This is a genomic window from Microbacterium altimontanum (genome assembly GCF_058349865.2).
Genome location: NZ_JBYRJB020000002.1, coordinates 227,461 through 284,037, shown reverse-complemented (window position 1 = coordinate 284,037; position 56,577 = coordinate 227,461). Strand labels below are relative to the sequence as shown.

Here is a 56,577-nt window from a genome sequence, read left to right as displayed (position 1 = left end):
TAGGCCGCATCGCCACTGCGAACGTCATAGACAGATCGCGCACCCATCCCTTGTCGAGCGAGCTCTTGGCGGTGCGAAAGCACTGCAGGTGACGGATCTTCCAATCGCCGGTTGAGGGTGTACTGGCCATGAGCGGCTCAATCTCGTACCCGGTGCGTTCGCGCGCGAGCTCGTGCTTCAATGCGGCCATTCTGGCCTCGATGCCGGTGATCCCGGCCCTCCTGGAGGTTGGTTGTACGCAGGGTCGACGGATGCCGCGGACCGACGTCCACGGCATCCGCATGATTCTCAGCCCCCCGTGAGGGTGAGCCCGCCGTCGATGACGAGCAGCGAGCCGTTCACGTAGCTCGCCGCAGGGGACCAGAGGAAGAGGATGCCGGCGGCGAGCTCCTCCGGTGTGCCGGGGCGGCGCAGCGGGTTGCGCGCGATGCGCTCCTGCATGCCGGGCGAGTCGATCACGGCGTTGTTGCGCGGTGTGTGGATGGGGCCACCGGGCGCGATCGCGTTGAACCGCGCCGTGCGCGCGAACTCGGTCGCGCACCACTTCGTGTATCCCGCGATGCCGGCCTTCGCGGCGGTGTACCAGCCGACGCCCGCAGGGTCGTTCGAGGTGCCGCCGGCGATCGGACCGGAGACGGCCGCGATGTTGACGACGCTGCCGTCCGGGCCGGGCTCGAGCGCGAGGTACTGCTCCGTGATGTAGTGGATGCTCGCGATCGCCTCCTGCACGGCGTCGGCGAACGGGAGCTTCTGCCCGAGGATGGTCGGTCCGGCGTTGTTGACGATGAGCTTCGGAGTGTCGAAGCCCTCGACGGTCTGCTCGAAGGAGCGCCGCACGGCATCCTCGTCGCCCACGTTGCCGACGACTGGGAGGATGCGGTCGGCATACTCGCCGGCGCGAGCGACGGTGGCCTCGATGCCCGCGGGGTTGATGTCCCATGCCGCCACCCGCAGACCCATCTGGGCCGCGAGGATGGTGGTCGCCTGGCCGATACCGCTGCCGGCCCCCGTCACGATCGCGACGGTGCCCTCCGGGTGGACCCATCCGGGCCAGACGACGGGTGGCTGCTCGTAAGTAGTCATCGCATGTTCCTTTCTCTCTGGTTCACCACATCGCCCGGAACGTGTCCGGGTCGCTGCCGGTGCGGTGTGCTCGGTCGAGCCGCGTGATCGCGTCGACCTGGTCGGGGGCCAGCTCGAAGCCGAACACGTCGGCGTTCTCGCGAATGTGCTCAGGTGAGGACGCCTTCGGAAAGACGACGTTGCCGAGCTGCAGGTGCCAGCACAGCACCACTTGGGCCGGTGTGCGGTCGAGGTCGGCTGCGATGCGGCGGATCACCACGTCGTCCAGCACGAAGCCCTGCGCGAGCGGTGACCACGCCTCGGTGACGATGCCGTGCGCATCGTTGTAGGCCCGCAGCTCGGGCTGCGTGAGGTAAGGGTGCAGCTCGATCTGATTGACCGCGGGGACCGTGGCGGACGCCTCGGCGAGTCGATCCAGGTGTGCGGGCTGGAAGTTCGAGACGCCGATCGCACGGGTCTGGCCGTCGGACAGCGCGTCCTCGAGCGCGCGCCACACAACCGTGAAGTCGCGTACCATCGGCAGCGGCCAGTGGATGAGGAGGAGGTCCGGGCGCTTCACACGGAGGGCGGCGAGAGACGCGTCGATCGCGCGCCGGGCGTCGTCATACTCGATGTGCGCGTTGCTGAGTTTCGTGGTGACGAAGACTTCGGCGGGGTCGACGCCCGAACGCTCGATCCCGTCCCCCACCTCTCGTTCGTTGCCATACGCCTGCGCCGTATCGATGTGCCGGTAGCCGGCGCCGATCGCCTCGGCTACGAGGTCTGCCGTGGCATCGGGAGCGGTTTGGAAGACACCGAAGCCGAGCTGCGGGATTTCCACACCGCCGCCGAGAGCGACGGTCTTCATGCCTGGTCCTCGTTGAGCCGTAGCCAGGCGTCGTCGGTCTCGTCCGGATGCGTGGCCCAGGTGTCGGGGCGCGGGGGCTCGGGCACCGGACGGCGCACGTCGTCCTTGCGGTACGCGTAGCGTCCGAGGAAGTTGCGGTCCTGCTCGGGCGTGAGCGGGGGGCGCGCGTTCGTCGGCTCCATGCTGTGCACCCAGCCGGCGTGGTACTCATTCTTCGTCGTGCGCTGCCACGCGCCGGAGAGGATGCGCCATTCGCCGTCAACAAGAATGTGGGTGCCGGGCACCATGCCGAGGCTGATGAGGGCCATCGGGTGCTCCCGGAACTTGGACAGACCCTCGACACCCATCGACCACCACACGGCGCGGGCCTTCGTGGCGGTCTCGTCGACCTCGATGATCGGCGTCGCGAGCGGGTGCACGAGTGTGTTGCCCTCGAGGCTGTCGACGACCGGCGTCGCACGGAAGGCACGCAGCGCATCGGCGTCGACGCTCGGATGGTCGATCGCGTTGAGCTCCCGACGCGGCTCGCCGATGTGTTGGTCGTCGTGGAAGATCGCGGCCTGGCCGCGCAGGTTCGCGATGTCCCATGCGGCGAGCAGGCGGTTCAGGTGCGCCTCGAGCGCGTCCAGCTCGGCGTCGTCGAAGGCGTCCAGGTCGTCAGCGGTGAACTCCACGTCACACCGCCTTGTCGCGGCTGAGCATCCAGTCCGACGAGACGCCGGTCGGGAACGGCCGCGGCGCCGCCGGAATGCCGTCGCGGATGCTGAGCGGGTGGTAGGGGTTGTGATAGGTCGTCGGCCGCGACAGTGGATGCATGGCGGTGTTCGGACGGTTGATGAGGCTCGTGTCGTCGGTCCAGCCGTAGACGTAGAGACAGGTGATGTAGCGGAACCAGTGCAGGTGCAGGATGCGCCAGTCTCCGTCGACACGGATCAGGTCCGCGGCGAGTGTCCCCCAGTCCCAGATCGCCTCGGGGTCCTGCTCGTCCTTCACGAGGGCGCCGGCGCCCGGCACCCACCACACGGCCCGCGCGGATTCGCCGTCGTCCGCGACCTCGATGATCGGCGTGGTGAGCTGATGGTCGCGCATCTCCCCCGCGCGAGCGGGCGCTCCGATGAGCAGGTCGACCAGGGCGCGGACGGCTTCGGCACCGACGAACCGGCCCTCGTCGGCGTACTCGAACCACACGTCGTCGCGGTCGAGAGCGAACGCGGCGAGCACCCGATCGGGCTGGCGGAAGTTGAAGGCGACGATCGTGCGCCCCATCGTGTTCTGGATGCGCTGGTACGCGTCGAGGCGAGCGACGGCCCGCAGGATTCGTGCCTTTTGGTCTGATGTGCTCACGGGTGTGTCTCCGAAGGACGGCGGCGATGTGGTGCCGGTTGGTCAGCGGTGGATGTCGGTGCCGGGTGGCGCATCCAGGTCGCGCGGCGAGATCCTGGTGAGGTCGCCGTCGTGGGTGAGTGCGATCGCGGCCGCTCTGACGCCCCAGCGCAGCGCATCGTCGACGCGGTCGTCCAGCAGGCCGTGCAGGGCGGCGCCCACGAGCGCGTCACCGGCGCCGGGCCTGTCCCGGACGTCGAGCGGGCGCACCTCGAGGCTGCGCATCCCGTCGGCGTTCGCGTAGTGCACCGCGGTCGCTCCGTCGGTGGTCACGACGTGCGTCGCCGACGAGCGGGCCAACAGCTCGTGGGCGACGCCGCACCCGTCCCCGTCGATCCCGAACACGGTCGACGCATCGCGACGCGAGCAGAAGAGCGTCCAGATCCGGCCGAGGAGCGGCTCGAGCACGCACCGTGCCCGCTCTCCATCCCACAGCGTGCTGCGGTGGTTGACGTCGAGCGCGACCGGCACACCTCGGCCGGCCGCCGCATCCACGGCGTGGTGCACGAGTGCGGCGGTGGCGTCCGTCAGCGCGGCCGTGATGCCCGTGACGAACAGGCAGCGGGTGTTGAGCAGTGCGTCCCAGTCGAAGTCGGCCACGGTCGCGCTGCGCAGCGCGGTGCCGTCGCGATCGTAGACGACGCGTGCGGGCAGGCCCCCCGCCGCGGGCTCGAGGTAGTACGTCGCGACCCGCCCGGATGGCACCCGACGCACGTGCGCGACGTCTACACCCGCCGATCGGTACTCGGTCAGAACGCGCTCGCCGAGGTCGCCCTCGGGAAGGATCGACGCCCAGGCCGTGCGGCGTCCGAGCTGCGCGAGTGCACCGGCGACGTTGGCCTCGGAGCCGGCCGCGCGCAACGACACCGACGGCGTGTCCGCCAGGCGGGCGCCGCGGGGAACCGTGAGGCGCAGCTGCCCCTCCCCGAACGTCGTCAGATCGTAGGTCATCGGCTCAGCCCGGTGCTGGCGCCGACCGTGCCGTAGCGGTTCTGATACCGGTCGTGGTTCGCGGCGATCTCCTCCTCGTGGAGATTCTGCACGGTTCCGAGCGTCTCGGCGATCGCGACGGTGCGTGCCACATCCTCCACCATCACCGCCGCCTTGATCGCCTTCTCCATCGTCGCACCGACGGTGAACACGCCGTGCTGCTGCATGAGGATGGCAGGTGAGGAGCCGATGCTCCGAATGATCTCCTCGCCGATGGCGTCCCCTCCGATGCGAGCATATCCGCCGCAGGGGATGGGGCCTCCGAATTCGTCCGCGATCGCCGTGATGCAGCACGGGATTCCTCGTCCCACCGCAGCGAACGCCGTCGCGTAGGTCGAGTGGGTGTGCACGATGCTCATGACATCGTCGCGGTGGCGGTACACGCCGAGGTGCGAGGCGGTGTCGGACGACGGACCGCGGTGCCCGTCGATCACGCGGCCGTCGAGGTCGACGACGACCATGTCGTCCACCGTCATCACCTCGTACCGCACCCCGGAGGGCTTGATCACGACCAGTCCCGTCTCGGCGTCCCGCACCGAGACGTTGCCGCCCGTCCACGCGACCAGTCCGTTCGCCGGCAATGCGAGGTTGCCCTCGAGCACCTGCTGTCGAAGCGGATCCAGCATGTCAGTCCCCCTCCCGAGACAGTGGTTCGAAGACGTGGATGCCGGCGCGGGCCAGCCGCTCGGCGACGAAGTCGCGGGCCTTGGCGGCGATGCGCTCGGAGTCCGGCGCATCGTCGTTCCACATCTCGATCATGATCCGGCCGCTCCAGGCGGCTTCGGCGAGCGCGGCGAACGCGGCGTCCCATGGGACGTCCCCTTCGCCGAGGGGCACGCGGCGTGGCTCGCCCGGCCGCGCCTCCTTGACGTGCCACGCGACGGCGTGGCGCGCCGCAGCGGCCACCTCCGGCACCACTTCGCGCGACTGCACGACGAAGTTGCCGACGTCGGGGTAGAGCTGGAACCAGGGGGAGCCAATCTCGTCGACGATAGCGAGGGCGGCCTCGATCGAGACGATGTCGGTGCCGTCGACGTTCTCGAGGCCGAGGATGACGCCCCGGCGTGCGGCATAGCGGGTTCCCGCGCGAAGGACCTCCACGTAGTCGGCGCGGGCGCCGTCGCGGGGCTCCTCGTAGAAGGCGTAATATCCCGCGATCTGGAGGACGGAGACGCCGAGGTCGACGCACAGGTCGACCGCATTGACAAGGAGCTCGAGCGCGCGGGCGCGCTGCGCCGGGTCGCCGCTGCCGGGCGCCGTGGCGCGGTGCGCCGAGAGGCAGATCCCCCCGATCAGGACACCGTGCCGACGCGCGGCCTCGCGCACCGCCGTGCGCTCATCCGCCGACCACTCCAGACGGGCGAGGCGCTCGGGGCTCTCGTCCAGCGACAGGTCGACGAACGCGAAGCCCGCGCGCCGCGCGGACGCGAAGACGGCGTCCAAGTCCCGCCCCGCAAGTGCCTTCTCGTAGATCCCGATGAGGACGCCGTCGAGGCAGGTCCGCTCCGCCGCGATCGTCATGGCCACACGCTCCGGATCGCCGACTGCAGGCTCTCCGCGGCGGCGCGCGGGTCGTCGGCGGCGACGATGGCACGACCCGCGATGACGATGCCCACGGGGCTCCCGGCGAACGTCGGCAGATCCGCCCCGGTCACACCGCCGGTCACGGTGACGGTGAAGCCCATCGCGTGCAGCTCGGCGATCCGGTCGAGGTCCTTGGCGCCCCAGGTCAGGTCGCCCGCGGCCTCGCGGTCGCGCGATCGCTTGACGATGACGTGCTCGGCGCCGGCGTCACGCCAGCGACGGGCGAGAGCGGAGTCGTAGGTCTGGCCCAGCTCTACCTGAGTCTGTCCGCCATGTTCCCGGGCGACCTTGCAAACCTGCTCGACGGTCGTGAGGGAGGCTCCCGCCACCACCGACACCCAATCGGCCCCCGCCTCGAACGCGAGCTTCGAGAGGAGCGATCCGGCCTCCGCGATGCGGATGTCGGCGAGAACGGGCTTGTCGGGCAACAGCGCCCGGATCGCGCGGACCGCATGCATCCCCTCCGAGAGGCAGAGGACGGTGCCGACCTCGATCACGTCGATCGAGTCCGAAGCGGCCTGGAGCGGTCGCAGCGCGCTCGGGAGGTCCGTGGTGTCGAGCGCGATCTGCAGCCGCGGACGCGCGTGGTCCGTGCCGCCCATCAGCGGGACGCGTCGTTGAAGGCGAGGAAGCGTTGCCCATTGTTGATGAGCAGGTCGTCGACATACGCGCGGTCGAAGCCCTCGTCGAGGAGGCGGGGGGCGAACACCGCGGGATCGAAGTCGACGCCCGTGGTCGCGCCGTACGCCTTCTGGTACGACTTCTTGCCGGAGTCGGTGCCGAGGATGATCTGCTTTCCGTAGCCCAGCCGGCCGAGTTCCCGGACGAGCAGGACGCGGCTCGAGTCCGGCAGGTACTTGATGCGCGACGTGCCGTCGAGCTCGAGGTAGCAGCCGAGCTTGGTGATCTGCGAGAGGTACCAGACGTCGGCGTTGCGCTGCACATGGCCGATGGCGACGTTGGCGGGGTCGACACCGTGCGCGATGAATGCCTGCGCCTGCTCGAGGGCCGCTGTGCCCGCGCTCGTGTGGGTGTTGATCGGCGCGCCGGTCTGCTTCGAGGCGATCGCGACGGCCTCGAGCGTCTTGCGCTCCCAGGCGGTGATCTTGCCGTACGCCGAGGCGAACTTGATGACACCGGCCTTGTAGGGCGTGCGCTCGACGATGGGGCCCATGTAGTCGTGCGCGTCGATGCCCTCCTCGATGTCCGCGATGAGCAGATCGGCGATCTGGTTCACCGTGTACTGGTTCACCCAGCTCGTCCGCGTCTCGAGGTACACCTTCTCCTGATGGAAACCTGTCGCCACGACGATGCTCAGGCCGTCGACCCGCTGGTTGACCTCGGCGAGCTTGGTGACCGAGCGCCCGCAGGAGGCGGGGCACATGTCGATGACGGTCCCCCCGTTCGGCGACCAGTTCTTCGATGCCTCCGCGAACGAGGTGGCCTCCTCGACGGCCTTGTCGACGTCGTCGAGCAGGTGGTCGGGGTCGATGTAGACCTCGCCTGCACCCACGCGGATGAGGTGGTCGTGACCATTGACGACGCCGAGCGTGTCGGGTGCGACGTCGCCGTTGATCGTACGTGCGAAGGACATGTGGTGACTCCTCGGTCTTTCGACCCGCCTCAAGCTCCTGCCTGGGGCGGGAATGTGCAGTACCGACCGTACGTACCGCCCCGGCGTCCCGCCACACGGCCGATGCACATCCGTTCATACACGAGAATCGCTTCGGTCACGCTTGCAATCGAACCCTGCACCGTGCATGCTTGCTGGGCATCCTTCGCCGAAATCACGCACACGATGGATCTGCACATCCGTTCAAGGAGGCACGATGAACGTCGACGTGGACCAGATCGAGCTGTTGCTTGCCGTGGCACGCCGCTACTACTTCGACGGAGCGAGCCAGGCCGACATCGGGAAGGAGCACCACGTCTCCCGGCCGACCGTCTCCCGGATGCTCGCCCGCGCGCGCGAGCTCGGCATCGTTCGGATCACGATCGAGCACCCCTTCGAACGCACCTCCGCCATGGAGTCGGCGCTCATCGACGCGTTCGGCCTGAAGCACGTGTGGGTGTGCGAGCCCCATCAGGACGAGGATGCCCAGACCGCTGTGGCTCGGCATGCGGCCAGCGTCGTCCCTTCCGTAATCGGCCGCGACTCCATCGTCGGCCTCTCGAACGGCACGACGCTGGCGGCGATGGTCGACGCGATGGAGTCGCACCGCCGCGTCGGGGCATGCGTGGTGCAGATGATCGGCGCCCTCGGCGAGGACAACCAGCTCATCGACAGCCCGGACATCTGCCGTCGTCTCGCCGAGCGACTGGGCGCCACCTACCGCGCGATCCCCGCGCCGCTTGTGATGCGGACGCCGCGTCTTGCGACCGCCATGCGACGTGAGGCATCCGTCTCCGTCACGCTCGCCCTCGGATCGCGCCCCGACGTCGCACTGGTCGGGATCGGCGCCACGGACGCCTCCGGCTCGGGACGCATCTTCGATCGCTGGATGACGCCCGAGATCGCCGAGTGGCTCGCCGCCGAGGGCGCGGTCGGCCATGTGCTCGGCCACCACTACGACGTGCGTGGACGCCACGTCGAAAGCCCCCTGTGCGCACGCACGGTCGGCGTGCCGCTCGAGCGCCTCGCTCACATCCCCCTCGTGATCGGCGCCGCCGCGGGCATGGGCAAGATCGAGGCGATTCAGGGCGCCGTCGTGGGCGGCCACATCAACGCCTTGGTCACCGACACCGCGACGGCTCAGCTGCTCCTCGACGCCGCCTGATGGCGACCGTTGGCGGTGGGATCCCCCCACCAGCGGTCGTCCTGACTGCGCGAGAACTCTGCGCCCGAAGCGCTCTCGGCGGTCGCCGAGCCCCGTCAGCGGCTGCCGACCAACCGGATGCGGGGATCGAGGATGCCGGTGAGAACGTCGAGGACGACGTAGACGACGAGTGTGATGGTGCCCGCGATGACGATGAACCCCTGGATGCCTGGGAAGTTGTTGCCGAGCATCGCCTGCACCGACCACTGCGAGACGCCGTTCCAATTGAAGACCGTCTCGATGATGGCAGTGCCTCCCACGAGGCTCGCGAACATGATCGCTGCGTACGTGAGGATGGGCGTTCGCGATGTGAGGAACGCGTAGCGCAGCACGGTCGACTCGCGTAGCCCCATCGCACGCGCGAAGCGGGTCTGATCGGACTCTAGCGCCTCGCGCAGCGCCACGCGGCTGACCCGGGCGAACAGTGCGCCGAGCGCGAGGCCGAGAGAGAGGCAGGGCAGCACGGCGTGTCGGACGGCGTCTGTGAATGTATCCCACTGCCCGGCCAGGAGCGAGTCGAGGATGACCATACCGGTCACGGTGGGCGGCTTTGTGGCCGCGATGCTGAGTTGCCCCTCGGGGCCGGGCAGCCAGCCGAGCACATGGAAGAAGACATAGAGGACGACGACGGCGATGACGAAGTCGGGCACCGCCTGGAGCACGGCGACGACCCCGCCGGAGACGCGGTCCTGCCACTTACGGTGGTAGTAGGCGCTCACTGCGCCGAGGCCGAGACCGACGACCGCCGCGATGATCATGCTCAGGATGATCAGTTCGATCGTCGAGGGCAGCCGCTGTCCGATCTCGTCAACGATGGGCGCGTTGGTGAAGATGTCGGTGCCGAGCGAACCGCGGACGAGTTCGCCGAGGAAGTCGACATAGCGTACCCAGAGCGGTTGATCGAGACCGAGGCGGTGCGCGACCGTGGCGATGTCCTCGGGCGTCGCATACTGCCCTGCGACCGCCCGTGCGGGATCGGCGGGCAGCAGCGCGACCAGCAGGAACGCCACCGTGACCAGCGCCCACAGTGAGACGAGCACCAGTAGAAGGCGCTTGAGGATGTATACGGTCCAGTTCTTCACGGCGTCACCTGGTTATCGGCCGTACCGGGCGGGACAGGCGCGAGCTCGGAGCCGATCAGAAGTCGGCTGTATTCGTTCTGGGGCGCGGTCATGACGCGGCTCACCGGACCGGTCTCGACGATGCGCCCCGACAGCATCACGAGGGCGTTGTCGGCGACCCGCCTGACCGTTCCCATGTCGTGCGTGATGAGGAGGTACCCGAGACCGAGCTCGTCCTGCAGGTCTGTCAGCACCTGGCCCACCTGGGCACGGATGGCGCGGTCCAGGGAGGCGGTGGGTTCGTCCAGCACGAGAACGTGCGGGTTCGACACGATCGCTCGGGCGATGCCCACGCGCTGCTGCTGCCCGCCGCTGAGCTCACCCGGGAACCGCCGCGCGAGGGCCGCCGGGAGCCCGACCCGATCGAGCGTCGCGAGCACGCGCGTCCGCCGCTCGTCGCGATCGCGCACACCGCGCACCACGAGGGGCTCAGCGACGATGTTCGCGATCCGCATGCGGGGGTTGAGCGACTCGTAGGGCTCCTGGAAGACGACCTGCACCTCCGAGCGCATGCGCTTGAGGTCGGCGCGGCCCATCTGTGAGACCGAGGTTCCGCGATAGCGGATGACACCCGCGTCCGGCTCCTCGAGGCCGAGCACGAGGCGACCGGTGGTCGACTTGCCCGATCCGCTCTCCCCGATCAGTCCGACGGTCTCGCCGGCGTGAATCGTGAAGGAGACGTCGTCGACGGCGCGGACGGGCGCCGCGCCGCTCGGGTGGAAGGTCTTGCTGACGTGCGCGAACTCGATCAGCGCAGGTGCGTCATCGGAGGTGCTCATGCTCTCCACTCCTTTCCGTCGACGTCGAGGAGCTCGCGCGTGTACGGATCGCTCGGATCGCGGAAGAGGTCGACGACCGCTCCCTGCTCCAAGAGCTTCCCCGACCGCATCACGAGCATCTGTTCGCAGTAGTTCGCGACGACCCCGAGGTCGTGCGTGACCATCAGGATGCTCATGCCGAGCGTGTCCTTGAGGCCGCGCAGCAGGTCGAGGATCTGAATCTGCACGGTCGGGTCGAGAGCGGTCGTCGGCTCGTCGGCGATGAAGAACGCCGGCTCCAGCACGGTCGCGATCCCGATCACGACCCGCTGCGCCATCCCTCCCGACAGCTGAGAGGCGTAGCCGCGCAGCACACGCACGGGCTCGCGGATGCCGACGCGCTCGAGGGTGGCTTCGGCGATGGTGAACGATTCCCTGCGTGAGCCCGTTCGCCCGTGCGCCTTCAGCACGTTGTGGAACTGCGCCGCGATGCGCAAGGTCGGATGAAGCGACCCGAACGGGTTCTGTCCGACGAAGCCGATGCGCGAGCCGTGCATGCGGCGCAGCGTCCGGGGATCGCCGCCGAGCATGTCGACGTCGTCGAGCCGGACGCCGCCGGTGGTCGTCGCGTTCACCGAGCGAGGAAGAGCGGCCACGGCATGCACGACCGCGGACTTGCCCGAGCCGCTCTCGCCTACGAGACCGACGATCTGCCCCGGCTCGATAGCGAACGTGACGTCGTCGACCACGCGGGAATCGCCGTCTCGCGTGTGGTAATCGATCGTCAGGTGCTCGACGGTCAGAAGAGGCATCCGGTCACCGCGCCTTCATGAGCTCTTCGACATTGCGCGCGGCGAACGCGAGTGTCGCGACGACGAGGATGATCGCAGCGCCCGGGAACAGCGATACCCACCACGCGCCCTGGCTGATGACCGTCGCGCCGGCGCTCACCATCGACCCCCAAGAAGGTGTGGGCGGCGTCACACCGACGCCGATGAAGTTCAAAGCTGCGATCACGACGAGGGCGACGCCGATCGCGAGGACGAACTGCGCGAGGATCAGACCCGTCACGTTCGGGAGGATGTGCACGAACATGACACGGGTACGGGAGGCCCCAAGCGCGCCGGCTGCCTCCACGTATCGCGCATTGCGCACGACAATGGCACCGCTGCGCGTGAGCCGCACGAAATTCGGCCCGGTCACCAGGACGATGGCGAGGACGACCATGAAGATGTTTCGCCCCGAGAGGCCGACGATCGCGATCGCGACGATCAGCAGAGGCAGGGCCTGGAGGGCGTCGACCACGCGCATGATGACGTTCGCTCCGACGCCGTTGCCCGAGGCGAGAAGGCCGAACGGCACGCCGATGACGGTGGCCGCGATGGTGCCCCCGATCGCGAGCGGCAGATCGAGGCGAGCTGCGGCGAAGGTGCGGGAGAAGACGTCGAAGCCCGACCCGTCCGTACCGAACCAGTACTCGCCGTTCGGCGGCACCAACACAGACACCGCGTCCGGGCTGATCGGTGAGTGTGGAAAGGACAGGAAGCCCGCGGCTAACAGCAGCAGCGTTGGAAGCACGCCCAGCGCGACACGAACGAGCGTGGAGCGGCTGGACTGCACTCCTCTCCGCGGCTGCCGGCTCGGCCGCCGGATGGCTGAAGTCAGCACGTTGAGAGACATTATGGGCTTTCGGGTGCGTCGTGCTCCCGGGCGGACCCGGGAGCACGACGAGGGTGGGACTGACGACTACTTGACGGAGACCTTCGCGAAGTTGAGCGACTTCATGATGGTGCCGAGGGCATTGTCCACGCCAGTGACCGTCTTGGTGGTCGCGAACAGGTTCGGCGTGTCGACGAGCGACACGAGGGGCACGTCCTTGACGACCAGGTTCGCGATCTTCACCGACGTGGCATCGTACTCGGCGCTGCCCGGAGCCGCCGCGGCGAGCTGGTTCGCAAGCGTGACGAACTCGTCGCTCGTGTAGCCGTACGAGTTGGCAGGGGCGCCCGGCTGAATGAGGTTCGTCTCGAAGTAGGCAGACGGAAGCGCGGCCCCAGACGACCAGAGGAAGGCCTGGTAGTTGCCGGACTGCCAGTCGTTCGACGCCTGCGTGGCCGAGGCGATCGGGTTCAGGTTGACGGTCACGCCAATTGCCTTCAGCTGCGACTGGATGAGCACGCTGAGCTGGTCGACCTCGGCACCAGGCTGCGCCGGGTTGTATCCCAGAGTGAACGAGAAGCCGTCGGGGTAACCCGCTTCGGCGAGCAGCTTCTTGGCGCCCGCGGGATCGTTGGTCGGGATCTTGTCGAGGTCGGCGCCCTTGGGCAGCACGCCCGAGAGCAGACCATCGGTGGACGGCGTGCCGAGGCCCGCGAAGGCGCCCTTGTTCAGCGCGTCCCGATCGAGGGCCATGCTGATGGCCTGGCGAACCCGCACGTCCGCGAACTGCTTGACCGTCTTCTGGTTGAGGAGCATCTGGTCACGGCTGATGGGCGCGCACTGGTTCACCGTGACGTTGTTCGCGTTCTTCAGTGAGTCGTACTGCTGGTACGTCATCTCCTTGGCGTAGTTCACCGAGGCCGACTGCAGCAGCTGCATCTGGTTCGCCGACTCCGACACCTGCTTGATGACAAGCTTGCCGACGTTGCCGCGCTCACCACCGAACCCGGTGTTCTTGCTGAGCGACACCGAGTCGCCGGAGGCGACAGCCTCGGTCTTCCACGGACCGAACATGGCCGAGTGCTTCGAGAGCCACTTCGTCGACCACGGATCGTCGGTCGTGGTGTGCTTCTTGAGCTCAGTCGAGTCGAGGATGCTGAAGGTCGGGATCGCCCACACTGCGAGGTCGAGGGGGCTCACCGACGCGAGGTTGAACGTGAATGTGTGCTTGTCGACGATCGTGATCGGCTCGGTCGCATCGAGGTGCACAAGATTGCTGGAAAGGAACTTCACGACGGGGCTCGTCGCGCGGCCGCGGTCGAGCGTGTACTTCACATCGTCCGAGGTGAGCGGGTTGCCGTACTCGCTCTTGTAGTCGTTCAGCGTGACGGTGATCTTCTTGCCGTCATCGCTGACCTTCCACGACTTCGCGAGCTCTCCCACGAGCTTCGTCGAGTCGGGCGCCTCGCCGCAACTGGTGTCGGAGTAGTTCACGAGGAGCGAGTTCATCGCCGCGAAGTAGAACGGCGTGTTGCCGGCGAGCTGTTGCGGGTCGAACGTGGCGGGAAGGGCCTGGGTCGCGGCGACGAACGTGGCGTCGCCCGAAGACCCGCCGTTGCTGTTCGACGAGGACGCCGAGCAGGCCGTGGCGGCGAGAGCCGTGACGGCGAGGGCGGCGACAGCGAGGAGGCCACGGGTACGATGGCGGACGGAAGCTCCCGCCGCTCGGCTGTGTCGGGTGGTGTGCATTCTTGCTCCGTTGCTTCATGCGGTGGGTGAGGCCGCGGCCGGCGTCTGATCAGGCGACCCGGCTTACTGCGGACACGGCGAGGATAGATCGGGGGCGCCTAAATGACCATCCACCCGCTGCACAGATGTTCATACAGAGGACCCGATATAGGCCACCAGTTTGGACTATTTTCCCCGATTCACCGCGAAACGTTACGCAGGCCGCCCTCGACCTCGACGCGACCGGCTGTTGACCGAGCGCACGGCACGATGCACACCTGTTCTGCACGGATGCCAGCCGACCACCGTCATGACACCATCGAGAGACCACATTCTGTGAGGAGTCCTGATGCCGAAACGCATGCCCTTCCGGATGTACGAGCTGTCGTGGCCGATGGATTCCGGGATGGTCCATCCCCCCGTCTCGGCCCCTTTCGAGCTCGATCTGTCGCACCCTCACGCGCCGTTCTCTCCGGAAGATCCGGTTGAGCACGACACAGTGCTCTCGGGGAGTGACACGATCCGACTCGGCACGCACACCGGCACTCACGTCGACTCGAGGCTCCACATCACCCGGGGTCCGGCCGAGCTCAGCGACGAGGTGGCGCTTCGGGCGGTGTATGGGCGCGGAGTGATGCTCGATCTGGCGCGTCACCTCGGTGCGCCCGTGGATCGCGAGATCTCGGCCACCGAACTCGCCGAGTGCGCCCAGGCGCAGCGCACCGTGGTTCGCGAGGGGGACGCGGTGCTCATCCACACGGGACGCGACGCCCTCTACGCCGATCCGGCCGCCTTCATCGCCGGCCCCTTCGGTGGCCCCGGCATCGAGGCGACCCGATGGCTGCTCGACCGGGAGGTCGAGGTGGTCGGTTCCGACACGATCCCGTTCGAGGCGGCGCCCTCGGCGCATCCGCTGGAGGTGCATGCCATGCTCCTCGCCGACCGCGGGGTACAGATCATCGAGAACCTGAACCTGACGGACCTCGCCCGCGATGGCGTGTACGAGTTCCGGTTCGTCCTGGCCCCGCTACGGATCCGCCGCGGCACCGGCTCCCCGGTGAACCCGCTCGCCATCGTCGGCTGAGCCGCCGCGACGCGAGGTCGTTCACTTCGCGGCGGGTGAAGGATCGCCAGTCTTATTCAGCGTCTTCGATGCTGCTTGAAGAACGGACGGAACTCAGGCCGATTCAAGTCGACGGCCCGACACCGCAGAGCGGGGTTTATCGGCGGCGCTCGAAAAAGGACAGCAGCGGCGCCGACATGGTCACAACCTCACGGGGAGAGCAGCCGTTTTCGGCCTCAGAGGTCGCTCGACGATGCCCAGACATTGACGCCGGTTCCGCTCGAGAAGCGATCGATGCGGCTGATCTCCTCATCGGCGAAGTCGAGATTGCTCAACGCTCCCAGATTCTCGTCAAGTTGCTCGGGCCGCGACGCCCCCACGAGGGCAGAGGCTACCGTGCGCAACGACCACGCGATCGCCATCTGCGCTAACGTCTGTCCGCGCTCCAGCGCCACCGCATTCAGGGCCTCGAGGCTCTCCAAGTTCGACTCGCTCAGCATCCCATCGTTGAACGTCCTGCGCGCGGTGGCGTGTGCCTCTCTGCGCCCCCCCAAGAACTTATCGGTGAGCAGTCCTTGGGCCAGCGTGCTGAACCCGACGGCGCCCATGCCCGCCTCTGCAAGGACAGCGGTGAGCTCTTGCTCGATCCAGCGATTCAGAAGCGAGTACGCCGGCTGGTGAACCACAAGCGGTGTCCCGAGTTCTCGAGCGGCGGCGATCGCCTGGCGTGTGCGCTCCGCGGAGTAGGACGAGATGCCGACGTACAGCGCCTTGCCTTGTCGAACGGCCGCGTCGAGGGCCTCGATGGTTTCGTGCACGGGAGTGTCGGGATCGACCCGATGGGAGTAGAAGATGTCCACGTATTCGAGCGACATCCTCGCCAGAGAGGCGTCGAGGCTCGAGATCATGTGCTTCCGTGAACCGAGCCGTCCGTACGGACCTGGCCACATGTGCCAGCCGGCCTTGGTCGAGACGATGATCTCGTCGCGATAGTGGGACAGATCCTTCCGGATAATCCTGCCGAAGTTCTCTTCGGCACTGCCGGGAGGCGGGCCATAATTGTTCGCGAGGTCGAAGTGTGTGATCCCGCGGTCGAACGCATAGCGGATGAGTCCTCTTTGAAGGTCGAACGCCCTGTTGTCGCCGAAGTTATACCACAGCCCCAGGGAGATCGGCGGAAGGACCAGCCCGCTGCGTCCGACACGACGATACCCATACGTGCTGTAGCGTTCTTCGCTGGCCGCGTAGGGACGGTGGAACTCCGGAAGGCCGTCGTCGAACCGTTCCGCTTTGCTCGTGTCGCTGCGCATTCTTCTCCTTTGCGGGGGCCGCGCGAGTAACGGCGTCGGGAATCGGCGCCGGTGTCAGGCTCGCGGTGCGCCGATTATGCCCGCCCGTCGGCGGGGGCGGTCGAATGATCGTGAACATGTGTTCCGCGTCGCCCTCACGGTCCTGGTTCGTGCGGCGGCTCACTAAGCCATGCGGCTTGGCTCTGTGATGAGAAGCAAGCCTGGACGGGCGAAGAGATCCAGCCCGCAGAGCGTGATACCGCGTGAACCGATGTGCGTCGGCTGACTCTGCGCGGTTGAGTGTCTGGAATAGCGTTGCGCCGAAAGCTGGACCCGCCGATGGAGATGGGAAAGATGAGCACGAGAACGGCCGCACCAGCGCCAACCGTTGCCGGTGACCTCTCCCGGCCAGGGAATCCGCGCCGTCGGAGCTCGGCCGGGCGCTCCCTGTGGGGAGTGTGGTTCCTCGCGCCGGCCGCCGCGTTCTTCGTCTTCGCGTTCCTCTCGCCGTCCGTCCAAGGGGTGCTCTACTCCTTCACCGATTGGATCGGGCGGTCCACGGGCTGGTCATGGGTGGGTCTGAAGAACTATGAGAAGCTCTGGACCGATCCGCTTCTGCCGGCGACTCTCGTTCACACATTCGTCATCACCCTCGTCCTCGTGGTTGGCGCGAACCTCATCGGGCTGGGCCTTGCTGTGCTGCTGAACCAGCCACTGAAGACTCGCGGCTTCTTTCGAATGGTCTTCTTCATCCCCGTTGTCCTCACGCCCGTGGTCGTCGCGAACATCTGGAAGTTCATTCTTCTTCCGGACGGCGCGCTGAACTCTGTGCTCTCGATCTTCGGAATTTCGGGGGAAGCGTGGCTCGGTGACCCGACGGCTGCCCTTTACGCGGTCATCGTGACGATGGTCTGGCAGGTATCAGGGCTCTGCATGGTGCTGTACCTGGCCGGTCTTCAAAGCGTCCCGTCCGAGCTCATCGAGGCGGCGCATCTCGACGGCGCGGGGGCACTGCGTCGATTCTGGTACGTCGTTCTACCAGCACTGGCCCCGGCGCTGACCGTCGCAGTCGTCCTCACAACTCTCATCGGACTCAAGGCGTTCGACCAGCCGTGGATCCTGACGGCAGGAGGTCCGGGCAACGCGACCCAGACGCTGTCGACCGCGCAGTACCAGGTCACCTTCCAGTTCGGGGAGTTCGCGTACGGATCGACCTTCTCCGTGTTGATCGCGTTGCTCACGTTGATCGCAGCGGTGGTTCAGCAGATCGCAGGAAGCAGGAATCGGCGGAGAAACGATGTCTAGACGATACGACTGGCGAACGGGATCCTCCGAAATGCTGACGATTGTTCTGTCGCTATCGGTACTATTCCCGGCGTACCTCCTCGTCATCAACGCGGTGCGGCCGCTCGGTGACTCCGGGAACCGGATCGTGCCGCCGAGTCAGCCAGCATGGTCCAATTTCGCCGAGGCCTGGAGCTCGGGCAGGCTCGGTCCGGCAGCTCTGAACAGTCTGGTGGTCACCGTCGCCAGCGTCGTGATCGTCGTATTCGTGAGCGCGCTTGCCGCCTACCCGCTGGCTCGTGTCACGAGCGCTTGGCCACGCATCGCGTTCGCGCTCTTCATGCTGGGCGTGCTCCTGCCGTTTCAGCTCTTGCTCATCCCGCTCTACGTGACGCTGCGCGATATGGGGCTTCTCGGCAACCCGATCAGCCTGATCATCCTCTACGCCGGGATGCAGTCGCCGCTGGCGATATTCCTCTACGTGGAGTTCCTCAGGCAGATTCCCGTCACGTACGAGGAGGCGGCGCAGGTGGACGGTGCGGGCCGCTTCAGGACCTTCTTCTCGGTGATCTTTCCTCTCCTGCGTCCCATCACAGGCACGGTGGTCATCCTCAATGTCGTGCACGTCTGGAACGACTTCTATCCCCCGTTGCTCTACCTGAGTGGATCCGAGTTCCGCACACTGCCTCTCACGATCTTCCAGTTCACGGGTGAATACGCGGCGAACTGGGGGCTGATCTTCTCGAGCCTGATCATCGGTTCCGCTCCCATCCTGATCGCATTCATCGTGATGCAGCGGTACGTCTACCAGGGCTACGCATCGGGCATCAAGGGCTAGGTCGACGTTCACTCCACAACCGCCCGGATAGAGGGCGCAAACGAAAGGAAGTCAAGCATGCGCAGACGCATCGCGATTGCGGCGGGGGCCGTTGCGGCCCTCTTGGTTCTGGCGGGATGCTCGACGGATCCCTCCACGAGCAGTGGCGGGAAGACGCTCACGATCCTGTGGGATTCCGGGAGCAAGAAGGGATTAGAGGCGGTCATCGCAGCCTTCGAGAAGGCGCACAGTGGCGTGGATGTGAAAGTCGAGTACCTCGACTCGGCCACACTCAACAGCCAGATTCCGACCCGGCTCGCAGCGGGCACAGGACCGGACCTTTTCCGAGGCGATGCCGGGCGGGCGACGCCCAAGGCTGTGCTCGCGCTCGCTGACCGAGGCCTGGTGGCGCCGTTGAGCGGCGAGTGGGTGTCGGCCATTCCCGCAATCGCCAAGTCGGCTCTCGAGAAGGATGGGAAGACATACGCTCTTCCGACCTCGCTGGCGGGAACCGGGGCCGTGTACAACGACGCGCTCCTGCAGAAGCACCACCTGAAGGCACCGACAACCTTCTCGGAGGTGCTCCAGTTCTGCCGCGACGCGCGGGCGGCCGGGACCATCGCGTACAACATCGGTGCTGCAACCCCGTACGAGGGACGCGCGACGCTGGAGGCGCTCGCGTATGAGACGGTCTACTCCAAGACGCCCGACTTCGACAAGAAGATCGCCGACGGCTCTCTCACTTGGCCGGAATCTGGGTGGGCCAACGCCATCGATCGGCAGGGTCAGATGGTGAAGGCGGGATGTTACTCCGACGGGTTCCTTGGGGTTGACTTCCAGACCGCATTCGGTGACTTCTTTGCAGGAAAGACGCTCGCCTGGGTCGGCGTCTCCTCCTACCTGCAGTCCAACACTACTGATCAGACGTTCAGTCTGTACCCGATGCCGACCTCGGATGATCCAGACGAGAGCGGAATGAGCATCTTCCCGTTCGCGACGATCGGTCTGAACGCCCAAGCGAAGAATCGGGCGCTCGCGGAGCAGTTCATCGACTTCTTCGCTCAGCCGAAGATCGACGACCTCTACGTCAGCAGTGTGAGCGCAACTCCCGGAATGATCCCTGCCTTCTCGAAGGGACTGCCAGCTGAGAACGACCAGGTGAGCAAGGAGATCCACCAGTACATCTCCAACGGCAAGTCCTACACCTTGGCGAACCTGCTCTATCCGGGCCCAGAGGTAGCCGCCGCGATGGAGTCGAACATGCAGCTCTATCTCGCCGGCAAGGCGACGGCGAAGGACGTCCTCGAGGCGATCCAGGCTGCGTATATGAAGGCTCTCGACTAACGGCTCACCTGTCCGGGCACGCCACGTCGGCACGCTCGGACGGGGCTGCCGACCACTGCAGAGCGGGTGAGGAGATACACCGACATGACACACCGGGCTGGGCCGTTGCTACTGGCGGTTGGCTCCTGGCACGACGAACTCGGTGGAACCGGGTCGAGCGCGGGGGTTCGACTCTTCGAGGTTCCTCTGGAAGGAGACCCTGTCCCGGTCGGGCGAGGAGCTGCCGATGCCGCGGTGGGATCGATCGCGTGGTGCGGGCGTCGCATCGTCCTCACCGATGAACGCAAGGGTGACCCGACCGGTCCGATCGGAGGGCGCATCGTCGTCGTCGATCCCGGGCTCCGTCAGGGTGATGACGTCCCCGTGGTCTGCACTGCATCGTCGGCCGGCTCCTATCCGTGCAGCATCGCGGCCGATCCGCGCGGAAAGTTCCTCGCGGTGGCAAACTACGGCTCAGAGGACTTCGTCTCCCATGTGGTGAGAGAACCGGGAGAGGTTCCCTTCGTGCAGAGGCGGTTCGACGAAGGAAGCATCGCCCTGATGGCAGCCGCCGAAGGCGGTGGATTCGACCTCTCCGACGTTGTCGCTCATTCCCGCGCGAGCGGATTCGACAGAAGCTGGCAGCTGGCAGGCCACCCGCATGCTGTCGCGTGGACGCCGGACGGCGAGCGACTGGTCGTGGCAGATCGAGGCGGCGATACCGTGACGCTCTACGTCGTCGATCGTGTCGCGGCCCGACTCCACCTCGAGAGCGTCGTCGGCCTCCCGTGGGGGGAGGGTCCCCGAACCGTCGTCGTCGAGCCGTCCGGCTCTCGCATGTTCGTCGTCAACGAACTCCGCGCTACGGTCGCCACCTTTCGTCTCGACGAGGACTGTCGAGGATTGTCACGAGGGCCCCTCGTGTCCACCGATCCGCCCGGCTTCCTTCCGACGGACCACGACGACTTCTTCGCGTTGAATCATCCGTCGGGCGCTGCCATCTCGCCCGATGGCTCTTTCCTCCACGTCCTCAACCGCGGGAGCGACACGGTCGCCACGTTCGACGTCAGCGGCGCGAACCCCGACCTCAGGTCCCATGTCCCGTGTGGGGGCGCAGGGCCATGGGGGTGCGCCGTGACGCCGGATGGATCGGCTCTGTGGATTGCGAACCGCACGAGCCACGACGTGGTCGAGTTCGCACTGGAAGAAGGACACCCGAAGCCGACCGGCAGGAGGCTGGAGGTGCCGAATCCCGTCACGGTCAGCATGAGGACGACGTGATGACCCCCCGTCCTTTCGGCCCATGGCCCGGGCGAATCACGAGAAGGCCCTCCCACTGACTCGTTACCGTCGCAAGCCTTGACGCGCGGGGTGAGGTCGTTCATACTGCCTGATAATCAGGAAGCCTGATAGTTGAACCCGCAATTCAACGGTGAATCGGAGTGACGATGAAGTCAAAGACCCTGCTCGCTCTTGCCGCACTCGCAACGGCATCCGTCACTGCGCTCGCGCTGACCGGCTGCTCCGGCGGCGGCAGCGGCTCGCCCTCGGGCGACGCCGGCGGCACCATCAAGATCGGCGGCGTGATGCCGCTCACCGGTCCGCTCGCGGCCCTCGGCACCGGCGACAAGGAGGCCGCCGAGCAGGCCGTGGCCGACATCAACAAGGCCGGCGGAATCGACGGCAAGAAGGTCGAGCTCACGATCGTCGACGACAAGACCGATCCCGGCGAATCCGTGAAGCAGTTCAACCAGCTGGCCTCCGACTCCAGCTACTCGGCGATGCTGGCGAGCTCGATGACGTCGGCGGCGACGGCCGTCAGCGCCAGCATCCAGCAGTACAAGGTGCCGACGATCGCGCTGAGCCCGGTGGACGCGTATGTCGACGGCAGCAACCCCTATGCGTTCACGTCGCCCGGAGCGGTGAAGATCTACGCCGAGGCCCTCGTCGACTACTGGAAGTCGCAGGATGTGAAGACCGTCGCCGTCGCATACACCGGGACGGACCTGTACGGCCAGAACGGCGAGAAGGCGACGAAGAGCCTGGCCGAGGCGGCAGGGATGAAGATCGTCCTCGATGAGTCGTACGACCCGGCCGCCACCGACTTCACGCCGCTCATCACGAAGGTCGTCGCCGCGAAGCCCGACGCCTTCGTGCAGTGGGGCTCGGGACCCGCCCCGGTCATCATCACGAAGCAGATCGCCGGCAAGGGCGTGAAGTTCTATGTCACCGGTTCGCAGATGTCGAACCTGTGGCTGGAGCCCTCCGGCTCGGCGGCAGAAGGCGTCATCGGCGCCGGGACGGCGGGCATGGACCCCGACAGCCTTCCCGACGGAGCGTTCAAGGACCTCGTGACGGCGGTCGCGTCGCCCTGGCGTACCCAGAACGGCGACAAGAACCCGCCCGAGTTCGCGTACGGCGGCGCCACCGCGATCCAGCTGATCAAGGCCGCTGTCGAGAAGGCGAAGTCGACTGATCGTGCGAAGATCCGCGACGCGATGGAGAACCTCGACATCCTCACGCCGAACGGCCACTACCACTTCAGCAAGAGCGATCACATGGGTCTGGACTCCTCCGCGATCGGCATCTTCGACGTCAAGGACGGCGTGTGGAAGGCCACCGACTACCAGGTGGACAAGTTCAAGACGGACGTCCCGAAGTAGTCATGCTTGAGGTCGACGGGCTCTCCCGGGCGTTCGGGGGTGTGTACGCCGCACGCGACGTGTCATTGACGGTCGGCGACGGCGAGCTGCGGGGCGTGATCGGGCCCAACGGGGCGGGGAAGTCGACGTTGTTCAACATGATCAGCGGGCACCTGCACCAGCAGTCCGGCCACATCGCGTTGAACGGACGCACCCTCGATCGGCTTCCTCCGCACCGCCGCGCCCAACTGGGCGTCGCGATCGTGTTCCAGGGGGCGCGTCTGTTCCCGGGGATGTCGGTGCTCGCCAACGTCGCCGTCGGGGCGAACGCACGCACCCGCGCCGGGGCGGCGAGCGCCGTGCTCCGCCTTCCACGGCACCGGCGCGAGGAACGCGAGATCTTCGCCGCCGCCCACGAGGCGCTCGCCCGGGTCGGGCTCACCGAATGGGCGAATCGCGACGCGGAGCTGCTGCCGCTCGGGCAGCAGCGCCGGATGCAGCTGGCCCGCGCGCTCACGGCGCAGCCGAACCTCCTGCTCCTCGACGAGCCGGCGTCGGGGCTGCGGGCGAGCGAACGGCGAGAGCTGTCCCACCTCATCCGCGAACTCCACCGCGACGGCATGACGATCATGCTCATCGAGCACGACGTGTCGATGGTCACGTCGCTCGCCGACCGGATCACCGTCCTCGACCTGGGCGAGGTGATCGCCGACGGCACGCCCGAGGAGATCCGCCGGGACCCCCGGGTCATCTCCGCCTACCTGGGGAAGGCGGCCGCCGCATGATGCTCGAGGTGGCGGACCTCGTCGTCCGGTACGGCGCCGCGACCGCCCTCGACGGCGTGAGCCTGACCGTCGACGACGCCGAGCTCGTGGCGCTCGTGGGCCCGAACGGCGCGGGAAAGACGTCCCTCGTCAACGCCATCTCGGGGCTCGTCCATCCGGTCTCGGGCCGGATCGACGTCGGCGGACGCGTCGCACAGGTGCCGGAGGGCCGGCAGATGTTCGGCGAGCTGAGCGTCGAGGACAACCTGCGGCTGGGTGCCTGGCGGCGCCGGCCGAAGGACATCGAGCCCATCTACGAGCTTCTTCCCGACCTGCGGCGCCTGCGCCGGCAGCGGGCCGACACCCTCTCGGGCGGGCAGCAGCAGATGGTCGCCGTCGGCCGCGCGCTCATGGCGCAGCCGGACCTCCTCGTCGTCGACGAGCTGTCGCTGGGTCTCGCGCCGATGGTGGCGGCTCAGCTCGTCGACCATCTCGCAACCCTCAACCGCACGCGCGGTACCGCGGTGCTGCTGATCGAACAGGAGATCGGGTTGGCCTTCGAACTGTGCTCGCGCGCCTACGTCCTCGAGTCGGGCCGCATCGTCGCCGACGGACCGACCGCCGAGCTGCGCAATGCGCCCCAGCTGCAGGATGCGTACTTCGGCGGGCTCGATGTCGCGGGGGCGGGGGACTGACGATGCAGGGCTTCATCACCTACGTCCTCTCCGGGCTCGCCCTGGCCGGATCCTTCGCCCTCATCGGCAGCGGGATCGTCGTGGTCTACCGGGTGACGCATGTGCTGAACTTCGCGCAGGGCATGCTCGCGGTGTTCGGTGCGATGATCTCGTACTCGCTGCTCGGCGGCATCCTGCCCCACGGCATCGCGGAGCTCGTCGCCATCGTGTGCTGCGCGGTGATCGGCGTCGTCATCGGCATCGCGGCGATCGGCAAGCGCGGCACCCCGCCCATGGTGTCGCTGCTGATCACGCTCGGGCTCGGGATGATCGCCGAGGCCGTGGTCGTGGCGGTGTGGGGCCAGACGCCGGTGTCGCCGCCGGGAGTCTCCGGCAGCGTCACCATCCTCGGCGTCGACCTGCAGATGCAGCGCATCCTCGTGTTCGTGGTGGCCCTCGTCACCTTCGCGCTGCTGAGCCTGTTCTTCGCCCGCACCGACATCGGCAAGGCGCTCACCGCGTCGGCGTCCAACCCGCGCGCCGCACGCCTGGTCGGCATCAACACCCGCGCGATGGGGCTCGTGGCGTTCGCGATCGCCGGCGCCCTGGGCGGGCTGGCAGGAGTGCTCATCGCCCCGACGACGGCAGTGTCGGTGGCATCCGATCTGCCGTTCGTGCTCAGTGGGTTCGCCGCCGCCATCTTCGGCGGGCTGCGCAGCCCCTGGATGACGTTCCTCGGCGCGGTGATCCTCGGTGTGGTGGGACAGCTCGTCGCCGCCTACGCCAACGGCTCGTATCAGACACCGGTGGCGCTGCTGATGATGCTCGTCATCATGATCGTCCGAGCGCGGAGCATGACGACGGAGGAGGCGAAATGAGCACGACGGCCGTCCGGGTGAGACCGGCGCTGCGACCCATCCGCTGGGGTGTCGCCGTCGCGGTGTTCGTCGTGTTTGCGCTGATCCCGCTGGTGCTGTCGGATCTGACGTTCTACGTGCAGACGACGCTTGCGGCGGTCGTCGTGGTGGGGCTCTCGCTGTTCATGGGGTACGCCGGCCAGGTGTCGCTCGGCCAGAGTGCGTTCGCGGCGGTCGGCGGGCTGACCGTCGCGACCCTCACCGTGAACCTCGGCGTGCCGCCGCTCGTGACGCTGATCCTCGCCCCGATCCTCGGTGCCGCCGTCGCGGCGCTGCTCGGCTGGCCGCTGCTGCGGCTGCGGGGCCACTACCTCGCGTTCGGCACGCTCGCGGTACTGCTGATCATCCAGACGGTGATGGCGACGGTGCCGTTCCTCGGCGGAGGGGTCGGGATCTTCGGCATCCCTCCGCTCGCGGTCGGGCCGTTCGTGTTCAGCGGACAGCTCGCCTACGCGTACCTCGCGCTCGCCGCACTGGCCGCCGCGATGGTGGTCGCGCACAACCTGGTGAACTCCCGGTTCGGTCGCGGCATCCGGGCGCTCGCCGGCAGTGAGACGGCAGCCGCCTCGAGCGGCGTGCCGGTGCTGCGCAGCAAGCTCATCGTCTTCGCGATCGCCGGGGGCTTCGCGGGGCTCGCCGGCGGCATCGGCGCATTCTTCACGCCGTTCGTCAGCCAAGACACGTACCCGCCGCTGGCATCGTTCGGCTACGTCATCATGGCGATGGTCGGCGGGCTCGGCTCCCTGTGGGGCGGCGTGGTCGGTGCCGTCGCCCTGAGCCTTTGGCTGCAGCTGCTGAGCGCGCTGGCCGCCCTTCCCGGGCTCCCGCCGACGGCGGGGCCGATCCTGCAGTACGCCGGCTACGGGATCGTGCTCGTCGTTTTCCTCCTCCTGCTGCCGCGGGGTATCGTTCCGAGCGTGGTCGACGGATTCCGATGGGTGACGGGCCGCCGCCACCCGGATGCCGGGCGGGGCGTCGGGCCGGCGGACGGGTCGACGGATGCCGCGGCCGACGCCGCGACCTCTGATGCCGCAGGCGATCTCGCCGCGAAGGATGCTGCTGCAGCAGCGGCGACGGATGACGGTGTCCGCTGAGACGATGCGCGGCCCTGGTGTGGTGAGCCAGGGCGAGGCCGCGCCGGTGACCCTCCTCTACCTCATCAAGCAGGTGGAGCTCGCCATCCGCTCACGGCTCGACGCCCTCGTCACGCAGCATGGCATCACGATCACGCAGTACACGGCGATGACGGTGCTGGAGCGGCATCCTGGCACGATCTCCGCGCAGCTGGCACGCGGTTCGTTCGTACGGGCGCAGAGCATGGCGCAGCTCGTCGACACGCTCGAGGTCCGGGGTCTCGTGGAACGCCGGCGCGACAGCTCGTCGCGCCGGCATCTGCTCATCTCGCTGACGCCGGCCGGGCAGGCGCTGCTCGACGAGCTGCGCGGCCCGGTCGACGAGATCGAGCGGGAGATGACCGGCGCTCTGGACGGGGTCGAGGTGGACGCCTTCCGGAATGCGCTCCTGGAGTGCCGGGCGGCGCTCGTCGGCTCCGCGCGATGAGGAGCAACTCGACCGCCCGCTGAGCGTCATCCCCCGAATCGTGCCCGCAGATCCGCCTTGCGCACCTTTCCGCTCGCCGTGCGCGGGAACTCGTCGACGATCACGACGTTCTTCGGCAGCTTGTAGCGCGCGAGCCGGCCGTCCAGGTGCGTGAGCACGGTGGGCAGGTCGACGGTCGCGCCGTCGCGGACGGTCAGCACCGCCCAGGGCACCTCGCCCCATCGGTCGTCGGCGACGCCGATCACGGCGGCGCCGGTGATGCCCTCGATGTCGTAGAGCAGGTTCTCGATCTCGGCCGGGTAGATGTTCTCGCCACCGGAGATGATCATGTCCTTCAGCCGGTCGGAGATGTAGAGGTACCCGTCTTCGTCGACGTGCCCCAGGTCCCCTGACCGGAACCAGCCGTCCGCGGTGAATGCGGCAGTGGTCGCCTCGGGCAGGTTGAGGTAGCCGGGGAACACGTTGGGACCGGTGATCTGCACCTCGCCCGTGGTGCCGACCGGCACCTCGACGCCGTTCTCGTCGGCGACGCGCACATCCGTGAAGAACTGCGGAAGCCCGACGCTGCCCTGCTTCGCACGCGTCATCCAGGGGGAGAGGGTCGTTCCGCCGGGCGAGGTCTCCGTCATCCCGTAGCCTTGCGAGAACGACAGCCCGCGTTCCTCGTAGGCGTTGAGGATGCGTGTCGGCACCGCCGAGCCGCCGCACGTGAGCTTCTCCAGCGTCGAGAGGTCTGTTCTCGCCCAGTCCGGATGGTCGGCGAGCAGCTGATACGTCGTGGGCACGCCGCTCAGCATCGTCACCCCGTGGCGTTCGATGAGCTGCAGCGCGCGACCCGGCTCGAAGCCCTTCTCCAGCACGAGCGTGCCGCCCTTGAGGATGACCGGGAGCGCCCCCATGCCGAGCGAGGCGACATGGAACAGCGGCGAGATCATCAGGGCGATGTCGGTCGAGACGACGTCGTAGTCGACGATGCAGTTCAGCGACACGAAGGTGAGATTCTGATGCGTCAGGACCGCGCCTTTCGCACGCCCCGTCGTGCCCGAGGTGTAGATCACCGCCGCGGGATCGTCCGGGCCCACTGCCGTCGGCGGGAGTGACGGCATGGTGGCCGCGAGCAGGCGCTCGAGTCCGGGATGCTCGGGTGACCCGGCACCGGTGACGACGACGTCCTCGAGGTCGAGGGCATCGCGGAGAAGGCCGACGCGCTCGGCGAACTCCGGATCGTGGATCAGCAGCCGCGCTCCGGAGTCGCCGATCACGTGGACCATCTCGGGCACCGCCAGCCGCGTGTTCACGGGAACGAACACGGCCCCGAGCTGGAGGACCCCGAAGAGCACGGCGATGAATCCGGGACTGTTCTCGCCGAGGTAGGCGACCCGGTCACCCTTGCGCAACCCTCGCTCGGCGAGCAGCGCCGCGACGCGGTCGGCCTCGTCCGCGAGCTCGCGGTACGTGACCGTCGCACCCTCGCCGTGGATGAGCACCGTCTTGTCCGGCGCCCGCAGGCGTCGACGCGCCAGCCAGCCACCCAACCCGGTCCTGTTCATCTCGCTCCTCCTCGAGCGTCGACCCACCTGTGCCTAGGCGTAGAAGCGGCTCAGCCCCCGCGCGACGACGGCCGGCTTCGAGCCGCCCTCGATCTCTACGGTCTGATCGACGGTGATCTGGTAGCCGCCGGGAACTTCGGTGACCTCGGCGATGACCGCGTTCATCCGCACGCGCGCGCCGACCTTCACCGGCGAGACGAACCGCACCCGGTCGAGTCCGTAGTTGACCTTTGTCGTGACGCCCTCGACATCGAGCAGCTCGGTCCACATCGGAATGGTCAGCGACAGTGTCAGGAACCCGTGGGCGATCGCCCCGCCGAACGGTCCGTCCTTCGCGCGCTCCGGCTCGGTGTGGATCCACTGGTGATCGTCGGTCGCGTCGGCGAACGTGTTCACCTGGTCCTGCGTGATCTCGCGCCACTGCGAGTAGCCGAGATCACGGCCGACGAGGCCGGGCAGATCGGTGTAGGCGACGGTGGTGGTCATGTCTCTCTCCTCGATGTCAGACGAAGGCGGATGAGCCGGTCAGCGCCCGGCCCACGATGAGCGAGTTCACCTCGTGGGTGCCCTCGTACGAATAGACGGCTTCCGCGTCGGCGAAGAAGCGTGCGACGTCGTGCTCGAGCAGGATGCCGTTGCCGCCGCACACCTCGCGGCCGAGCGCCACGGTCTCGCGCGCGAGCCGAGCGCTCTGCATCTTCGCGAGCGCCGAGTTCTCGTCGGAGAAGTGCCCGGCGTCCTGGCAGGCCGACAGCTGCACCGCCATCCCGAGGGAAGCCGTGGCGTTGCCGAGCATCCGGGCGAGCTTCTCCTGCACGAGCTGGAACGCCCCGATCGGCCGCCCGAACTGCTCGCGCCCGCGCACGTACCGCACGGCGGCCTCCAGCGCCCCGGCCTGCAGGCCGGCGGCGATCCACGCGACGTCCGAGCGCATCGTCCGGAGGATCCCGGCGACGTCCCGCCATCCGTTCACGTTGTGCAGCCGCGCCGACTCCGGCACGCGTACGCCATCGAACGTGATGACGGCGTTCTGCATCGGGCGCAGCGACACCTTTCCGCGGATCGTGTCGACCCGCACTCCGTCGGCATCGCGGGGGACGAGGAAGAGCTTGACCTCGCCGTCCGCGGCGTCCCGGGCGAACACGGCGATGACATCGGCGGTGACCGCTCCGCCGATCCAGCGCTTGGCGCCGTCGATGACCCAGTCGTCGCCGTCGCGCCGCGCGGCCGTCGCGAGCCCGCCGGCGATGTCGGACCCGTGCTCGGGCTCGGTGAGGGCGAACACGCCCTTGAGGGCGAACGAGCGCACCTGCGGCTCGAGCTCGGCGGCCTGCGCCGACGACCCGCCGAGCGCCACGGCGGCGCGGAACAGCCCGGCCTGGGCGTTGTACATCGTGGCGACCGACACGTCGGCGCGCGCGAGCAGATAGGTGCGGAACCCCGCGAACATGCTCGACGCGGCCTCAGCCGCATCCACACCCGCCGGCTCCATGAGCTCCAGCGGGACGAGGGCACCGAGAACGCCCTCCGGCATGGTCGCGGTCTCCCACGCCTCGTTCATGAGCGGACGCACGTCGCGATCCAGCGTCTCGCGCAGCCGGGCGAGCGCGGCACGCGCAGCATCGCTCAGGTGCGTCTGCGCGTACCCGTAGGGGTCGATGCCGATCGCGGGATCCGCGCCGATCGCGATGTGCGCCATGTCAGCCGCCCAGTCCCAGGAGCCGCACGGCGTTGTCCTTCATGATCCCGGGCATCACCTCGGGCTTGAACGCCGCCTGCTCGGCATCCCGCCGCCATCGGTCGGGAGTGATCAGCGGGAAGTCGGAGCCGAACAGCACCCGGTCCTTGATGAGGGAGTTGGCGTAGCGGACGAGCTCGGCCGGGAAGTACTTCGGGCTCCAGCCCGACAGGTCGATCCAGGTGTTGTGCTTGTGTGTCGCGACCGACAGGGCCTCGTCCTGCCAGGGCACGGAGGGATGCGCCATGATGATCTGGAGCCGCGGGAACGAGGCGGCGACGGCGTCGAGGAGCATCGGGTTCGAATACGCAAGCCGGAATCCGTAGCCGCCCGGCATCCCGGCCCCGATTCCCGTCTGCCCGGTGTGGAACAGCGCGGGTACGTCGGCATCCTGGATCGCGTCGTACAGCGGGAACCACCGTTCCTCGCTCGGGTCGAACCCCTGCACCGTCGGGTGGAACTTGAAACCGCGCACCCCGCTCTCGTCGAGGAGCCGGCGGATGCGGTCGAGCGCGTCGTCGCGGTGCGGGTCGACCGATCCGAACGGGATGAGGATGTCGTTGTGCCGCGCGGCGCCGTCGGCGATCTCGGCGCTCGAGATCGGCGGATGGTGCAGCTGCGTCTCGGCGTCGACGGTGAACACCACCGCGGCCGTCCGGCGCTCACGGTAGTAGGCGGCCACGGCGTCGAGGTCGCGGCCGGGGCCGCCCGCGCTGAAGTAGCGGTCGGCGGCGGCGGACAGATCGTCGGGCAGCGAGCTCCGACCGTGCGCGTCGGCTTCGATGTGCACATGCACATCGATCGCGTCGAGCGCGGCGACGTCGATCGCCGATTCGTAGCGGGTCACCGCTGCAGATCCTCCGGCAGCGGCGGGAAGGTCTCACCCACGCTCTGCGACTGGAACACGTCGGCGAACTCCGCGTTCAGCGCGTCGTAGCTCCAGCCGCCGTCGTGGTACGCGGTGACGACCGGCTCGGGATGCGACCAGATCTGGAGGCGGTCGCCGCCGATGCCGATCGCCTGGCCGGTGACGCCGGATGCCGCGTCCGACGCGAGATAGGAGATGAGCCCGGCGACGTCGTCGGCCGTGCCGAAGCCGAGGTCATGGCGGAAGAACGCCGGCATGGGCTCGCCGGCCTCGTCGGCCTCCATGGCGGCCGCGAAGTAGGGGATCGTTGCCGTCATCGCCGTGGCGGCGACGGGGATCACGGCGTTCGCGGTGATCCCGGCCTTCTTGAGCTCGAGAGCCCACGTGCGCACCATGCCCACGATGCCGGCCTTGGCGGCGGCGTAGTTGGTCTGGCCGAAGTTGCCGCGCTGCCCCGTCGGGGAGCCGATGCAGATGATCCGGCCGCCGATCTCGTTCTCGCGCATGTACGTCGCCGCGGCACGCACACAGGTGAACGTGCCGCGCAGGTGGATGCCGATCACGGTGTCGAAGTCGTCGTCGGTCATCTTCCACAGCGTCTTGTCGCGCAGCACGCCGGCGTTCGTCACGAGGATGTCGAGCCGGCCGTAGGCGTCGACGGCCGTCTGCACGAGCTGCTGGGCGGTCTCGGTGGGACCGACCGGTGCCACCACGGCCGTTGCCCGGCCACCCTGCGCCTCGATCGAGGCGACCGCGTCCGCGGCGGCCGCGGCATCCACGTCATTCACGACGACGGCGGCTCCCTGACGTGCCAGCTCCTGCGCGTACGCGAGACCCAGTCCGCGACCGGATCCGGTGACGATGGCGACCTTGCCTTCGAGTGACATGCGTGTGCTCCTTTGCGTCGTGCCTGATTCAGATGTAAACCTAAACCATTGACATTGTCAATCATTATGTGAGAATCGAGCCGGGAGGTGCGATGGCTGAGCGAACCGGCATGGTCCGAGAGAACGTCGAGCCGCGATTCTGGCCGACCGCGGTCGGTGGCGACCTGGCGTTCCTGCTGGCACGCGCCAACGCCGTTTCGCTCGCGAGCGCGAACGCCGCGCTCCTGCCAGAGGGCCTCAAGGTCCGGTCCTATTCGGTGCTCGCTCTGGCCGCTGCCGACGCGCGGCCGACGCAGCGCGAGCTCAGTGAGTTCCTGCGCCTGGATCCCAGTCAGATCGTCGCGCTCATCGACGACCTGCAGCGCCGCGGCTGGGTGACGCGGGAGCCCGATCCGCAGGATCGGCGCGTGAACGTGGTCGTGGTGACGGATGCCGGCCGCACGGCGTACGAGCGCGCGCGGCACGTGGTCGAGGCGCACCAGCGCGAGCACTTCGCCGTGCTCGACGACGACGAACTCGCTCAGCTCACGGCCCTCATGCGTCGCCTCGCCCGTATCGACGAGTAGCGCCTCAAGACCCCCTTCACGCTTGGTGAAGTGGCAGAAGTGGCGGGAATCCGGGTGATCATTCCCGCCACTTCTGTCACCTCACCTCGGTATGGCGGAGCTGGGGAGGGGTGGTGGGAGGACAGGGGCGGGGGGTAGACTGTTCACTGAACGAACAAGCGTCCGCAGGGCGAACACATGGGAGTGCACGTGATCGACAAGACAGTGCCGGATGTCGCCGCCGCGGTGGCCGGTATCCCCGACGGCGCGACCGTGATGATCGGCGGGTTCGGCCGCGCCGGCCAGCCCGTCGAGCTCATCGACGCGCTGATCGATCAGGGCGCCGGCGACCTCACGATCGTCAGCAACAACGCCGGCAACGGCGACGTCGGGATCGCCGCCCTCCTCGCTGAGGGGCGCGTGCGCAAGGTGATCTGCTCGTTCCCTCGTCAGCACGACTCCTGGGTGTTCGACCGTCTCTACCGTGCGGGTGAGGTCGAGCTTGAGCTCGTGCCGCAGGGCAACCTCGCCGAGCGGATCCGCGCGGCCGGTGCCGGCATCGGCGCCTTCTTCTCGCCCACCGGCGTGGGAACGCAGCTCGCGGAGGGCAGGGAGCAGCGCGAGATCGGCGGTCGCCAGTACGTGCTCGAGTACCCGATCGCCGCCGACGTGGCCCTCATCAGTGCCCGTGCCGGCGACCGGTGGGGCAATCTCGTCTACCGCGAGACCGCCCGCAACTTCGGGCCGATCATGGCGACAGCCGCCACCACCACGGTCGTGCAGGTCGACGAGATCGTGCCCCTCGGCGCGCTCGACCCCGAGGCGGTCGTCACCCCCGGCATCTTCGTCGACCGCGTGGTCGCCACCGGCGAGCGTCGCTGGCTGCGCGGTGGCGAGTTCACGGGCGGCGTCGACCTGGAGGGCAATCCACTCGAGTCCGGAGCAGCGCCGACGCAGGAGGTCGACCAGTGACCACGATCAGCCGCCAGGACCTCGCCCGGCGTATCGCCGCCGACATCCCCGAAGGCTCGTACGTGAACCTGGGGATCGGGGCCCCGACCCTCGTCGCGAACTATCTGCCCGAGGGGCAGGAGATCATCCTGCACACCGAGAACGGGCTGCTCGGCATGGGGCCGGCGCCCGCCGCCGACCGGGTCGATCCCGATCTCATCAACGCCGGCAAGCAGGCGGTGACCGCCCTGCCCGGCGCCGCGTACTTCCACCACGCCGACTCGTTCGGCATGATGCGCGGCGGCCACCTCGACGTGTGCGTGCTGGGCGCGTTCCAGGTGTCGCAGACCGGCGACCTGGCCAACTGGTCGACCGGTGCCCCGGGGGCGATCCCCGCGGTCGGCGGCGCGATGGATCTCGCGATCGGTGCGAAGTCGGTCTACGTCATGACCGATCTACTCACCAAGACGGGCGAGTCGAAGCTCGTCGCCGAGTGCTCGTACCCGCTGACGGGCGTCGGATGCGTGACCCGCGTCTACACCGACCACGCCGTGTTCGACGTGACCCCCGGCGGCTTCCGGGTACGCGAGGCGTTCGGCGACAACACCGTCGCCGGCCTCGAGGAGCTCACCGGACTGGAACTCGCGGATGCTTCGGCCGAGGCATCCGGAAGGGAGAACTGAGATGACCGCCAGCTACGTCTACGACGCCGTCCGCACCCCGTTCGGGCGTGCCGGCGGGGCGCTCTCGGGGGTCCGCCCCGACGACCTCGCAGCCGTGGTGATGCGCGCGATCGTCGAGCGCACCGGGCTCGACGCCGCCCGCATCGACGACGTCATCTTCGGCGACGCCAACCAGGCCGGGGAGGACAACCGCAACGTCGCCCGCATGGGAGCGCTGCTCGCGGGCTTTCCGACATCCGTCACCGGCGTGACCGTCAACCGGCTCTGCGCCTCGTCGCTCGAGGCGGTCGTCCAGGCATCCCGTGCGATCGAGACCGGCGACGTCGACGTCGTGCTCGCCGGCGGCGTCGAGTCGATGAGCCGTGCACCGTTCATCGTGGAGAAGTCGCCGCGGCCCTGGCCGGCGACCGGCAACCAGACGCTGTGGAACACGTCGATCGGGTGGCGCATGGTGAACCCGAAGCTGCCGAAGCACTGGACGATCTCGAACGGCGAGTCGGCCGAGAAGGTCGCCCGGGAGTGGGGCATCACCCGCGAGGAGCAGGATGCGTTCGCCCTGCGCTCGCACCAGCGGGCCGCGCAGGCGTGGGCCGATGGCGTGTACGACCGCGAGATCGTGCAGGTTCCCGGGGCCGAGCTCGCCCGGGACGAGGGGATCCGCCCCGACACGTCGCCGGAGAAGCTCGCCGGGCTGCGGGCGCTGTTCGCGTCCGACGACGCGGGCACCGTGACGGCGGGCAACTCGTCGTCGATCAACGACGGCGCCTCAGCGGTGCTGCTCGGCGCCGAAGGGGCGATGGACGTCGAGCCGCTGGCGCGGATCACCGGGCGCGGCGTGCACGGCGTCGACCCCGACGTGTTCCCGCTCGCACCGATCGAGGCCGCCAACAAGGCGCTCGCCCGCGCCGGGCGCACCTGGGCCGACGTCGACGTCGTCGAGCTGAACGAGGCGTTCGCGTCGCAATCGCTCGCCGACATCAAGGGGTGGCCCGAGCTCGACCCCGAGAAGGTGAACATCCACGGCGGGGCGCTGGCGATCGGCCACCCGCTCGGCGCGTCGGGCGGACGCATCTTCGGCCACGCCGCCCACGAGCTCGTCCGTCGCGGCTCCGGCGTCGCGGTGGCGGCGATCTGCATCGGCGTCGGTCAGGGCCTCGCCGTCGTGCTCGAGCGCTGAGCGGCGCCATGACGGAGCGCGACTCGGCCGACTTCGTGCAGTCGCTCGCGCGGGGCCTGGCGGTGATCCGGGCGTTCGACGCCGAACATGCGGAGCTGTCCCTCAGCGAGGTCGCCCGGCGGGCGGACATCCCGCGGGCGGCGGCCGGGCGGTTCCTGCGCACCCTCGAGAGGCTCGGCTACGTCCGCAGCGACGGGCGCCGCTTCGCGCTCACCCCGCGCGTGCTCGAGCTCGGGTTCAGCTACCTTTCGGCGCTGTCGCTGCCCGAGATCGTCCAGCCGCACCTCGAGGCGCTGTCGCGCCGGCTCGACGAGTCGGTCTCCGCGGCGGTGCTCGATCGCGCCGACGTCGTGTACATCGCCCGCGTGCCCACCCGGCGCATCATGAGCGTCGGCATCACGATCGGCACGCGCTTCCCCGCGTACGCGACGAGCATGGGGCGGGTGCTCCTGGCGGGGATGACGGATGCCGCGCGCAGCGCCGCTCTGGCGGAGTCGGCGGACGCCGCCCTCACGGACCGGACGCTCACGGGCGCGGCCCTCGAGGCGGAACTCGACCGCGTGCGGGCCCAGGGGTGGGCGATGGTCGACGGCGAGCTCGAGCCAGGACTGCGCTCGATCGCCGCGCCGATCCACGGCCGGGATGGCGTCGTGCTGGCGGCGGTGAACGTGTCGACCAGCACGCATCGGACCTCGGAGCACCGGGTGCTCGACGAGTACCTCCCGGCCCTGCGCGACACGGCCGCCGCCGTCGACGAGGAGCTGCGGCTCGTCTGAGCCGGGAGCCGCCGCGCGCGGCAAACGCATCCGGCCCTCTCGCGCCGACTCACCTGTCCCGGTTGCACAAGAATCGCCGCTGTGGTGTGCAACTCGGCCAGGTGAACGGCCCACGCCCTGCGCATAAGAGCGCTTCGGACGAACTTATGCCGAAATCCGGCATAAAGGTGGTAATGTGTCGGCATCCGCACCGCAATGAGAGCGAGCAACGATGCCCAACGGACTGATCGCCGACGACAGCCTCCGCGTCCACCCGGAGGGGCTGGCGCTGTCTCTGACCATCCCGTGGTACCGCAGCCTGTGGCTGTCGTCGGTCAGCAGCATCGCGCTGACGGTCGACGGCGCGGAGGTGCCTCAGGACGACCTCGTCTTCGAGCTCGCCGGAACCCGCTATGCGCTCGCCGACCTGCCAGCGCAGAGCGACGTGCTCTGGTATCTGCAGGAGCACCCCCTGCTCATCGCGCGGCGCGAGACCCCCGTCTCGCTCGGCGAGCAGCACGACGTCACAATCCACGGCGAGCTGCGCCTGCCGTACATGCAGATCGCGCCGGGTCAGGACGGCGGCGCGGGCCTCTACGTGCCGAACATCGTGCACCAGTCGCTCACGCTCGCCGCCACGGATCACGATGCGGCGCCTCCGGCGCTGACGGCGGATGTCGCGGCCCCCGTGGAGGCAGACGACGATCCGTTCCGGCTCGGCCTCACCCTGTACTCGGCCAGCGCCGAGTTCCGGGCCGGGTGGTACGACTTCGACGGACTGCTCGACCGCGTGGCTGAGCTCGGCATCGGCCCGGGAATCGAGATCGTGGCGTCGCAGGTGGTGCCGACGTATCCCCACGTGACCGACGAGTTCGTGCGCACCTGGCGTGCGGCGTTCGACCGCCACGGCTTCGACGAGAGCTCGTTCGGCGCGAACCTCGACATGGGGCGGCGCCGCGACCGCGACATGACCCCCGACGAGGAGTTCGAGTTCTCGAAGCTCATGTTCGAAGGTGCGCACAAGCTCGGATTCCCGCTCGTGCGCATCCAGTCAGCCAAGCCCGACCTGCTGCGCCGGCTCCTGCCGGTCGCCGAAGACCTCGACCTGAAGCTCGCGTACGAGATCCACGCGCCGATGGGCCCGAACGCGCCCGAGATCCTGCGGGTGCGCGAGACGTACGCCGAGCTCGACTCGCCGCTGCTCGGATTCGTCGCCGACTTCTCGGCGACCATGCGCGCGATGTCGCCGACCCTGCTGCGCGCGGTGCGGCGGGCGGGTCTCGACGACGCCGCGCTGCAGCGCCTGCAGGAGATCTGGGCGACGGATGCGCCGATGCGCGAACGGCAGGAGGAGTTCATCGGGTACCTGCGCGGCCGCGACTTCGACCCCGGGCGGCTGGGCTCGTTCGCGCACCTCGCGTTCAACATGCACGGTCACGTCGACCCGCGCGAGTGGGCCGACATCATGCCGCAGATCCTGCACGTGCATGCGAAGTTCTACGACATCGACGAGCAGGGCCACGAACCGGCGATCGACTATCCCGAGCTCGTGCGGGTGTTCGTCGAGGGCGGCTACCGCGGGTACTGGTCGAGCGAATGGGAAGGGCACGCGTTCGCTGAGCTCGGCGAGGTCGACCCGCTCGAGCTCGTCCGCCGCCAGCACGACCTGATCCGCTCGACGATGCGGTCGCTGCGCCAGCCCGCGTGACCGAGGGGAGAGGGCCCATGTCCGAGACTGAAGCCGACGTCGACATCAGACGGATGCCGCTGCCCGACGCGCTGCGCTGGCTGCGCGAGCATGGTGAACCGGTCGATCGTCGGCAGGACATCGACACGGCCTCGCTCAAGCGGAGGTTCCCACTCCTGGCGAACGTGACGACGCACGACGTGACGATCGACGGCCCGCACGGGCCGCAGCCGGCACGGACGTACCGGGATGGCGGGGCAGCGGCATCCGGTCGTGCGCTCGTCTGGGTGCACGGCGGCGCGTTCATCGGCGGATACCTCGATATGCCCGAGTCGCACTGGGTGGCGCTCGAGCTCGCCAGCCGCGGGATCCCCGTCCTCGCCGTCGACTACACGAAATGCCTCGGCGACGTGCACTATCCCGTGCCTTCGGACGACGTCATCGCTGCGTGGGACCATGCCCGCGCGCACGCCCCCGAGCTTCTCGGGGTCGAAGCCGGCGCGCTGTTCCTCGGCGGCGCGAGCGCCGGCGGCGCGCTCGCCTCGGGCGTCACGGCACGACTGCGCGATGACGGGGCGGCGCTGCCCGCCGGGCTCGTCCTGGTCTACCCGGTGGCCCACCCGGACGGTGGCCGGCCGGGGCAGCTGCCCGACCCCGCGTCGCCGACGACGCAGCTCGCACTCAACTATGCTGGCTCGCCGGAGGCGCTCGCAGACCCTCACGTGTTCGCCGGCAACGGATCGGGGGACGGGTACCCGCCGACCCTGATCGTCGTGTGTGAGCTGGACGGGTTGCGACCTTCGGGTGAGGCGTTTGCGGCGCAGCTCTCCGACGCGGACGTCGACGTCACACTCCATCTGGAGCCGGGGGCCGATCACGCTCACATCAACGAGCCGTCGGACCCGACGGCCCTGCCAACGATCGAAACGATCGCGAACTGGATCCGGCGGTGACGTACCGCCGCATTCCCGTGACGCCGCAGGTGCGGGTCATCGTCGACAATGATTTCGCAGGCGATCCAGACGGGCTTCTTGCACTCGCGCACCACTTCCTTGCCCATGCCGCCGTCGTCCGCGCCGTGACCTGCTCGTCGATCGCGACGACACAGTCCTCCTATATCCCGGGAAGCCCCGCCCGGGACTCCGCACGGGAACTGATGCGCAGACGGGGGCTGGTCGACCCGCCCGTCGTCTCCGACGACGTCCAGGTGTCCTTCGCTCAGTTGAGCGCGCCGACGCAGGGGGCGCGCCTCATCCTGGCCGAATCTCTTCGAGACGACTCGCTGCCCCTGGTGATCGCCTGTGGTGGACCGCTCACGCATGTCGCATCGGCGCTGCGGGAAGATCCCACTCTGGCGGATCGCATGGAGTTGATCTGGATCGGCGGCGGCGCTCACCCGGCCGGTGATTGGGAGTACAACCTGTTCCTCGATCTGCCGGCCGCACAGTACGTCTTCAACGAGACGAGGACGCGAATCACTCAGATCCCTCAGCATGTCTATCGGCAGTGTGCGATGTCGGTGGCAGAGCTCGAGGACGGCCTGCTGTCCGCGGGGACATTCGGGGTCTGGCTGTACGACAGGTTCACCACACCGCCCGACTTCATCGCGATCGGCGGCGTCTGGCCGATGGGCGACAGCCCTCCGGTGATGATCACTGCCCTCTCCGTCGAATCGAGCACCCCTCGCGTCATTGAGGCGCCGTGGATCACCGATGAGGGGACATATGCACGGCATCCGCATCCACGTGCGCTGACCCTGTATGACAGGGTCGACGCGCGCCTGATCTTCGCTGACTTCTTTGCGCGACTGCGCCTGCACGAACGGAAGGGTCTCTTGTGAAACGGGATTCGATGCCTACCCCTGCTTGGCGAATCGGTGGGACGCAATTACTGCACAACGGCAGCCCGGCTCTCCTGCTCGGTGGACAAGTGCACAACTCATCAGCGTCGAGCGCGACTGGGATCGCCGGCTCGTTCGAGCATGCGCGGGCCGTCGGCGGAAACACCGTGATCGCACCGGTGTACTGGGACCTGTGCGAACCGCACGAGGGCGAGCGTGACTTCGCGCTCGTCGACGCAATGCTCACCGAGGCCGACGCCCACGGTCTCCGTCTCGTTCTCCTCTGGTTCGGAGCGTTCAAGAATGCCGGATCGACGTACGCTCCCCGTTGGGTGCGAGCCGACCCGGCGCGATTCCCTCGCGCCCGTGTCGCCGGAAGCATCCGTCCCGCCTTCACCTACGAGGGTGCGACCCACAAGCCCGTCCTGAGCGTCTTTTCGGGAGAGCTGCGCGATGCTGACGCTCGCGCATTCGAAGCGCTCATGACGTTCGTGGCGCAGCATCCGCATCGCGATGTCGTCGCACTTGTTCAGATCGAGAACGAGGTGGGGCTGCTGGCAGACAGCAGAGACCGGTCGAATCTCGCCGAGGAGGCGTGGAACTCAGCGGTGCCGGCCGAGTTCCACGCCTTCGTCGGAGACGCCGCAGACCGATCCCTTGCGCGTCGGCTCTGGCAGGCAGCTGGTCGTGCAACGAGTGGCTCGTGGGCCGACGTGCTCGGTGAAAGCGACGACGCCGACGAAGTGTTCATGGCATGGGCATTCGCGACGTATGTCGAGACGCTTGCGGAACGTGGTGCGGCGGTGTGGCCGGTGCCCTTTTACGTGAACGCGTGGCTCGGCCCTCAGCCTGGTCAGGATCGACCTGGTCAGTATCCGAGTGGCGGACCGGGTGCGCGCGTGCTCGACGTCTGGCGGGCCGCGGCACCCACACTCGACATGCTCAGTCCAGACATCTACATCGACGATGCGGTATCCGTCATCGAGGCCTACGCGTCCGGCGACGAGCCGCTCTTCGTTCCAGAGTGCCGTCTCCGCGCGGGAGACGCCGTCCTCGCGATTCGGCGGGGGGCAGTTGGCTGGTCTGCATTTGGCATCGAGGACGCACGCGTCGATGGCCAGACGTCGCAACTGCTGAAGATTCTCGCGCAGCTGGAGGAGACGTTCGCTCGCGCTCAGCGAGAGGGTCGGATTGCCGGGATCGTCCTCGAAGAGGGGTCCGATGTGACAGAGGTCGTGGTCGGGGGGACTCGCATCGTCGCCCGGGGGACGCGCGACCTGTTCGGGCGGATGCTGCTCGACGCAGGGGTGGCACATCTGCCGCCGGTCCCGGAGCTTGTTGACGAGACTGTGGCCGGCGCGCGCATCGGGAGCCCGCACGATACCCGGCCGCTCGCGCTCATTGTCGCCGAAGGCGACGACGAGTTTCTGGTCATCGGCGAGGGCGTCACGCTCGACTTCTTCGATGAGGACACCGTCGTTGAGATCGACTCTGTGGTTCGTGGCGAATATGTCGATGGGCGGTGGCATCCGGGACTCGCACTCAACGGCGACGAGCGGCTGAACATCCTGCCCACCGACACCATCGGCGTCGTGAAGGTGCGCCTTCTCCGACTCACGCAGGAGTGAACAGCCGGCGCAGTTCCGCCCGGCATCGGGCGCAGATGACAGAGTGAGCCTTCAACGGTCTGCCCGGTCTCCTGCGGTGATCGTTCGTCCGGCCTCGATGAACAGGTCGCGCATCCACGCGTGCTCGGGATCTCGCGAGTGCACCGGATGCCACCACAGCGCATTGACCAGGGGCGTGGCAGCGAATGGCAGACGGACGACACGGACTCCTGGAACCTCGCGAGCCAGCGGGATGAGCGCAGCTTGGATCAGACCGACACGTCGCGTCCCGGCGACGAAGTGGGGCAGTGCGAGGAAGCTTTCGACGACAACCTCGACGCGCGGCTCAACGCCGAGCTGCTGGATCTGACGGCCCACTGACGTGAAGGCGCTGCGCGAGGCATACGTCATCACGAACGGCAATGCCGTGAGGTTCTCCATCGTCAGCTCGTCACCCACGGCGCTGTTCGCATCCGCCACGATCGCGACCCAGTCGTCGTGCCAGAGATCCGCGTACGGCAGGTCGGTGAGGAAGCCGTGCGGGAGGACCATCCCGTCCGCCGAGCGGAGCCGGGTCGCCGCATCCTCCACGACAGTGGGCGTGTGCAGGAGGAACCGGAACCTGACGCCCGGGGCCCGCTCCGCCGCGAGCCGCGTCACGACGGTGCCGATCGTCGCGAAGGCGTGGTCGGAGCCGTACACCGAGAACTCGCGCGTCGACTCCGCGGGCTCCCACTCCGCCTGACTCTCGAATACGCGGCGCGCGGCGTCGAGCGCGATCGTGGTGTGGTCGGCGAGGCGGAGCGCGAACGGCGTCAGCTCGTAGGTGTTCCCGCGCCGGGCGAGGATCGGGTCGCCGAAGTGGTTTCGCAGCCGGGCGAGCGCGGCGCTCAATGCCGGCTGGCTCAGGTGAAGGCGCTCTGCGGCTCGTGTCACGCTGCGCTCAGTGAGCAGGGCGTCGAGCGACACGAGGAGGTTGAGATCGAGGCGCGAAAGCAGCACGTGGTCGGTCACGTCGATGTGATCCTCAGAACGGGTGGCGAGGAACGGCCATTGTATCCATGATGCGGATGCCGCTGCCAGGCGGCATCGGCTACGGCGATGCCGTCCTCACCCGCTGAGCAGCGATCTCCACTCCAGCGCGAGAAGGAGCCGTGCCACGAACGAGTAGTCGCGCACGTCGGCATTCAGCAGGGTGTTGATGCGTTCGAGGCGCTGCTTCACCGTGTTCACGTGCAGGTGCATTCTGCGAGCCGTGCTCGTCGCGCTGCCGTTCACGGCCAGGTACGTGACGAGCGTGTCGAGCAGCCGCGCGTCGTGGCGACGGTCGTACTCCTCGATGGGTCCGAGAACCTCGGCGATGAGCGCTCGAGCATCCTGTTCCGGGATCGAGGCGGTCACGCTCAGCACCGACCCGATCTCCTCGAACGGCACGAGGCGTCCGCCGCGTGCGCGGGAGATGTGCGCCGCTGTCGTGGCGTCCTGATACGCGCGCCGGAACGCGCCCGCCAGGACCGGGCCCGCGTACCCGCCACCGAGATACCCTGTTGCGGCGAGCAGCCGGGGCCGTAGGCGGGAGAGGTCGGATGTGTCGGACACGAGCGCGACCAGCAGGGATCCCCGCGCCACCACGGTGCGGCCGGGAGGCGTGTCCTCGTGGTGGAGCTCGGTGGCGAGGTCGAGAGCGTGCTCGGCGTCCGCGAGCTCCGCGACCAGCACGATGAGCCGGTGGTCGTCGATGCCGAGCAGCGACTCGGCTGCCGAGATCGCAGAGGGAGCAGCGTCATCCTCCGTCAGCAGCAGAAGGGCACGGTCGCGCGCATCGGTGAGCCGGCGCTCGCGATCGCGATGGTCGAGCTCGATCGCCATGAGCGTGGCGGCGAACCGCGTCATCCGCTGCGCGGCGGGAGAGCTCGCTCGGCTCTCGAGCGCACCGTGCACACGCGTCCCCGCAATCGAGACGACGTCTTCCGACGCGCCATCCCTCGCCGGAACGATCCGCGCGGGCAGCTCGCGCCGAGCCAGCGCATCGAGCACCGCATCCGGTTCCGGGTTCTGCGCGGCGATGCCGACGATCTCCTCGGCGAACGAGAGCACCTGATCGGCTTCGTCGCGGGCGGCGAGATGCGCGCCGGCGGACTGGACTGCCGCCGCCCGCTCCTCGGCCAGGCTATCCGCGGCGTCGGTCACCTCGATCACGAGCGCCGTCATGCGCGCGGCGATCCGGATGAGATGCCGCTGTGCGGCATCCGGTTCATGCCGCTGCGCCCAGTACAGGGCGAGCACGCCGAGTGAGCGTCCGCGGCGCACGAGCGGAATCGTGCACATCGAGGCGAGCGGGAACTCCGCGCTCGCCGCATCCGTCACGACCTGCATCTCACCCGTGAGGAACGCTTCGACGCTCGGCGCCAGCACGCTGCGGCGGACGATGTGCGTCTCGAGCTTGCCGAGCTGGAGCACCTCGTCCCGGGCGATCTGCAGATTCGTGGGCGTGAGGACCCCCGCCGCGTTCGACACGGCGACGGTGTGCAGCGCAGTCCCTTCCGCATCGACCAGCCGCACCATGGTCGCCGCGCAGCCCATGATCTCGCTCGTCTTCTCGCACAGCAGCGGCAGAGCCTCTGCTCGTGGTCGGATGCCGTCGGCGGAGACCATCGTCTCCAGCAGCAGATCGAGGTCTTCCTCGGCTGAGGGTCGGTGCTGATCCATGGGCCGCCCGCTGTCTCCGGTCTTGGGTGTCGAAACCGACTGGTCTGAGGCGTCAGTCTATGGCCGATCAGACGTCGTACTGCGGCGGCGGCTTCCGTAGCGTGAAGGTCGCACCGCACCCGACGGCGCCCGCTGTCGGTTGGGAGGGATTCGCGAAGGAGTGACGAATGGACGACGCACAGCGCGCGCTGCAGGACCTCAACCGTACGACCGTGGAGCGGTTCTTCACCGCGCACGGGCTGGAACGGGCTTCGCTGTTCACGAAGGACGGCTACAAGGTCCTGCCCTGGACAGGCATGGGCTTTCCGATCGACATGCGCGGACAGTACGAGCTGAAGTACAACTTCCTGATCAACAGGGAGATCTTCACCGGATGGACCTGGAGTGACATCCACGTGTTCGACACGCAGTACCCCGACCAGTTCTGGGTGGAGTGCTTCGGCGCCGGTGTCATCCGCTCTCCGGAACCGGGATACGAGCCGGTGCACTACAAGAACCACTACCTGCACCACTTCCTGCTCGTCGACGGCAAGATCTCCGGGTTCCGGGAGTTCCAGAACGCCGTCACAAAGGTCACGAACGACGCCGGGGAGGTCGTCCCCATGCCGCCCCTGGGCGACTGGAAGCCCCCGACGGACTGGCAGGAGCCGGCCGACTGGACGCCCTCTTCCAACGACTGAAACCCGACACCCACCACCCACGACAGAAAGGCACGCCATGACACAGCACCGTCGCTTGCGCATGATCCGCACCGCCGCCCTCGCCGCCGGTCTCGCCGGCATCCTCGTCCTCGCCGGATGCTCCGGCTCCGGATCCGCGGACACCGAGAAGCAGACCGACACGAAGAAGTTCTCCCTGTCCTTCGGCCCGGCCAACGACGAGGAGACCGGCTACGAGAAGCTGGCCAAGCAGTACATGAAGGAGAACCCCGACGTCACGATCACGCTGAACCCGCTCCCGGGAGAGACGTACCCGCAGGCGATCCGCACACAGCTACAAGCAGGAAACGCGTCGGACGTCTTCGTGGCGGCTCCCGGCTCCGGACAGCCCTACAGCATCGTGCCCCTCGCCAAGGCCGGGCTGATCGCACCGCTCGGCAAGGCTGCCACCAACGTCATCCCGGCGGGGTCGGAAGGCCTGTTCCAGGTCGACGGCAAGACATACGGTCAGGCGCTCAGCATCTCTTTCATGGCGGACATCTTCAACACGCTTCCCGGCGTCGCGTACCCGACCGACGAGGCGACCGTGCTCGACACCTGCGCGAAGCTCAAGGCCGACGGCAAGGCGCTCTTCATCGTCGCTGGCTCTGTGAACGCCAACACGGGCCTCATGGCACAGATCATCGCCGCCACCCGCGTGTACGCGCAGGATCCCGACTGGAACGCCAAGCGCGCTTCCGGCGACGTGACCTTCGCGGGCTCCCAGGGATGGAAGCAGACGCTCCAGACCGTCATCGATATGAATAAGGCCGGCTGCTTCCAGAAGGGCGCCGAAGGCGCGGGGTTCGATGCCATCACCAACGGGCTGACACAGGGCAGCGGACTCAGCATGTTCGGCCCGAGCAACGCCGCAGCAGACATCAACAAGGCCGCTGCCGGACACGCGAAGTTCGTCGTCCACGCGTTCCCACCCGCACAGTCGACGGACAAGGCCTTCGGCCTGGCCAGCTCCACCTACGCGTACGCGCTGTCCGCGAACTCGAAGAACAAGGTCGCGGCGCAGAAGTTCCTGGACTGAATGGCCGAGCCGGAGCAGTCGAAGACCTTCGCGGAGACCGCGGGCGACCTCCCAGTGACCGGCGTCGCGGGGCTGGATCTCTCGGACAGCGTGTTCGCGCCGGTCGCCGGCATCCTCGGCAGCGGCGCCTACGCCCCACTGCCGAACGCGACTTGGCCGAACGCCTCGGTCTACGACGCACTGGGCGCTGGTGTGCAGGGTCTGCTCACCGGTCAGAAGACGATCGACCAGGTGCTGGCCGACATGGACGCGGCGTGGGGAGCATGACCTCAGTGACGCATGTTCTCGTTGCAGGAGCGGGAATCGCCGGCCTCGCCACCGCCAACGCCCTCTCGCGGCTGGAGGGGTTCGAGGTCGACGTCGTCGACCCGAATCCCCGGCCGGTGGGGGTGGCCGTGGGGCTGTCGTCGTGCGCGCTGCGCGGCCTCGCCGCGATCGACGTCCTCGACCCGGTGCTCGCTGCCAGCGCGCCGAGCATGTCGCTGCACATGTGCACCGCCGACGGCACCACGATCGTGCATGTCGACCGGACGACCCCAGCGGGGCAGCCGTATCCCGACAATGTGATCGTCGATCGGCTGAGCCTTGCTGAGGCGCTCGCGTCCTCGCTCGCCCAGCGCAGCGTCACGGTGAGGGCCGGTGTCGCCGTGACCGGGGTCTCGTCGCTTGATGACGGCATGCTGGCGGAGTTCGACCAGGGCGAGCCGCGGCGCTACGACCTTATCGTGGGCGCGGACGGTGCCGGGTCGCAGCTGCGCGACGCGGTGCTCGCTGATGGTCGGGAGAACCTCGACCAGCTCGGTCTCCGCTGGGTGACGGGTCCCGTCGACGGCCTGGAACACGGAACCATGTTCCTTGGCCCGCGGGCGGTCAAGCTCGGGCTCTGGCCGCTCGGTGACGGCAGCGTCTACGCGTTCCTCACCCTGCCCCGTCCGGGCCTTCCTCGTGCCGATCGCGAGGAGGTCCTCGCCGACGTGCAGCAGGTGCTGCAGGAGTTCTCCTTCCCGGGAGTCGACGAACTGCGGGTGGGCGTGCCGTGGGACGACGTGCACATCGCGATGTTCCAGACGCTGATGCCTGAAGCGCCCTGGCATCGCGGGCGGCTCGTTCTCGTCGGCGACGCCGTGCACGTGATGCCGCCGCACGGGTCGAGCGGGGCGGCAATGGCGATCGAGGATGCGTCTGTGCTCGCCGACGAACTCAGGCGAGCGCCGATCGACGCGGCGCTGGAGGCGTACGGCCGTCGCCGTGTCGACCGCGTCCGCCGGGTCGTCGAGTACTCCACCGCCAACTGCCGTGCCGAGAACGACGCGGCCGAGGCGGGCACCGTGGCGCCTCCGATGGACCCGGGGGAGGCGACGAGCTTCTGGGAGTTTCTCCGCACCGAGCCGTGAGAAGACCGCCCTGCCGGACCCGCTCAGACCGCCCGGTCTGGCTGGGTCTGGCACGCCAGGCGCGGACTGACGCCCGCCTTATGCCATATATCGAAGAAACTAATGTGTCTTTTCTGCATATCGCGGTCATACTGGGGACGACAGCATGGTGTCTCGATCACCCGAGCCGCCGACAACGAAGTCAGAAAGGCCCGACATGACACAGCAACGTCGCTCTCGTGCACTCCGCGCCGGCGTCTTCGCCACCGCGGTTGCCGGTGCTCTCATTCTCGCCGGATGCTCCGGCTCGACCGGCGGCAACGGCGGTGACTCCACCACCGACACGAAGCAGTTCTCCCTCGCCTTCGGCGTCTCGAACGAAGTCGAGACCGGATACGAGAAGCTCGCCAAGCAGTACATGGACGAGAACCCCGACGTGAAGATCACGCTGAACAAACTTCCCGGCGAGAGCTTCAACCAGACCATTCGCACGCAGCTGCAGGCGGGCAACGCCTCCGACGTCTTCGTGGCAGCCCCGGGCGTCGGCCAGGCGCAGAGCGTCGTCTCCCTGGCGAAGGCGGGCCTGCTCGCGCCGCTCGACGACACCGCGAAGAAGCTCATCCCCGCGGGCGCCGACGCGCAGTTCATCGTCGACGGCAAGGTGTACGGGCAGGCGCTCGACATCGCCTTCGTCGGGAACGTCTACAACACGATGCCGGGAGTGGCTTACCCCAAGGACTTCCAGGGCGTCCTCGACACCTGCAAGTCGATGGCAGCCGACGGCAAGTCGCTCTTCGTGATCGCCGGCTCGATCGGAGCCAACACCGGCATCATGGCGCAGACCGTCTCGGCCACGCGTGTATATGCCCAGGACCCGGAGTGGGACCAGAAGCGTGCCAAGGGTGAGGTGACCTTCGCGGATTCGCAGGGCTGGAAGGACACGCTGCAGGCGATCGTCGACATGAACAAGGCGGGCTGCTTCCAGAAGGGCGCAGCGGGCGCCGGCTTCGATGCGATCACGAACGGCCTGACGCAGGGCAAGGCCCTGGGGATGTTCGGACCGAGCGGAGCCGCCACGGAGATCAACACGGCGGCGCAGGGGCACGCGAAGTTCGCCGTCGAGGCGTTCCCCGCCGCAACGTCTTCCGACAAGCCCTTCGCCATCGCGAGCTCGACGTACGCGTATTCCATCTCGGCCGCTTCCAAGAACAAGGTCGCGGCACAGAAGTTCCTCGACTGGATGGCTGAGCCCGAGCAGTCGAAGGCCTTCGCGAAGGACCAGGGCACGATTCCTGTGTCGGGTTACCAGGACATCGACTTCAAGGACTCGGTCTACGCCCCGGTCGAGACGATCCTCAAGGACGGCGCCTTCACGCCGATCCCGAACTCGTCGTGGCCGAATGCAGCGGTGTACGACGCGCTTGGCGCGGGCGTGCAGGGTCTGCTGACCGGTCAGAAGACGATCGATCAGGTGCTCGCCGACATGGACGCCGCCTGGCAGTGATTCGATGAGCCGCCCGGCGACACGTGCGCCGGGCGGTCTCGAATGCAGGACGCGAGAGGACGAAGGACGATGACGACGACGCTCGAATCCGAGACAGAGCTTGTGGTCGTGCCGAAACGGAACCGCCGCGGTTCCCGGCGCGGCGCACCCCCGCGGCGGCCGGGCCTGCTGAAGTTCGGACACTGGTGGTGGGCACTGCCCGGCGTCGTCCTCGTCATCGCCATCCACTACGTGGCCACCACCGCAGGCGGTGTCTTCGCGTTCACGAACTGGACGGGTCTCGGCTCGTTCGACTGGATCGGATTCGCGAACTTCGAGAAGATCTTCCGCGATCCGTCGAAGCTTCTCGCACTCGGGAACACACTTTTCCTCGCATTCGGCTCGGTCATCCTCACGAATGTGATCGGCCTCGTCCTCGCGCTCGCGCTGAACCGGGGGCTCAAGACCCGGTACACCCTGCGGGTGCTGTTCTTCATGCCAGTGGTGCTCAGCCCCCTCGCCGTGTCGTACGTATGGAAGTTCATCTTCGACTTCAACGGCCCGCTGAACACCGTCCTGCGGGCGGTCGGCCTCGACTCGGTCGCACGGGCATGGACCGGCGACCCCACATTCGCGATCTGGACGATCCTCCTCGTCATCGTGTGGCAGCAGACCGGCTTCGCGATGGTGATCTACATGGCCGGACTCGCGGCCGTCCCAGTCGAGATCGAAGAGGCCGCGGCCATCGATGGCGCGAGCCTCTGGCAGCGGTTCTGGCACGTCACCCTCCCCGCCATCCGCCCTGCTGTCGCCATCGCAACGACCCTCGGCCTCGTGAACGGGCTCCGGATCTTCGACCAGATCATGGCTCTGACCGGCACCGGGCCTGCAGGCGCGACATCCACCCTCGCCACCGAGGTCTACAAGCAGGCGTTCACCCTCGGCAACTTCGGCTACGGTGCGGCGCTCGCGCTCGTGCTCACCGTGATCATCCTGGTCTTCGCCGTCATCCAGCAGCGCGTCTCGAACGGTCGCGGAGAGGACTGACCCATGTTTCGGTACACCAAGCTGACCGCTCTGCGCGAGGTGCTCGTGTGGGTGCTCGCACTGGTCTTCCTCATCCCCTTCTACTTCCTCATCGCGACGGCGCTCAAGTCCGACGGCGACCTGTTCACCACCTCTCCGCTCGGGCTGCCCACCGAGCCGGCCTGGGGCAACTTCGCCGAGCTGTTCACTGCGCAGGGCAACAGCAACATCATCATGGGGCTCGTCAACAGCATCGTCATGACGGTCGGCTCGATCATCGGGCTCGTGCTTCTCGGCGCACTCACCGGTTACGTGATCGCCCGCAGCACGCGCCGCTGGAGCAAGGCTGTGTACTACCTGTTCCTCATCGCGATCGTGCTGCCGTCGCAGCTGGGTACCGTGCCGCTGTACATCGGCGCCCGCGCCATCGGGCTCACCGGTTCCATCTGGGGCATGATCGTCCTCTACACGGGCATGCTGCTCCCGCTGTCGATCTTCCTCTACGCCGGCTTCTTCCGGAGTCTCGGCACCGAGTACGAGGAGGCGGCGACGATCGACGGCGCCAGCCGCTCGCAGATCTTCTTCCGCATCGTGCTGCCTCTCATGGCACCGGCCACCGGGACGGTCGCGATCCTCGCCGGACTGATCGTGTGGAATGACTTCTTCACGGCGCTGATCTTCCTCGGCGGCTCGGCGAACCAGACGCTGCCGGTGACCATGTACTACTTCATCGGCTCGCTGGTCTCCCAGTGGAACAAGATCTTCGCGATCGTGCTGGTCTCGATGATCCCGATCCTCGCGTTCTACCTGTTCGCTCAGAAGCGCTTCATCCAGGGCTTCGCCGGCGGCTTGAAGGGCTGACGGATGGCTGCACCCAACGGGGAGCGGCCGCCGGCGGATCTCGGCGATGGCACGTTCCGCAATCCCGTCCTGCCCGGCGACCGGCCGGATCCCAGCGTGCTTCGCGTCGGCGACGAGTACTACCTGACGTATTCGTCCTTCGACGCGGCTCCGGGTCTGACGATCTGGCGGTCGCCCGACCTAGTCAACTGGACCTTCGTCACCTGCGCGCTCGCCGAGCCGCGCAGCACGGTGTTCGCGCCTGACTTCATCGAGCACGACGGACGGTACTACATCTACATTCCGTTCATCCCGAGCCATTGGTCAGACGCGATGACCGAGCCGCAGATCTGGGTGATCACGGCAGACAGACCCGAGGGGCCGTGGAGCGAGCCGATCTTCACGGGCATCACCGGTGCGATAGACCCCGGGCACGTTGTCGGCGAGGACGGCGAGCGCTACCTCTTCGTCAACGGGATCCGCCGCTGCCGACTGGACCGCGCCGGACTGCACGCCGTCACGTCGCTGGAGTCTGCGTACGATGGCTGGCGCTACCCCGACGAATGGATCACCGAGGCATACGCCCTCGAGGGACCGAAGTTCTTCCGGCGCGGCGAGTGGTTCTACCTCGTCAGCGCAGTGGGCGGCACCGGTGGCCCGGCCACCGGTCACATGGTGATCGTCGCCCGGTCGCGCAGCGTGTCCGGGCCCTGGGAGAACTCGCCGGACAATCCGGTCGCGCGCACCTGGTCGTCGGACGAGGCCTGGTGGTCGCGCGGTCACGCCACCATCCTCGAAGCCGCCGACGGCTCATGGTGGATGGTGTCGCACGGATACCGGCGCGACTACCGCACGCTCGGGCGTCAGGCGCTCCTCGAGCCCATCGCGTGGACGGAGGACGGATGGCCGACGGCCCCCGCTGCAGACCTCGGCGCTCCGCTGCCCAAACCGGCGGGCGCTGGTGTCCCTGCCGCCGTTCTCGCGCCGAGCGACGACTTCTCGACGCCGCGATGGGGCGAGCGCTGGGTGTTCGATAACCCCTCCTCCCGTGAGACGGGCCGTGCTCAGTTCACACAGGAGGGACTTGTTCTGCGCGCCAAGGGCACCTCGCCGGCGGACTCATCGCCCCTCACAACGTGGGCGATGGACACGGCGTACGAGATCGAGGTCGAACTCGAGGTGTCGTCACCGTCAGCCCTCGGCGGTCTCCTCCTCTATTTCAACGATCGACTGTTCTGCGGCATGGGGTGGGACGGTGCCGTGATGACCAGCTACGCGGGGGGAATCCGCACCCACTTCCACGCGCCGGTCGAGTCTGGCGACACGATCCAGCTGCGACTGCGCAATGACCACCACATCGTGACCGGGTGGTACCGCCGGCCCGGAGACGAATGGACGCGGCACGGCGTGCGGTACGACACCCAGGGGTACAACTCCGCGACGATGAACGACCTGAAGAGCCTGCGGCCCGCACTCTTCTCGGCCGGGGAGGGCACCGTGACATTCCGCTCCTTCCGGTATCGCGCTCTCGTCCAAGACGAGGGTCTCGCAGCCGCTGTGCCGCAGGGAGCCGTCGTATGAGCGCTCGCATCGACAACCTTCTCGACCGGATGACATGGGAGCAGAAGCTCTTCCAGCTGCAGATCGTCTGGCGGAAGGACACCGCAGGGCAGCAGGACCTTGCACGGAGGGGCATCGGAGCCCAGTTCTGGCCCGCCAGCGCCGCCGCGACCAACGCCCTCCAGCGCGTCGCCGTCGAGGAGTCCGAGCTCGGCATTCCCCTGCTGATCGCCCTCGATGTCGTGCACGGCCAGTTCACGATCTTCCCCACACCGCTGGCCCAGGCAGCGAGTTTCGACACCGCTGTCGCGATGGCGGACGCGCGGGTGTCGGCCGCCGAGGCGCGGCGGAACGGCGTGAACTGGACGTTCTCACCGATGGTCGACCTCACCCGCGATCCTCGGTGGGGGCGGGTCGTCGAAGGATTCGGCGAGGACGTTCACCTTGCGGCACGGTTCACGGCCGCGAAGGTGGCCGGCTATCAGCACGAACTCATCGAGCCGCATGCCGTCGCGTCGTGCCTCAAGCATTTCGTCGCGTACGGCGCCGCGGAAGCCGGCCGGGACTACAACACGACGGACCTCTCGTCCCGTCGGCTGCGAGAGACCTACCTCGAGACGTTCCGGGTGGGCGTCGCAGAGGGCGCGGCATCGGTCATGGCGTCCTTCAACGCTCTCAACGGCACCCCGATGCACGCCAACCGCACCTTGCTCACCGACGTGCTGAAGGACGAGTGGGGCTTCGACGGCGTGGTCGTCGGTGACGCGGAGGGGGTGGCACAGCTCGTCGACCACGGCGTCGCCGTCGACGAGAAGGCGGCGATCGCGCTCGCCATCGAGGCGGGGGTCGACATCGTGATGGGCGGGTCCCTCCTCGTCGACGAGAGCGGCGTCGCACTGCTGTCGCCGGATGACGTTTCGCCCACGCGTGTCGACGACGCTGTGCGCCGTGTTCTCGCGCTCAAGGAGCGGCTCGGCCTCTTCGACAACCCCTACGTCGACGAGGGAGCGGCGCCCAGTGCGGCGAGCGAGGAGGGTCGCGCTGCCGCTCGGACCGCGGCGGAGCGTTGTCCTGTGCTGCTGCGCAACGAAGGGGAGCTGCTGCCCCTCGCCGACCTTCGGCGCGTGCTGATCGCCGGGCCCTACGCCCGCAGCGCCGACCACCTCGGCGCCTGGGTGCAGCATTTCGCGACCCCCGTCGCAGGCACGCTCGCCGACGCCCTTGGTGACGAGCTGACCGATGTCGACCTCGACGTCGTCGACGGTGCCGGATTCTTCGAGGCCAGTGCGGCCCAGATCGAGGACGCCGTCGCGCGCGCCCGCGCCGCCGACATCGCTGTTCTCGCCGTCGGCGAGCCCAGCACCCTCTCGGGGGAAGCCAGTTCCCGTGCCGACATCTCGCTGCCCGAGGCGCAGAGCCGCCTCATCCGTGCCGTCGCCGGCACCGGCACGCCTGTGGTCGTGGTGCTCGCCACTGGCCGCCCGCTGGTCGTCGAGGACTGGATCGAGGACGTCGCAGCACTCCTGGTGACGTGGCACCTCGGCAGCGAGGCGCCCGCGGCGATCGCCGGCGTGCTGAGCGGACGCGTCAACCCGGGAGGGCGCCTGCCGATGACGTTCCCCCGTTCCGTCGGACAGGTCCCCATCCATTACGACCATGAGCCGACCGGGCGGCCGCCACAGACGGGCGGAGTCATCCTGACGAACCGTGACGCGGAGTTCGCCGGACCGAACAACACGGATGACTACTACACCTCGAAGTACCTCGACTTGGAGCTCGGGCCCCGCTTCGACTTCGGCGCCGGGTTCGGTTACACGGCCTTCGAGCTGTCGGAGCTCGAGCTCCCGACGGACGCCTCGCTCGCAGCCCTCGAGAGCGGCGCGGCGATCGACGTGCGCGTGCGTGTGCGGAACACCGGAGATCGGCCGGGCGACGACGTCGTCATGTTGTTCACCCGCGATGAGGTCGCGAGCCTCACCCAGCCTGTGGCGCGGCTGCGCGGGTTCGACCGCGTGACCCTCGCACCGGGGCAGAGCACCGTCGTCTCCTTCACCCTGACCGCCGACGATCTGCGCTTCTGGACAGACGACGGCCGGCGGCTGCTCGAGCCCGGCGACTTCGCTGTCTGGGTGTGCGACGGCACGAGCCGCCGAGACGGGCGACTCACCATGAGCGAGAGGGCGGCGACACCGTGACACTGCAACGACTGCACGACGCCGTCTCGGGCCCCGTCCCCGGCGCCATCATGCCGCTCTTCTGGCAGAAGGGAACGGGCACGGCGTCCGTGCGCGAGGAGATGGAGCGCATCGGTGACGCCGGCATCCGCTCCGTCATCCTCGAGGCGCGCCCCCATCCGGACTTCCTCGGCGAAGGGTGGTGGCATGATGTCGACGCCGTCCTCGAGATCGCGCGCCGTCGCGGCATGACGGTGTGGTTCTTCGACGATGACACGTTCCCGACGGGGCACGCCGGCGGAGCGGTGCAGGATGCCGAGGCCGACCTGCGTCGACGTTTTCTCGCCGAGCGGCACACGGATGTCATCGGTCCCGCGCGTGGGGCGTCGCTGATCGTCGAGCGCCGGCAGTTCTGGGGGCCCCCCGCCGCGCTGGATCCGGGGAACCTCGTGCGCGTCGTCGCGTACCGCCGCGCCGAAGACGGGCACGATCTGGTCGGCGAGCCGATCGACCTGACCGATCGAGTGACCGACGGCATCGTGCACTGGGACATCCCCGACGGCTGGTGGCGCGTCTTCTTCCTCACCACGACGGCCGATGGTGGCAGCGCGCGGCATGCCCAGCACATCGACTACCTCAACGCCGCCTCGACCCAGCTGCTGATCGACAGCGTCCACGAGCGCATCCACGCCCGGTACGGCCCCGAGTTCGGCACCACGATCGCCGGATTCTTCAGCGACGAGCCCGGCATCTACAACGACCCGGACACGTTCGACTTCGATTCGCAGCTCGGCAAGCCGGTGCCGCTGCCGTGGAACGAGGACGTCCACGAGCGGCTCACCGCGGCGCTCGGCGCCGACCCCCTGCCGCTCCTGCCGATGCTGTGGAACTCCGCGGGCGGCACGGAGCGCCGAGTGCGGTACGCCTTCATGGATGTCGTGACCCGGCTGTACGCGGAGAATTTCTCCGAGCGTCTGGGCGACTGGTGCCGGGCGCACGGTGTGGAGTACATCGGCCATGTCATCGAGGACAACGGCGCCCACGCGCACCTCGGTCCCGGCGCAGGCCACTACTTCCGTGCGATGGCCGGACAGGACATGGCGGGCATCGACATCATCGGTGCCCAGGTCGTGCCCGGGTTCGGTCGTGGGCCGTTCGCGAACATGGTGGGGCACTCCGACGGAGAGTTCTTCCACTTCGGGCTGGCGAAGCTCGCGTCGTCCGCCGCTCACCTCGACCCGCGAAAGCGCGGCAGGTCGATGTGCGAGACGATCGGCGCGTACGGCTGGTACGCGGGACTGCGCCTGTTCACCTGGCTCACGAATCACCTCATGGTCCGCGGCGTCACGCACATCGTGCTGCATGCTTTCTCTCCCGCGCCGTTCCCCGATCTCGACTGTCCACCGCACTTCTACGCACAGGGGCACAACCCGCAGTATCGGCACCATCATCTGCTCAGCGCCTACACCGACCGCCTCAGCCACCTCCTGCAGGGCGGCACGCACATCGCCCCCGTGGCAGTGCTGTACCACGCTGATGCCGAGTGGCTGGGCGCGGCGCAGCCGGTGGAGCGGCCTCTGCGGCTGCTGGCCGAGGCACAGCTCGACGCTGACATCGTGCCCGGCGACGCGCTCGCGGGCGCCGCGGCCGACGGCGCATCGCTCGCGCTCGGCGGCGAGTCGTACGACGCCCTCGTCGTGCCCGGCAGCGCCTTCCTGCCGGCGGCGCTCGCACGGAATCTGCTGCGCCTTCACGCCGACGGGGTGCCGGTCGTCTTCGTCGACGAGGTCCCGGACGTCATGTGCAGCGACACGGATGCGGAGGACGACGCCGACGTCTTGCGAACGTCGTTCCACGCCGTGCCCCAAGCCGAGCTTGCGACGGTCGTGCGCGCGCTGACGAACCGCGCCGTGCGGACTTCGGGGGCAGCCCCATCGCTGCGGGTGCTGCGCATCGATCACGGCGAGGCAGACGTCGTCATGCTCGTCAACGAGTCGGTGACCGAGACGCTGCACACTACGCTGACGCTGCCCCGCACGGGCGACGTGGTGACGTTCGACGCATTCGCGGCCACGCTCACTGCAGTCCCGAGCAGCGCCGTCGACGACGGCACCGAGGTCGACGTGGTGCTCGAGCCAGGCGAATCGACAGTGCTTCTCGTCGGCGAACCCACCGCGTGGGCGGGGCTCCACGTTCAGCCAGCGACCACGGCGGGCGAGGGCACGCTGCTAGCAACGGAATGGGACGTCGCCCTGGCCACCGCAGAGGAGTACCCGACGTTCACCCCGTGGCGCACGCTCGATGAGCTGCGTCCCCTCAGCGATCCCGATCTGCTGCCCCGGTTCAGCGGTACGGCGCGGTACACGACGCAGCTCACCACGGACCACCCCGGGCAACCGCACCGACTCGACCTCGGTACCGTCTTCGAGATCGCGCGGGTGAGGGTCGCCGGCGTCGACCTCGGTACACGCATCGCGCCGCCGTACGCCTTCGACATTCCTGCCGGCGTGCTCGACTCCGAGAACCTGCTCGAGATCGAGGTTACGAACACGCTCGCGAAGGCGCATCCTGACTTCTTCTCCGCTTTCGCGCAACAGGACCCGACGGGCCTGCTCGGTCCGGTCGTAGTCGCACCTACGAGCACACAGGAGAGACCATGACCGACAACCGCGCCGCGTTCGAGCGGTTCTGCGACCTGTTCTACACGCAGAAGCGGGTGGCGGATGCGTTCGCCTTCCTGGTCTCCGACGACTACCGCCAGCACAACCCGACGATCGTCGACGGGCGGGCCGCCGCGGTCGAGATGCTCACCCCGAAGTTCGACGGATCGCCGGACGCGCGATTCGAGATCCAGCGGGTCATCGCCGACGGCGACCTCGCGATGGTCCATGTGAAGGCTTCCCGTCCGGGCGCACCCGACGCGGCGGTCGCGGACATCTACCGATTCGAGGACGGCCGGATCGTCGAGCACTGGGACGTGCTGCAGCAGGTTCCCGTGCATGCCGCCCACGACCACCCGATGTTCTGAACAGGAGATCTCATGTACCAGCTCGCACCCAACATCGAACTGCTCTTCACCGAGGCG

55 protein-coding genes (1 of these 55 only partly in view) are annotated in these 56,577 nt (G+C 68.1%); 33 read left to right on the top strand and 22 right to left on the bottom strand.

Going from position 1 to position 56,577, the window contains the following annotated elements; all coding sequences use genetic code 11:
* Positions 1-288 precede the first annotated feature (288 nt).
* Genes AC3RX1_RS03580 through AC3RX1_RS03540 form a run of 9 tightly spaced genes read right to left on the bottom strand, consistent with a single transcriptional unit; the run spans position 289 to position 7,481 of the window.
* Positions 289-1,083 (bottom strand): SDR family NAD(P)-dependent oxidoreductase, encoded by a 795-nt coding sequence (locus AC3RX1_RS03580; protein ID WP_491499871.1) that lies wholly within the window; start codon positions 1,081-1,083, stop codon positions 289-291.
* A 22-nt stretch (positions 1,084-1,105) separates the two neighbouring features.
* The gene (locus AC3RX1_RS03575) at positions 1,106-1,930 is read right to left on the bottom strand and encodes an aldo/keto reductase (protein WP_491499870.1); all 825 of its coding nucleotides are present in this window, start codon (positions 1,928-1,930) and stop codon (positions 1,106-1,108) included.
* Positions 1,927-2,604, bottom strand: coding sequence for a hypothetical protein (locus tag AC3RX1_RS03570; RefSeq protein WP_491499869.1), 678 nt, complete (start codon positions 2,602-2,604; stop codon positions 1,927-1,929). The genes AC3RX1_RS03575 and AC3RX1_RS03570 overlap by 4 nt, the downstream gene beginning before the upstream one ends.
* Before the next feature lies 1 nt (position 2,605).
* Positions 2,606-3,274 carry a nuclear transport factor 2 family protein gene (locus AC3RX1_RS03565; RefSeq protein WP_491499868.1) on the bottom strand — a complete coding sequence of 223 codons (669 nt, stop codon included), beginning with the start codon at positions 3,272-3,274 and terminating at the stop codon, positions 2,606-2,608.
* A 42-nt stretch (positions 3,275-3,316) separates the two neighbouring features.
* Entirely contained in the window at positions 3,317-4,264 is a 948-nt protein-coding gene (locus AC3RX1_RS03560) for a sugar kinase (protein ID WP_491499867.1), read from the bottom strand.
* Positions 4,261-4,929: an L-ribulose-5-phosphate 4-epimerase gene (locus tag AC3RX1_RS03555; RefSeq protein WP_491499866.1), complete on the bottom strand. Its 669-nt coding sequence runs from the start codon at positions 4,927-4,929 to the stop codon at positions 4,261-4,263. The genes AC3RX1_RS03560 and AC3RX1_RS03555 overlap by 4 nt, the downstream gene beginning before the upstream one ends.
* A gap of 1 nt (position 4,930) precedes the next feature.
* The gene (locus tag AC3RX1_RS03550; RefSeq protein ID WP_491499865.1) at positions 4,931-5,824 is read right to left on the bottom strand and encodes an L-ribulose-5-phosphate 3-epimerase; all 894 of its coding nucleotides are present in this window, start codon (positions 5,822-5,824) and stop codon (positions 4,931-4,933) included.
* A complete protein-coding gene (locus tag AC3RX1_RS03545) occupies positions 5,821-6,489 on the bottom strand; it encodes an orotidine 5'-phosphate decarboxylase / HUMPS family protein (protein ID WP_491499864.1) in 669 nt (222 codons plus the stop codon). The genes AC3RX1_RS03550 and AC3RX1_RS03545 overlap by 4 nt, the downstream gene beginning before the upstream one ends.
* A complete protein-coding gene (locus AC3RX1_RS03540) occupies positions 6,489-7,481 on the bottom strand; it encodes a phosphotriesterase family protein (RefSeq protein ID WP_491499863.1) in 993 nt (330 codons plus the stop codon). Before AC3RX1_RS03540 ends, AC3RX1_RS03545 begins: the two co-directional genes overlap by 1 nt.
* Before the next feature lie 235 nt (positions 7,482-7,716).
* Between AC3RX1_RS03540 and AC3RX1_RS03535 the strand changes: the two genes are divergently transcribed.
* Complete coding sequence (locus tag AC3RX1_RS03535; protein ID WP_491499862.1) at positions 7,717-8,664, top strand: sugar-binding transcriptional regulator; 948 nt, start codon at positions 7,717-7,719, stop codon at positions 8,662-8,664.
* Positions 8,665-8,759: 95 nt separating this feature from the next.
* On the opposite strand, the gene AC3RX1_RS03530 is transcribed toward AC3RX1_RS03535, so the two are convergent.
* The 5 genes from AC3RX1_RS03530 to AC3RX1_RS03510 all read right to left on the bottom strand — a co-directional run bounded on the left by AC3RX1_RS03530 (position 8,760) and on the right by AC3RX1_RS03510 (position 13,990).
* Complete coding sequence (locus tag AC3RX1_RS03530) at positions 8,760-9,785, bottom strand: ABC transporter permease (protein WP_491499861.1); 1,026 nt, start codon at positions 9,783-9,785, stop codon at positions 8,760-8,762.
* Positions 9,782-10,603 (bottom strand): ABC transporter ATP-binding protein, encoded by an 822-nt coding sequence (locus tag AC3RX1_RS03525; RefSeq protein ID WP_491499860.1) that lies wholly within the window; start codon positions 10,601-10,603, stop codon positions 9,782-9,784. Before AC3RX1_RS03525 ends, AC3RX1_RS03530 begins: the two co-directional genes overlap by 4 nt.
* Positions 10,600-11,394, bottom strand: coding sequence for an ABC transporter ATP-binding protein (locus AC3RX1_RS03520; RefSeq protein WP_491499859.1), 795 nt, complete (start codon positions 11,392-11,394; stop codon positions 10,600-10,602). The genes AC3RX1_RS03525 and AC3RX1_RS03520 overlap by 4 nt, the downstream gene beginning before the upstream one ends.
* Positions 11,395-11,398: 4 nt before the next feature.
* On the bottom strand, positions 11,399-12,088 hold the full coding sequence (locus AC3RX1_RS03515) for an ABC transporter permease (RefSeq protein WP_491499858.1): 690 nt from the start codon (positions 12,086-12,088) through the stop codon (positions 11,399-11,401).
* A gap of 240 nt (positions 12,089-12,328) precedes the next feature.
* Complete coding sequence (locus AC3RX1_RS03510; RefSeq protein WP_491499857.1) at positions 12,329-13,990, bottom strand: ABC transporter substrate-binding protein; 1,662 nt, start codon at positions 13,988-13,990, stop codon at positions 12,329-12,331.
* A 328-nt stretch (positions 13,991-14,318) separates the two neighbouring features.
* On the opposite strand from AC3RX1_RS03510, the gene AC3RX1_RS03505 reads away from it, so the two are divergent.
* Positions 14,319-15,053, top strand: coding sequence for a cyclase family protein (locus AC3RX1_RS03505; protein ID WP_491499856.1), 735 nt, complete (start codon positions 14,319-14,321; stop codon positions 15,051-15,053).
* A gap of 215 nt (positions 15,054-15,268) precedes the next feature.
* On the opposite strand, the gene AC3RX1_RS03500 is transcribed toward AC3RX1_RS03505, so the two are convergent.
* Positions 15,269-16,342 carry an aldo/keto reductase gene (locus AC3RX1_RS03500; protein ID WP_491499855.1) on the bottom strand — a complete coding sequence of 358 codons (1,074 nt, stop codon included), beginning with the start codon at positions 16,340-16,342 and terminating at the stop codon, positions 15,269-15,271.
* A 435-nt stretch (positions 16,343-16,777) separates the two neighbouring features.
* On the opposite strand from AC3RX1_RS03500, the gene AC3RX1_RS03495 reads away from it, so the two are divergent.
* The 10 genes from AC3RX1_RS03495 to AC3RX1_RS03450 all read left to right on the top strand — a co-directional run bounded on the left by AC3RX1_RS03495 (position 16,778) and on the right by AC3RX1_RS03450 (position 26,302).
* The gene (locus tag AC3RX1_RS03495) at positions 16,778-17,626 is read left to right on the top strand and encodes a carbohydrate ABC transporter permease (protein ID WP_491499854.1); all 849 of its coding nucleotides are present in this window, start codon (positions 16,778-16,780) and stop codon (positions 17,624-17,626) included.
* A gap of 31 nt (positions 17,627-17,657) precedes the next feature.
* Positions 17,658-18,443, top strand: coding sequence for a carbohydrate ABC transporter permease (locus tag AC3RX1_RS03490; RefSeq protein ID WP_491499853.1), 786 nt, complete (start codon positions 17,658-17,660; stop codon positions 18,441-18,443).
* Positions 18,444-18,500: 57 nt separating this feature from the next.
* Positions 18,501-19,766, top strand: coding sequence for an ABC transporter substrate-binding protein (locus tag AC3RX1_RS03485; protein ID WP_491499852.1), 1,266 nt, complete (start codon positions 18,501-18,503; stop codon positions 19,764-19,766).
* Between the two features lie 66 nt (positions 19,767-19,832).
* The gene (locus AC3RX1_RS03480) at positions 19,833-21,026 is read left to right on the top strand and encodes a lactonase family protein (RefSeq protein WP_498239067.1); all 1,194 of its coding nucleotides are present in this window, start codon (positions 19,833-19,835) and stop codon (positions 21,024-21,026) included.
* 167 nt (positions 21,027-21,193) lie between these two features.
* Positions 21,194-22,408, top strand: coding sequence for an ABC transporter substrate-binding protein (locus tag AC3RX1_RS03475; protein ID WP_491499850.1), 1,215 nt, complete (start codon positions 21,194-21,196; stop codon positions 22,406-22,408).
* Between the two features lie 2 nt (positions 22,409-22,410).
* On the top strand, positions 22,411-23,172 hold the full coding sequence (locus tag AC3RX1_RS03470; protein WP_491499849.1) for an ABC transporter ATP-binding protein: 762 nt from the start codon (positions 22,411-22,413) through the stop codon (positions 23,170-23,172).
* Positions 23,169-23,846 (top strand): ABC transporter ATP-binding protein, encoded by a 678-nt coding sequence (locus AC3RX1_RS03465; RefSeq protein ID WP_491499848.1) that lies wholly within the window; start codon positions 23,169-23,171, stop codon positions 23,844-23,846. Before AC3RX1_RS03470 ends, AC3RX1_RS03465 begins: the two co-directional genes overlap by 4 nt.
* 2 nt (positions 23,847-23,848) lie before the next feature.
* Positions 23,849-24,703 carry a branched-chain amino acid ABC transporter permease gene (locus tag AC3RX1_RS03460; RefSeq protein ID WP_491499847.1) on the top strand — a complete coding sequence of 285 codons (855 nt, stop codon included), beginning with the start codon at positions 23,849-23,851 and terminating at the stop codon, positions 24,701-24,703.
* Positions 24,700-25,836 carry a branched-chain amino acid ABC transporter permease gene (locus tag AC3RX1_RS03455; protein ID WP_491499846.1) on the top strand — a complete coding sequence of 379 codons (1,137 nt, stop codon included), beginning with the start codon at positions 24,700-24,702 and terminating at the stop codon, positions 25,834-25,836. Before AC3RX1_RS03460 ends, AC3RX1_RS03455 begins: the two co-directional genes overlap by 4 nt.
* Positions 25,820-26,302, top strand: coding sequence for a MarR family winged helix-turn-helix transcriptional regulator (locus AC3RX1_RS03450; RefSeq protein WP_491499845.1), 483 nt, complete (start codon positions 25,820-25,822; stop codon positions 26,300-26,302). Before AC3RX1_RS03455 ends, AC3RX1_RS03450 begins: the two co-directional genes overlap by 17 nt.
* A 26-nt stretch (positions 26,303-26,328) precedes the next feature.
* On the opposite strand, the gene AC3RX1_RS03445 is transcribed toward AC3RX1_RS03450, so the two are convergent.
* The 5 genes from AC3RX1_RS03445 to AC3RX1_RS03425 are packed head-to-tail and all read right to left on the bottom strand — an operon-like array spanning position 26,329 to position 31,345.
* The gene (locus AC3RX1_RS03445; protein WP_491499844.1) at positions 26,329-27,852 is read right to left on the bottom strand and encodes an acyl-CoA synthetase; all 1,524 of its coding nucleotides are present in this window, start codon (positions 27,850-27,852) and stop codon (positions 26,329-26,331) included.
* 33 nt (positions 27,853-27,885) lie between these two features.
* Positions 27,886-28,338 carry a MaoC family dehydratase gene (locus AC3RX1_RS03440; RefSeq protein ID WP_491499843.1) on the bottom strand — a complete coding sequence of 151 codons (453 nt, stop codon included), beginning with the start codon at positions 28,336-28,338 and terminating at the stop codon, positions 27,886-27,888.
* A gap of 16 nt (positions 28,339-28,354) precedes the next feature.
* Complete coding sequence (locus AC3RX1_RS03435) at positions 28,355-29,551, bottom strand: acyl-CoA dehydrogenase family protein (protein ID WP_491499842.1); 1,197 nt, start codon at positions 29,549-29,551, stop codon at positions 28,355-28,357.
* 1 nt (position 29,552) lies between these two features.
* Positions 29,553-30,437: an amidohydrolase family protein gene (locus AC3RX1_RS03430; RefSeq protein ID WP_491499841.1), complete on the bottom strand. Its 885-nt coding sequence runs from the start codon at positions 30,435-30,437 to the stop codon at positions 29,553-29,555.
* Positions 30,434-31,345 carry an SDR family oxidoreductase gene (locus tag AC3RX1_RS03425; protein WP_491499840.1) on the bottom strand — a complete coding sequence of 304 codons (912 nt, stop codon included), beginning with the start codon at positions 31,343-31,345 and terminating at the stop codon, positions 30,434-30,436. Before AC3RX1_RS03425 ends, AC3RX1_RS03430 begins: the two co-directional genes overlap by 4 nt.
* 92 nt (positions 31,346-31,437) lie before the next feature.
* Here AC3RX1_RS03425 and AC3RX1_RS03420 point away from each other — a divergent pair, with 92 nt between their 5' ends.
* From AC3RX1_RS03420 to AC3RX1_RS03380, 9 genes are all read left to right on the top strand, one after another.
* Positions 31,438-31,911, top strand: a complete 474-nt coding sequence (locus AC3RX1_RS03420) for a MarR family winged helix-turn-helix transcriptional regulator (RefSeq protein WP_491499839.1) — start codon at positions 31,438-31,440, stop codon at positions 31,909-31,911.
* Positions 31,912-32,100: 189 nt separating this feature from the next.
* Positions 32,101-32,862: a 3-oxoacid CoA-transferase subunit A gene (locus tag AC3RX1_RS03415; RefSeq protein WP_491499838.1), complete on the top strand. Its 762-nt coding sequence runs from the start codon at positions 32,101-32,103 to the stop codon at positions 32,860-32,862.
* Positions 32,859-33,524, top strand: coding sequence for a 3-oxoacid CoA-transferase subunit B (locus AC3RX1_RS03410; RefSeq protein WP_491499837.1), 666 nt, complete (start codon positions 32,859-32,861; stop codon positions 33,522-33,524). The genes AC3RX1_RS03415 and AC3RX1_RS03410 overlap by 4 nt, the downstream gene beginning before the upstream one ends.
* A gap of 1 nt (position 33,525) precedes the next feature.
* Complete coding sequence (locus AC3RX1_RS03405; RefSeq protein ID WP_491499836.1) at positions 33,526-34,701, top strand: thiolase family protein; 1,176 nt, start codon at positions 33,526-33,528, stop codon at positions 34,699-34,701.
* Positions 34,702-34,709: 8 nt separating this feature from the next.
* A complete protein-coding gene (locus AC3RX1_RS03400; protein ID WP_491499835.1) occupies positions 34,710-35,477 on the top strand; it encodes an IclR family transcriptional regulator domain-containing protein in 768 nt (255 codons plus the stop codon).
* A 211-nt stretch (positions 35,478-35,688) separates the two neighbouring features.
* The gene (locus AC3RX1_RS03395) at positions 35,689-37,164 is read left to right on the top strand and encodes a C-glycoside deglycosidase beta subunit domain-containing protein (RefSeq protein WP_491499834.1); all 1,476 of its coding nucleotides are present in this window, start codon (positions 35,689-35,691) and stop codon (positions 37,162-37,164) included.
* Positions 37,165-37,181: 17 nt separating this feature from the next.
* Complete coding sequence (locus tag AC3RX1_RS03390; RefSeq protein ID WP_491499833.1) at positions 37,182-38,096, top strand: alpha/beta hydrolase; 915 nt, start codon at positions 37,182-37,184, stop codon at positions 38,094-38,096.
* Positions 38,093-38,983, top strand: coding sequence for a nucleoside hydrolase (locus AC3RX1_RS03385; RefSeq protein ID WP_491499832.1), 891 nt, complete (start codon positions 38,093-38,095; stop codon positions 38,981-38,983). Before AC3RX1_RS03390 ends, AC3RX1_RS03385 begins: the two co-directional genes overlap by 4 nt.
* Before the next feature lie 482 nt (positions 38,984-39,465).
* Complete coding sequence (locus tag AC3RX1_RS03380) at positions 39,466-40,611, top strand: DUF5597 domain-containing protein (RefSeq protein ID WP_491499831.1); 1,146 nt, start codon at positions 39,466-39,468, stop codon at positions 40,609-40,611.
* Between the two features lie 51 nt (positions 40,612-40,662).
* On the opposite strand, the gene AC3RX1_RS03375 is transcribed toward AC3RX1_RS03380, so the two are convergent.
* Positions 40,663-41,604, bottom strand: a complete 942-nt coding sequence (locus tag AC3RX1_RS03375) for a LysR family transcriptional regulator (RefSeq protein ID WP_491499830.1) — start codon at positions 41,602-41,604, stop codon at positions 40,663-40,665.
* 96 nt (positions 41,605-41,700) lie between these two features.
* The gene (locus tag AC3RX1_RS03370) at positions 41,701-43,299 is read right to left on the bottom strand and encodes a helix-turn-helix domain-containing protein (RefSeq protein WP_491499829.1); all 1,599 of its coding nucleotides are present in this window, start codon (positions 43,297-43,299) and stop codon (positions 41,701-41,703) included.
* A 167-nt stretch (positions 43,300-43,466) separates the two neighbouring features.
* Here AC3RX1_RS03370 and AC3RX1_RS03365 point away from each other — a divergent pair, with 167 nt between their 5' ends.
* The 12 genes from AC3RX1_RS03365 to AC3RX1_RS03310 all read left to right on the top strand — a co-directional run.
* Positions 43,467-43,979 (top strand): PhzA/PhzB family protein, encoded by a 513-nt coding sequence (locus AC3RX1_RS03365; RefSeq protein ID WP_491499828.1) that lies wholly within the window; start codon positions 43,467-43,469, stop codon positions 43,977-43,979.
* 37 nt (positions 43,980-44,016) lie between these two features.
* Entirely contained in the window at positions 44,017-45,036 is a 1,020-nt protein-coding gene (locus AC3RX1_RS03360; protein ID WP_491499827.1) for an ABC transporter substrate-binding protein, read from the top strand.
* On the top strand, positions 45,037-45,303 hold the full coding sequence (locus tag AC3RX1_RS03355; protein ID WP_491499826.1) for a type 2 periplasmic-binding domain-containing protein: 267 nt from the start codon (positions 45,037-45,039) through the stop codon (positions 45,301-45,303).
* A gap of 5 nt (positions 45,304-45,308) precedes the next feature.
* Entirely contained in the window at positions 45,309-46,430 is a 1,122-nt protein-coding gene (locus AC3RX1_RS03350) for an FAD-dependent monooxygenase (RefSeq protein WP_491499825.1), read from the top strand.
* Positions 46,431-46,626: 196 nt separating this feature from the next.
* Complete coding sequence (locus AC3RX1_RS03345; protein ID WP_491499824.1) at positions 46,627-47,913, top strand: ABC transporter substrate-binding protein; 1,287 nt, start codon at positions 46,627-46,629, stop codon at positions 47,911-47,913.
* Positions 47,914-47,982: 69 nt separating this feature from the next.
* Complete coding sequence (locus AC3RX1_RS03340) at positions 47,983-48,939, top strand: carbohydrate ABC transporter permease (protein ID WP_491499823.1); 957 nt, start codon at positions 47,983-47,985, stop codon at positions 48,937-48,939.
* 3 nt (positions 48,940-48,942) lie between these two features.
* Positions 48,943-49,779 carry a carbohydrate ABC transporter permease gene (locus tag AC3RX1_RS03335; RefSeq protein WP_491499822.1) on the top strand — a complete coding sequence of 279 codons (837 nt, stop codon included), beginning with the start codon at positions 48,943-48,945 and terminating at the stop codon, positions 49,777-49,779.
* Between the two features lie 3 nt (positions 49,780-49,782).
* On the top strand, positions 49,783-51,339 hold the full coding sequence (locus AC3RX1_RS03330) for a family 43 glycosylhydrolase (RefSeq protein WP_491499821.1): 1,557 nt from the start codon (positions 49,783-49,785) through the stop codon (positions 51,337-51,339).
* Positions 51,336-53,513 (top strand): glycoside hydrolase family 3 N-terminal domain-containing protein, encoded by a 2,178-nt coding sequence (locus tag AC3RX1_RS03325; protein WP_491499820.1) that lies wholly within the window; start codon positions 51,336-51,338, stop codon positions 53,511-53,513. Before AC3RX1_RS03330 ends, AC3RX1_RS03325 begins: the two co-directional genes overlap by 4 nt.
* Positions 53,510-56,152: a glycosyl hydrolase family 2 protein gene (locus AC3RX1_RS03320; protein WP_491499819.1), complete on the top strand. Its 2,643-nt coding sequence runs from the start codon at positions 53,510-53,512 to the stop codon at positions 56,150-56,152. The genes AC3RX1_RS03325 and AC3RX1_RS03320 overlap by 4 nt, the downstream gene beginning before the upstream one ends.
* Positions 56,149-56,520: a nuclear transport factor 2 family protein gene (locus tag AC3RX1_RS03315; RefSeq protein ID WP_491499818.1), complete on the top strand. Its 372-nt coding sequence runs from the start codon at positions 56,149-56,151 to the stop codon at positions 56,518-56,520. Before AC3RX1_RS03320 ends, AC3RX1_RS03315 begins: the two co-directional genes overlap by 4 nt.
* Positions 56,521-56,532: 12 nt before the next feature.
* Positions 56,533-56,577, top strand: partial view of a TIM barrel protein gene (locus AC3RX1_RS03310; RefSeq protein WP_491499817.1) — the start only. The gene runs 750 nt beyond the window's last position; only the first 45 of its 795 coding nucleotides appear in the window; it begins with the start codon at positions 56,533-56,535; the stop codon falls past the right edge of the window.

Coding starts and splice junctions, on each gene's coding strand:
- AC3RX1_RS03435 (WP_491499842.1), bottom strand. CDS start 29,551: ATGGCGCACATCGCGATCGGCGCGGATCCCGCGATCGGCATCGACCCC.
- AC3RX1_RS03325 (WP_491499820.1), top strand. CDS start 51,336: ATGAGCGCTCGCATCGACAACCTTCTCGACCGGATGACATGGGAGCAG.
- AC3RX1_RS03540 (WP_491499863.1), bottom strand. CDS start 7,481: ATGTCCTTCGCACGTACGATCAACGGCGACGTCGCACCCGACACGCTC.
- AC3RX1_RS03420 (WP_491499839.1), top strand. CDS start 31,438: ATGGCTGAGCGAACCGGCATGGTCCGAGAGAACGTCGAGCCGCGATTC.
- AC3RX1_RS03450 (WP_491499845.1), top strand. CDS start 25,820: ATGACGGTGTCCGCTGAGACGATGCGCGGCCCTGGTGTGGTGAGCCAG.
- AC3RX1_RS03510 (WP_491499857.1), bottom strand. CDS start 13,990: ATGCACACCACCCGACACAGCCGAGCGGCGGGAGCTTCCGTCCGCCAT.
- AC3RX1_RS03330 (WP_491499821.1), top strand. CDS start 49,783: ATGGCTGCACCCAACGGGGAGCGGCCGCCGGCGGATCTCGGCGATGGC.
- AC3RX1_RS03550 (WP_491499865.1), bottom strand. CDS start 5,824: ATGACGATCGCGGCGGAGCGGACCTGCCTCGACGGCGTCCTCATCGGG.
- AC3RX1_RS03475 (WP_491499850.1), top strand. CDS start 21,194: ATGAAGTCAAAGACCCTGCTCGCTCTTGCCGCACTCGCAACGGCATCC.
- AC3RX1_RS03465 (WP_491499848.1), top strand. CDS start 23,169: ATGATGCTCGAGGTGGCGGACCTCGTCGTCCGGTACGGCGCCGCGACC.
- AC3RX1_RS03370 (WP_491499829.1), bottom strand. CDS start 43,299: ATGGATCAGCACCGACCCTCAGCCGAGGAAGACCTCGATCTGCTGCTG.
- AC3RX1_RS03380 (WP_491499831.1), top strand. CDS start 39,466: ATGACGTTCGTGGCGCAGCATCCGCATCGCGATGTCGTCGCACTTGTT.
- AC3RX1_RS03575 (WP_491499870.1), bottom strand. CDS start 1,930: ATGAAGACCGTCGCTCTCGGCGGCGGTGTGGAAATCCCGCAGCTCGGC.
- AC3RX1_RS03520 (WP_491499859.1), bottom strand. CDS start 11,394: ATGCCTCTTCTGACCGTCGAGCACCTGACGATCGATTACCACACGCGA.
- AC3RX1_RS03545 (WP_491499864.1), bottom strand. CDS start 6,489: ATGGGCGGCACGGACCACGCGCGTCCGCGGCTGCAGATCGCGCTCGAC.
- AC3RX1_RS03335 (WP_491499822.1), top strand. CDS start 48,943: ATGTTTCGGTACACCAAGCTGACCGCTCTGCGCGAGGTGCTCGTGTGG.
- AC3RX1_RS03425 (WP_491499840.1), bottom strand. CDS start 31,345: ATGTCACTCGAAGGCAAGGTCGCCATCGTCACCGGATCCGGTCGCGGA.
- AC3RX1_RS03345 (WP_491499824.1), top strand. CDS start 46,627: ATGACACAGCAACGTCGCTCTCGTGCACTCCGCGCCGGCGTCTTCGCC.
- AC3RX1_RS03315 (WP_491499818.1), top strand. CDS start 56,149: ATGACCGACAACCGCGCCGCGTTCGAGCGGTTCTGCGACCTGTTCTAC.
- AC3RX1_RS03560 (WP_491499867.1), bottom strand. CDS start 4,264: ATGACCTACGATCTGACGACGTTCGGGGAGGGGCAGCTGCGCCTCACG.
- AC3RX1_RS03405 (WP_491499836.1), top strand. CDS start 33,526: ATGACCGCCAGCTACGTCTACGACGCCGTCCGCACCCCGTTCGGGCGT.
- AC3RX1_RS03455 (WP_491499846.1), top strand. CDS start 24,700: ATGAGCACGACGGCCGTCCGGGTGAGACCGGCGCTGCGACCCATCCGC.
- AC3RX1_RS03525 (WP_491499860.1), bottom strand. CDS start 10,603: ATGAGCACCTCCGATGACGCACCTGCGCTGATCGAGTTCGCGCACGTC.
- AC3RX1_RS03485 (WP_491499852.1), top strand. CDS start 18,501: ATGCGCAGACGCATCGCGATTGCGGCGGGGGCCGTTGCGGCCCTCTTG.
- AC3RX1_RS03460 (WP_491499847.1), top strand. CDS start 23,849: ATGCAGGGCTTCATCACCTACGTCCTCTCCGGGCTCGCCCTGGCCGGA.
- AC3RX1_RS03500 (WP_491499855.1), bottom strand. CDS start 16,342: ATGCGCAGCGACACGAGCAAAGCGGAACGGTTCGACGACGGCCTTCCG.
- AC3RX1_RS03505 (WP_491499856.1), top strand. CDS start 14,319: ATGCCGAAACGCATGCCCTTCCGGATGTACGAGCTGTCGTGGCCGATG.
- AC3RX1_RS03395 (WP_491499834.1), top strand. CDS start 35,689: ATGCCCAACGGACTGATCGCCGACGACAGCCTCCGCGTCCACCCGGAG.
- AC3RX1_RS03365 (WP_491499828.1), top strand. CDS start 43,467: ATGGACGACGCACAGCGCGCGCTGCAGGACCTCAACCGTACGACCGTG.
- AC3RX1_RS03360 (WP_491499827.1), top strand. CDS start 44,017: ATGACACAGCACCGTCGCTTGCGCATGATCCGCACCGCCGCCCTCGCC.
- AC3RX1_RS03355 (WP_491499826.1), top strand. CDS start 45,037: ATGGCCGAGCCGGAGCAGTCGAAGACCTTCGCGGAGACCGCGGGCGAC.
- AC3RX1_RS03580 (WP_491499871.1), bottom strand. CDS start 1,083: ATGACTACTTACGAGCAGCCACCCGTCGTCTGGCCCGGATGGGTCCAC.
- AC3RX1_RS03470 (WP_491499849.1), top strand. CDS start 22,411: ATGCTTGAGGTCGACGGGCTCTCCCGGGCGTTCGGGGGTGTGTACGCC.
- AC3RX1_RS03340 (WP_491499823.1), top strand. CDS start 47,983: ATGACGACGACGCTCGAATCCGAGACAGAGCTTGTGGTCGTGCCGAAA.
- AC3RX1_RS03440 (WP_491499843.1), bottom strand. CDS start 28,338: ATGACCACCACCGTCGCCTACACCGATCTGCCCGGCCTCGTCGGCCGT.
- AC3RX1_RS03445 (WP_491499844.1), bottom strand. CDS start 27,852: ATGAACAGGACCGGGTTGGGTGGCTGGCTGGCGCGTCGACGCCTGCGG.
- AC3RX1_RS03400 (WP_491499835.1), top strand. CDS start 34,710: ATGACGGAGCGCGACTCGGCCGACTTCGTGCAGTCGCTCGCGCGGGGC.
- AC3RX1_RS03555 (WP_491499866.1), bottom strand. CDS start 4,929: ATGCTGGATCCGCTTCGACAGCAGGTGCTCGAGGGCAACCTCGCATTG.
- AC3RX1_RS03390 (WP_491499833.1), top strand. CDS start 37,182: ATGTCCGAGACTGAAGCCGACGTCGACATCAGACGGATGCCGCTGCCC.
- AC3RX1_RS03535 (WP_491499862.1), top strand. CDS start 7,717: ATGAACGTCGACGTGGACCAGATCGAGCTGTTGCTTGCCGTGGCACGC.
- AC3RX1_RS03490 (WP_491499853.1), top strand. CDS start 17,658: ATGCTGACGATTGTTCTGTCGCTATCGGTACTATTCCCGGCGTACCTC.